Origin of the sequence: Halomonas sp. ANAO-440, assembly GCF_019915905.1 — a bacterium.
Lineage (GTDB): Bacteria > Pseudomonadota > Gammaproteobacteria > Pseudomonadales > Halomonadaceae > Halomonas > Halomonas chromatireducens.
The window spans coordinates 1-55679 of sequence record NZ_JAHXBV010000005.1; the positions used below are offsets into that span (position 1 = coordinate 1).

Genomic DNA, 55679 nt, shown 5'->3' on the forward strand with positions numbered 1-55679 from the left:
GGCCTGAGTTATTTACTAAGCGGGTGGTCAATCACACGGGACCCGACAGCTAGGAACTATTGTCTCTAGCGAAGATGGATCACGCCACACCAAATGGATTAAGGCGATGATGCCGCGTCTTCAGATCATGAAGGCTATGCTTAAGCCCTCCGGCGTCCTAGCAATCTGCATTGATGATAATGAGCTTTTTCACCTTGGTATGATGCTGGATGAGGTTTTTGGAGAGAAAAATCGCCTAGCTATAATCAACTGGCAGAAAGCCTATTCTCCAAAGGGGGGTAACTCTGTTTCCAAAACGACGGATTATGTCCTCGTGTACGCCAAGGATAAAGGCTTGGCGAAAATGGATTTGCTTCCTATTAGTCGTTCTCAAATAAAAAATATCGACGGTGATAACAGTGGTGATTGGATACCAACTGATCCTTCAGCGCGGCAAAATAGGGCGAAAACCGCCTACGCGATACAATCACCTTTCACGGGAAATCTTCACTACCCAAATGGTGAGTATGAGTACGATGGAAACTTGCCGGAGGCTCGAGCTCACTGGGTGAGTTTTACAAAATCAGAGGCCAAGAAGTATCTCTGTGAGTGGGGAGCGGACTATATAGAACGGGACCTTGGAGATGGGCGTGGAAATGCGCTCGTGATATCAGGGAGTGGTGTAAGTCTTGAGGGCTATGATCCTGAAAATGACCCGGTGGTGAAACATGCTTCACAAAAAGCACTTGAGCGGCGTGAGAAGGGCAACTGGCCCAAACTTTTCTTCCGTGATGATCGAAAGAGAAGGCCTGGAGCCGGCAGGCCACGGCTAAAGACTCCTATCGAGGCTGTTCGCGCGGGAATGATCCCTACGACATTTTGGGATGAGGAATTTTATGATAGTCCTGTGGAAATTGGATCAGTAACATGGCCCCATGCTCAGTCCGGTCACTCGGATATGGCGCGAAAAGAGTTAGACGAAATTGTCGGAAAAGGTCACGCGTTTGATACTGTGAAGCCTTTGCGGCTTCTTAAAAAAATTATTCAAATTTAGTGCCCTGAGAATGGGCTAGTGCTCGATCCGTACGCTGGTTCTGGCTCCACTGGTCATGCTGTACTTGACCTTAATAAAGAGCTAGAGGCAGAACGTCGTTTCATTCTTATTGAACAGGGTGCCCCGGAAAATGGTGACAAATATGCACGCACTCTGACATGGAAACGGCTTTATAATGCAGTCACGGGTGAACGACCTAATGGTAAACAGGGAAAGCCTCTTGGTGGAGGTTTCGAGTATAGACTGCTGACTAAGACCATTGACGCTAAGACTGTTCTAGCAATGCAGCGCGACGAGTTGACTGATGTCGTTCTGACCTCACACTGGGAAAACCATAAGCGTTCTGCGCCAAGCCTGAAGCGGTGGGATGAGCAGACTTATCAGTATCTCATCGGCCAAGACCAGAACGGAGAGGGTTACTTTCTGATTTGGGACAACGATGGGCCGGTGGGTTCTTTGAGCCTAGACACCTATAAGAAAGTCGTTCAAGAGGCTAGGAAGGCCAGTATCGAGCCACCTTTTCATGTTTACGCTCGTTATGAAATGTTCCAATCGCCTAACGTTCGGTTCTGGAAAATTCCAGACAAAATTCTGGCGGATCTAGGGTTAAATGAAAATGACGAATATAATAATGAGGAGGAGAGCGTTTAATGGATCTCATCAGGTTTCAGGAGCGAGCTGCCACCCAAATTGCTAATCGCTTTTTTGATTATTCAGTAAATCCTCTTTTGGTGGATCGCACTACGCCGGTACCGTTTCTTCAGACTCTTGTGGCGATTACTGGGAGCGGAAAAACTCTTATGCTGGCGGATGCGGTCTCTCAAATTCGAGATGGTTTGGGAGTTGCGCCAGTAGTGCTTTGGATTTCCAAAGGGAGAGTTGTGGTTTCCCAAACCTTCGAGAACCTGTCGTCAGGAAAATATGCAGATAATCTTTCGGGGTTCAGTGTTGTGCCGCTTCTTGAGGTCACTCCCGATCACCTATCAAGCGAAGATATTCCGGTTCTTCTGGTTGCTACAGTAGGTAAGTTTGCGGTCGAAGATACCTCCAATGATGACCGAAAAGTATACCGTGCCCAACTGGACTTGGCAGAAGAATCTCTCTGGGACCAGCTAAAGAAACGTCAGACCGCAAAGGGTCTCAGACGCCCTTTGATCATCATCTACGATGAAGGCCACAACCTTTCGAATCTTCAATCAGAGCGGCTACTTGAGCTCGCTCCTGACGCTCTCATAGTCGCGAGCGCCACGCTCACTTTGCCTCCGCGCATCAACAGCGTCATGACGCGGCTTCGTAACGATAAAAGATGGGCGGATCAAGATTTCTCTACTACAGTTTCAAGCCGGGATGTGGTGCTTTCTGGACTAGTGAATGAGCGGATTTCCATAGACGGGTATATAACGCCGCTCGAACCTGCTCTCGATAACCTCATTGGCGATCTCCGGGGCGCTCAAGAGGTTGCAATGGACCTGAAGCTTCCGTTTACGCCCAAGGCTATCTACGTTTGCTCGACCAACACTGTTGATGGCATGTCTATTTCGGAGGACTTGAAGCGTCCGTTTAAGGAGCGGCAAGCGCGACCTATTTTAATCTGGCGGCATCTTGTGGAGGTGGCAAAGGTCAAGCCTGAGAAGATCGCTCTCTACTGCCAACTAAAATTCTCAAAAGAGTCTCCGAAACCTGCTGAAATGCACCTATTTGATGGAGGTGAGAAGGATTATGCTCGATTCACGTCAGGGGGTTATGAACATGTAATCTTTAACTTAAGCCTACAAGAAGGCTGGGATGATCCAGCCTGCTGCTTTGCATACATTGATAAGGAGATGGCTTCTGCACGGCAGATTACACAAGTTATCGGACGGGTTCTCCGTCAGCCAGGAGCAGAGCATTACAATGATCCGATTCTAAACACTGCGCATTTTCACATACGGACGGATGAAAAAGGTGTGTTTGATGATATTCTAAAAGATATCCGTAGAGACTTGACTTCCGAGCATCCGTCTATTGCGCTTGTGATTAAAGATGAGAAAACACGTGGTGTGCGCGACCGCATAGACCCCAAGCCTCCGCGTACAGTGCCTACTGTTGGCATTGAGAGCACCCGTGCTCTCGAACCGATTTCACGCATAGTTAAAACTATCATTGATTTCCGTTCGGATACTCATAATACTGTGGGGCAGGGCAGTCGCATGCAGGTTCTTCAGAAGGTTGGAGAGAACTCTGACGCGCAGTTCGAGTGGATAGATGTTGAACACAGTAATCGCCTAACTGCTCGCTCAGTTTTTCGTCGAGAAATTAACCGCAGTTATCCAGGGGGACTTAGAAGAGCTGGAGGGCCGATAAACCTCGTGGATATCGAGGAGCCTAAATTTGATGCAATGATTGAACTCAGCAGCCCTGCTGCGGATCATATGAGAGCCAAGGCGCAAGAGGTCGTTTCAGCATATATTCAGCATTCAGTAATCTTTCAAAATGACGTTGATAACCCCTACTATGTGGGCCCTATCGCAATTGATCCAAACTCAAGCGAACAGTTCAAACGTTCTCTTCATGGAAGTTACTCCGGCCTTAATCCGCTGGAGGTAAAGTTTGCACGGGCGCTTGACCGAACACAGCGAGTGTGGGCGCGCAATCCCGTAGGAAGCGGCTATTCGCTACCATTGCTTCATGAAGGAAAAGCATACTGGCCAGATTTTCTTGTTTGGATTGATAAGAACGTAGTGGTGATCGACACAAAGGGGGATCATTTACTGGTTGAAGCGAGCGCCTCTAAGCTTTTCGAGATCGATGGTGGGGAGTCTGGTAAGCGCATCTTGTTGCGCTTGGTTTCAGAGGGAAATGTTGAAATTGAAAATGGTACAATTCGTAAAAGGGCGAAGTCTGGATTCACGGTGTGGGCCTGGAAAAATGGGCGTCTTCAGCCGACACATTGCAATACTGAGAAAGAGGCGGTCGATGCATCTCTGCGACTCGACTGATGTGTAATGATCGACTGAGGCCAAATATTGCGCATAGTGATCGTGTTGACTTGTTACATTCCGCCATAGGCTTTCTATGGTTAAGCAGTGTTCTGCCGTTTTCCTGGGTTCCTTCTTTGTCGTTTTGGGAGCCCTTTCTTGAAGATGGTTTGATCATGGTGGCTGTTTTTCCTAGACTGTAAAGTAAAGTATTCCATGTGTTCAGTGTTCTCGCATTAAGGCTTGACCTACATAGCTTCCATCTGTGAGAGAATTTATGGTCGTCTCGGCTATGTGGCCTGCTAGCTCTCCCTTTTTTGCTTCCTGTTCTAGGTAGGTTTCAATCAGCTCAGGAGCAGCATGACTATCACCTAGAATGGCCGCTCCCACCCAATTGGCAGGAATTTCTTCATCTGCTTCGTGCCGCTCGGCGTAGCTTTCTTCGACTGTCGCGTAGCATTCCCTCGCGCTTTCATTATCCTTGACCTCTTCTATCAGCATGCAGCGGAAAAGAGGAAGAGAGTCATTGCTTGGTGCGATATCATAAGCGCGCTCCACAGTGCTTAGAGCAAGCTCGTAATTTTCCTGATAGACGTCAATCTGTGCACGGTTTATCAGCGCGTAGTGGTTATTGGGATCTGCTTCCAGAGACTGCTCTATCAGTGCTTTCGCCCTTTCTAGCCTCTTCTCATTTCCTTCCGCCATGGCGAAGCTAGCTTCTTCGTTAGCTTGCCTTTGAAGCTCAACGGAGTCACCCTGTATTTCATTGCTCATGCCTTCTTGGCAGGCCGAGAGAAGAATAATTAGCGGGATTGCAGAGAATAATTTACGGCGCATGTTGTTTCTCTACTACCTGAATGGTAATCGTTTTGTTCGTGCTGGGTGGCATCGGTGCTGCTGAACCTGCACTGGTCTGATACTGGAAAGTGCCTTGGAGGTAAAGAGACAGCGTCTTGCCAGGTTGTGGTTCGGGCAAGGGAAGGGAAGCATGACCTACCGGCCAATATTGTGGCTCATCCGGCCAAGCATTGGTTCCGGTATTCTGAAGAACTGCTGTTTCCATTGGTTGGTCGCCATCTATGAGCTCCGCACGCATGCCTAGAATAGCTTTACCGCCCCCGGGGATTTGTGCTGCGGGTGCTCCACCGCGTGCCGAAATATGAAGCGTGTTATCTCTAATCGTGACATGAACTCGAAAGATATAGCCGCCATTACTACCAACACCTTCGACGAAGAGGTAGGCTGGCTGATTCATGATCACTTCGGTTTCAGAGGCTACATACTCATATTCAGTTTCAGGGGAGTTTTCGGCAAACGACGTCCTGAATGAGTCATTTTGATTCCCGGGCATCCTAAGCGAACGTGGATGAGCTATTGAGCCTGCTGCCGACGTGCCCGCTCTGGTGGGTGAGCCAGTGATCGTAGTGGAAGCCGCTTCGACATATCCACCACATGAGGTCGCGCTGCCATGGATAGCGGCAGGGGAACCTTCAATCGAATACCAGCTTGCGCCAGTGGTGATGGCGGCCCCACAGGAACTCTTGTCACCCACCCTGGCAATCGGAACGCCATCGGCGTTAGCACTGGATGCGCCGGAGACGATGCTATGTGGCCCGCCTTTGCAGCGACAGACAATCTTGTCGCCGATCTTCGCAAGATCCATGGGAGATTCCTTGCTCCATAGTGATGTGGCAAGTTTATGGGCTTTGCCTATGGCCGTGCCACTCGTTGGAGCAATCGCCAGACATCTCTTACGCGTTTGTAGGCGATTGCCCACACTGGCGTGATTTCAGGCGAAGGGAATGAGGGGCGGCCCCGATTTCGAGAGCCTCCATTCCATCCATGGTGGATCGACGTGAACGCATCATTGAGGGGGGCTTCCGTCGGACGGATCACCACCCCGCGCCTGCTCATCTGCTCCAACCGCCCCATGTGCTAGCTTGAGGCGTATCGAAGCCAAGGGTGGGGTTCAGGCTATGGGCGAGCCGATGAGTTATCAGGATGCTGACCAGTGCGTGGATCAGGTCATCGATCGGGTGGGCAAGCACATTGTGCTGGGGCTGCCGCTGGGGCTGGGTAAACCCTTGCGGTTTGTGAACGCCCTTTATGCCCGCGCCCAGCGTGATCCGACGATCAAGCTGCATATCGTCACCGCGCTCTCTTTGCTGGCACCGGCGGGCGGCTCCTCCCTGGAGCGCCGTTTCATGGGGCCTTTCGTCGAGCGCTTGTACGGCGATATCCCTGAGCTGGCCTATGCCCGGGATGCCCAGGCAAACCGCCTGCCGGACAATGTCACGGTGTCCGAGTTCTTTTTCCAGGCCGGCAACCTGAAGAACAACACTGACCAGCAGCGCCACTATATCTGCACCAACTACACCCACGCGCTGCGCGATTTGATGGCCCAGGGCATCAATGTGCTGGCTCAGTTGGTAGCGCCCGATGAGCGGGGCGAAGCGGTGAGCCTGAGCTGCAATCCGGACATGACCCTGGATGCGTTGCTCTGGCTGCGCGAGCAACCCTATGCCACCGTTTGTGTCGCGGAAACCAATCGGCACCTGCCGTATCTGGGTAATGACGCGGCTGTGGCGCGTGCCGACTTCGACCTGCTGCTGGAAAACCCGGATACCGAGTATCCGCTGTTCAGCGCGCCCCAGACCCCCATCTCGTCGGAAGATCACCTGATCGGCTTCTACGCCAGTTGCTTGCTGAAGGATGCCGGCACGCTGCAAATCGGCATCGGTTCCCTGGGGGCGGCGCTGGTGCATAGCACCCTGTTGCGCCAGCGGGACAATGCCCGCTGGCAAGCGATTTACCGGGACCTGCAGGTGGCCGAGCGGTTTCCGGTAGCCGAGCAGTGGGGCGACACCCAGCCCTTCAGCCAGGGGCTGTATGGCTGCAGCGAAATGATGGTGGATGGCTTTATCTACCTGATGGAAGGCGGGGTGCTCAAGCGCCGGGTCTTTGCCCATGCCGACTTTCAGGAAGCGATCAACCGGGGCGAGATCGACCCGGAGAGCAGCGACCACCCCAGCGCGGCAAAGGGGGTGGTGATGCACGGCGGCTTTTACGTGGGGCCGCGGCGTTTCTACGACAAGCTGCACGCGTTGTCCGACGCCGAGCGCGCAAGTATCAACATGACCAGCGTCAACTACATCAATGACCTCTACGATCACCGCTTCGGGAATCAGCGGCTCAAGGTGGCCCAGCGCCAGCATGCGCGGTTTATCAACTCTGCCATGCTATGCACGATCGATGGGGCGGTGGTATCGGATGGACTGGAGGATGGGCGGGTGATCAGCGGTGTGGGCGGGCAGTACAATTTTGTCGCCATGGCCCACGAGCTGAGCGGGGCGCGCTCGGTCATTACCCTGCGCAGCACCCGCGAGAGCGGCGGCGAAACCCGGTCCAATATTCTGTTCAGCTACGGCCACTGCACCATTCCCCGCCACCTGCGCGATATCGTGGTGACCGAATACGGTATTGCCGATTTGCGTGGTCGCTCTGATGAGGAGGTGTGCCTGGCGTTGATCGCCATTGCCGATGCGCGATTCCAGTCCGAGCTGCTGGCGCAGGCCAAGGACGCCGGCAAAGTGGCCGCCGACGTCGAGATTCCCGCGCTCTGGCGGGACAATACCCCGGAGCAACTGGCGCAGCAGTTTGAGCGGATGGGCGGCGAGCAGGTCTTCTCCCGGTTTCCGTTTGGCACTGACTTCACTGATGAGGAGCTGACCCTGGGCAAGGCCCTCAAGCAGCTCAAGGCGCGCACCGCCACCCGAAGCGGCAAGCTGAAAGCGCTGCTGGGCGCACTCGGCGCAGGCCAAGCCAGCGACGCTGAACGGTCGCTGCTGGCCCGGCTCGAGCTGGATCGGCCCAGCGGCTGGAACGAGCACCTGGAGCGGCGGCTGGTGCTGCAGGCGCTGCGATCGGGCTAGTGGGGCACTGAGCGGGCGGGGCAGACTATCAGGCAGCCACTTCTTTCTCGTCCTCAATCGCCAGCTCGAGGTGGAAGTGAGCCGGCCCCGTCAGGTTGACCAGGGCGTCCAGACTGAACTTGTTGATGCGGCCGTTCAGCAGGTCGTTGAGGCGAGGCTGGGTGATGCCCAGTCGGTGCGCCGCCTCATTCTGAGTGATGCCCCACTCCCGGACACGGCCGGCGATCTTCGCCATGAGCTCGGAGCGCAGACGCATGTTCAGCGCCTCTTCGGGAGTGTCCTCGATGGCATCCCACACGCTGTCATAATACTCGATGGCCATGGTGTCACCTCGCTTGGTGGCCGGGCTTAGGGCAGCTCCTTGTATCGCTGCTTGCCCAGGTCGATGTCTTTCTTGGCGGTCTTCTGGGTTTTCTTCTGGAAGCAGTGGAGCACGAATACCGCATCGCCTCGGTTAGCCACATAGAAGACCCGAAAGGCCCCATTGTCTTCCCGGATGCGGATCTCCATGACGCCAGGGCCAACGCTTGGCATGGGGCGGAAGTCGTCTGGTTGTCCTCCAGCTTGAACCTTGTCGATCTGAAACCCTGCTTCGCGCTTGGCGTCCAGAGGGAAGTCGCGCAGCCGGTCCTTCGAGTCTCCGACGAATGCGACGGGTTTCTTCCGCGCCACGCTGCTCTCCTTGGCCTCTGTGATCCTATATCAATACCGATATAATAGGCTCATCAACCGAACGGTTCAAGCTCGGTGCGGCAAGCCCTCCGCGCTGAGGGCAGTGAGGTGGCGTGCTGTAGCCAATTGCGCCGCACGACTACCTCGAGTCCCATCAGGCCCAGCACGTCTACATTGATAAAAGAACAAAAAAACCGCCACTTACGGATCATCCCGGGTGGCGGTTTTGCGTTTCTGATCTTGCTGTGGGGATTGCCTGGCATCGATTGCCGCTGGAGGACTGGTTCCGTTCAGCCGCGCAGCTTGCGCACGTTGGACTGGGTCTTGGTGCTGTATGGCTTCAGCGCTGCCGCGGTGATCTTTGCGGGATCGGCGCCGCTGGCCATCGCCACTGCCGCTCGCTCGGTTGCCGTGGCGTAAATCGTCCCTTTCTCCATCATCATGCTCATGGCATCGGGCAGGGTCATGGTGCCGCTGGCCATCATCATGGTGCGGCGGACGATCACCTCACTGGAAGACAGCATCATCTGGTTGTAGGAAGAGGCGATCTTCATCCAGGCGAACATCATGTTCATCGGGTTATTCGACATTTCGTCAGGTACTCCTCGTTATTTCGGACTTCGATCTGGTGCTTGTGGGTGGAGATTGCTCTTGGAGATTGCTCCTGTGGATAGCGAGTATCCACGCCTGAGCCTCGCCATGAAGCCATCGGGACTCAGAATTAGAGTCACACTAACCTGTCCTGCGACCTGTGTCGGTACGCTGGCCCACATTCACATGGCCTTCAGGCCCTGGTGCGTGGCACCCAGCCAGCCCTTGCTGCCGCAGCTGGCGATCCCATGGATTTCCATTGGTGCATCTCATCCACGATGCGGCCAAAGGCCACCCCTATCCGGCAGACCACCGCTCCGGCAGCTTTTGGCAATGGCTCAGCAGCCGCTGCTGTAGCCTTTCCAGCAGCGTCTGCTCAGTACCCTGATGAGCCTCGGTGCTCAGGGAGGCGAGTGTGCTGTCGATGGCCGCCGGCATGCGTTCGGCGAGTTCTAGCCCCTGGCGTAGGAAATAGCGTGGCTGGAAGCGCATCGAGCGGGCCAGCGCTTCGAGGTGCGAGCGTTCGATGCTTCCGGGGCGATCCTCGTCGGCGATGCGAAACGCGAAGCGGCGCGCGAGCCCGCTGTAGAGCGTCGTGCTCATCAGATCGTAGAACGGCGCCAGCCGAGGCCCCTCATCGGTATAGAGGATGGCGAGGTTCTTGGCGTGGCTGTCGTTGTTGCCCACCAGCAGGTTGAAGAAGAACCAGGCGATCAGGCGCTGCAAGTCCTTGGCCGGTGCGCCGGCCTGCTGCAGTAGGTCGCGACAGCGAGCCAGGCCGGGCCCGCCGTCGCTTTCGTACTTGATCAACGAAGGTGTACCGGCGAGCTGGCAGAAGTCGAGCTGGTGCAGGCGTCGCAGTCCGCCCTGTTCATCGGCAACCCGGTCGTAGCGGCGTACAAGGCAGGCGTGGGTCTCGGGCTGGTAGCTGGCCTCGGCGACTTTGAGCCCGAGTTCGGCGGCCAGCCGCATGCAGAAGGTCTCGTTGATGGCGGAACCCCATACGCCCCTCAGGGCCTGGATGTCCGGCTTGAGAATATGGCTGGAAGGCGCCGATCCTTCCGGTATGGCGGGGCTCCCATCTTCCAGCACCATCAGTAGTAGCTTGTCCTGAGCGCCGGCCAGCGAGATGCGGGCTTCCTCACCTTGTTGCGAGAGCAGGGGGCTTAGTTCCCGGTGTTGCAGGTGTTCCGCCAGCGCTTCCCAACTGATGGGGCGATAGTGCGGCGGAGCCGGTGACTCGCCCGGTGGCAGCAAGGTAAAGCCGCTGGCTGTGTCCCCACCGATGGCCTTCAGCAGGCCGAAAACGGTCGTGGTGTGGTGGCGAAGTGCCAGATGGTGGCGCAGGTCGCCTTCCGGCAGCAGGTTCTCGAAGTAGGCCAGCACCGCATCGCCAACGTGAACCTGCTGAATGAGCGGCAGCGAGGGCGAGAGGCTGACCGCTTCAGGATGCTCCAGCCATTCGGTAGCATACTCGAAGCGCAGCGGTTGAACGTCGTAGAGGCGTCCGACATATTTGTCGCCGTGGTAAACCGCCAGAGTGTCATCACTCGCCATGTCGGCTGCCACCCTTGCGCCGCACGACGACCTCGAGCCCCATCAGGTCCAGCACATCCAACACCTTTTGCAGCTGCAGGGTCGGCTTGCCCCGCTCCAGATCGACGATGAATCGGTTGCCGGTTCCGGCCAGGCCGGCGAGGTCGATTTGCAATAGCCCCTGTTCGGCGCGCAGCTGGCGTACCAGCTTGCCGAGCTCTTCGCTGTGGCGAATGTGTACCGGGTGGGCAGGGGAGTCGTTGGTAGGCATGGGAACCTGCATGTGATTACTGTTCGGTAATTCTAGGCACGGTTCCCCTGTTCCGCAATGAAATAATTACCGATCGGTAATCATGAGGCCGTCAGGACGCGATAAATGGCGAAAATTACCGAACGGTAACTCTGATCGAGTTTCCCTGGCAGGGGAGTCGTGGGAGCCATGACAAAGCGGGCACCACAAGGGCGCCCGCTTTCGTACAAAGCCTTGTGGCCTTACATTCGGAAGCGATCGACGCGGAAGGGCGTCATATCCACCGCGGGCTCTTCGCCATCCATCATCTGGGCGAGCAGCTCGCCGGTGGCCGGGCCCAGGGTAAAGCCCTGATGGCCGTGGCCGAAGGCGAGCCACAGCCCCGCCTTGTCGGGGGCCGGGCCGATCACCGGCTTCATGTCGGGCAGGCAGGGCCGGGCTCCCTTCCAGGGCTGGCCGTCACGGCGCTTGCCCAGCGGGAACAGCTTGCGTGCCACCCTCTCGGCGGCAGCCAGCTGCTTGTACTGGGGCGGCGAGTCCAGGTCGGCAAGCTCGGCGCCGGTGGTCAGGCGAATTCCGGCGCGCATCGGCTCGAGCAGGAACCCCTTTTCGGCGTCCATGACCCAGTGGTTGAGCTTGGCTCCCTCTTCGGCGGAGTAGTGCATATGGTAGCCGCGCTTCACGAACAGCGGCACCTTCATGCCCAGCCTTCCCAGCAGCTCGCCGGCCCAGGGCCCCAGGGCCACCACCACCTCATCTGCCTCCAGGGGGCCCTCGCTGGTCTTGACCTGCCAGCCGCCATCTACCTGGAGCACGTCCTCGACGCTGGCCTGCATCACCTGGCCGCCCTGTTCCGCAAAGCTGCGGGCGTAGGCCTGCACCAGGCCGCCCGGGTCCGAGACCATCCAGGGCTGCGTCCAGAGGATCGCCCCGATCAGTCCCTTGCCCAGATGCGGCTCCTTGGCGTAGAGCGCCTCGGCGTCCAGCACCTCATACTCGACTCCGAAGCGCTCGTGGTTCTCCCGGGCTTCTTCCTGGCGCTCCTCGAACGCCTTGCGGGTGCGGTAAAGCTCCAGCCAGCCGCCCTTGCGCACCAGCGCCTCGGCGCCGGAAGCCTCGATCATCGGCGCGTGAGCATCCTGGCAGCGCATGATCAGCGACGCCCACTCGCGCACGATGCGCTCGTAGCGCTTGCCGCTCGAGTTCAGCCAGTAGTTCAGGAGCGGGCCCGCCGCGTTCATCATGCCGGTGGGGCGGTAGCGGATATCCACCTTGCGGTTGGGCAGCACCCGCAGCAGGGTGCCGATATCACGGGGGAAGGCGTAGGGCCGAACCGCCTCGCGCTGGATGATGCCGGCATTGCCGAAGGAGGTCTCGAGCCCCGGCTCGCGGCGGTCCACCAGGGTGACGTCATGACCGCGACGCACCAGGTGCCAGGCCACAGATACGCCGACCATGCCGGCACCAAGAACGATGATATTGCGGGCCATGAAGGACTCCCTGCCGATAGATACAGAAAGCTTCGCCGCGGGGCGAAGCCTGTCATTCTCGGAGTTTAGCAGCACTTCCCGGAAAATCGGCAATGCGTCGATAAGTAAGATGATAGGTCTATTGTTGTGGCTGCGTGCAGTGTTTATGCTTTTGCTCTGGGCTGTATTCCGAATTATTTTCTTGTCAGTCGCGCGAGATCTTCTTCAAGCGCTCATCGGCACGTTTTACCGTTTTCATCTTTTCCGGCCGCTTCATGGATTTCCACTGGCGGATCTCCTCCACGGTGCGGCCGCAGCCCACGCACAGGCCCCCCGAAAGCTGGCAAATCGAGACACAGGGGTTTTCGATCTTCTTGGCCATTCAGTGCCTCATGGCCTTGGTGCGCAGCCGACGCTGCCAGTCGCCGCCGTGTTCCCGCTGACACGCCTCTTCGCTGTCGAAGTCGAGATGCCTTGAGGCGTCGCCGACATCGACGCCGGCTTCTGCCAATGCCTCGGCGGTCAGCTCATTGATACAGCGCCGGGCATCGCCCTTGAGCGCATTCGCCAGGTTGGGGTGGGTATCGAACACCCAGGTGACCACCAGGCTCTCGGGAAAGCGCTGGTAATCGACCTCATGGGTCAGCCAGCAGAAGCCGGACAGCAGGGGCTTGGCCTGCTCACAGGCATGTGTCAGCGAAGCGGACAGTCGCCGCTCCATCTTGCCGCGTTCTCGCTTGGCGATCATTGCGTCTCCCATGGGTTTAGCCTGATACGGGAAACAGTCCCGCGAAGCCCTTGTCGGTGTCGAAGGCCGACCATGGTGGGCTACAAATTTTGATCGATCAAGGATGTTATAACGTAGCATCTGCAGGCGTTGCGTCTTGCTTTTCCAAGTGGCGGCAGTGATGCACTATGAGGATGTGCCGAACGTCACCGATATGACCCATTCGAGGAACGCGCTATGCCGCTGGAACTGTGGCTCTCCTTCTGCCTGGCCTCACTGTTGATCATCGCCTCCCCCGGCCCCGCGGTGGCCCTGCTGGTCACCACTGGGGTCAACCGCGGGCGACGGGCCGCCCTGGCCATGCTGCCCGGCTTTTTCCTTGGTGACCTGCTGGCCATGACCCTGTCGTTTGCCGGGGTTGGCGCGCTCCTGATGGCCTCCGCCGAGCTGTTCCAGCTCTTCAAATGGCTCGGGGCCGCTTATTTGCTCTACCTGGGCATCAAGATGTGGCGCGAGGCCGGCCAACTGGGCGACTTGCAGCCTACGGGTACGGATATTCGGCTCGGCACGGCCAAGGCGTTTCTGGTTACCGCGCTGAACCCCAAGAGCCTGGCCTTCTTCATGGCCTTCATGCCGCAGTTCGTGGCACCCAGCCAGCCCTTGCTGCCGCAGTTGGCCATCCTGTTCTCGACCTTTCTGGTCATCGGCGTGCTAAGCGATCTCGCCTTCACCTTCCTGGCGACCAGCGGCGGCCGGATGCTGAGCGCACGGCTGCGCCGCATCCTGCACCGCACCGGCGCCGGCAGCCTGATCGGGGCAAGTGCCCTGGTCGCCGCCATGCGGCGGCCTTGAGAGTTTGTCAGGAATGCAGCAAAGAGGAAGCACCGACGCCAGTGCAAGTCGTCCGGCGCTTGATGCCGGCGTGGGCGTATTGTCATAGGGAGAGCAGGATGAAAACGGCAGGCGATGTGGTGCGTCAATTCTGGCAGCTGATGGCCACAAATGACTTTTACTCGGTCGCGGCGGTGCTTGCGCCGGATTTCGTTCTCGAATGGCCGCAGTCCAATGAGAGTATCCGCGGAGGTGAGCGCTTTGCACAGATGAATGCCGAATACCCGGCGCATGGCCGCTGGCAGTTCACGTTGAACCGGTGTGTTGAGGGGGAGGGTGAAGTGGTGACGGAGGTCGCCATTACTGACGGCGTTCAGTCGGCGACGGCGATTTCATTCTTCACGGTGGAGAAGGGCAGGATTGTGCGCTTGGTCGAATACTGGCCGGAGCCATACTCGGCACCACAGGGCAGGGCGCATCTCGTAGAGCCGATCTCGCCATTATATTTATAACGCAACAAGGCCCGCCGAAGCGGGCCTTGTCATCGAACCCTAAGGTTCGACAAACCGTTTAACCGTCAGGTTATGCGATTTGCTTGATATTTGAAGCCTGAAGGCCTTTCTGACCCTGAGTCACGTCAAAAGAGACGGAGCTACCTTCCTGCAGGGATTTGAAGCCATCGGCCTGAATTTCGGAGAAGTGGGCAAAAACGTCATCGCCGCCGTCAGTCGGGGTAATGAAGCCGAAGCCTTTGGAATCGTTGAACCACTTAACTGTGCCAGTCGTCATAATATATATCCTTTCGCGCTTAGCGCCTTGCAATGTTTCTGGTTTTACCCAGGTTTGTAGCGGGTAGAACGAGATAAATTACAGACTGCCGAAAGAATCGAACACTACTGAAACTCTATAACGCTTACTAACCAGCTGCGACTACGGTGTCACGGTTACTGGCTTGGGTCAAAGTCTTTCTGTTTAATTTTCCCGTATTAGCGTGAAGCGCATGTTTTCGTTGAAATTAATATAATACTAATTTCGAGTGATGCGATACGAGAGTCTCACTTACCCAGTCGATGGGGTGCGGCCGGGGTCTGTGAGACCTGGACCAATGGCGCCGGGGGCTGGCTGACAGCAGGGCTCACGCTTCGATATATGTTATGATATAACATATATGATGGCCTCGGGATGCCGTCTGGTAGCCAAGAGAGCGTGAAACATGCCAAGGCGGTGCGAGTGGGATGTTTCGCCAGGGCCTGCCAGGAACTTCCTTTCACTTCAACGATGTGGCGATGAATATGCCCCGTGACGGTGCTTTGTATGAACGTTGATACCGCGGATCTGATTCCCGTTACCGTACTTACCGGCTTCCTCGGTAGCGGCAAGACCACGCTGCTCAATCGCCTTGTCTGCCAGCCGGCCATGAAGGATGCGCTGGTGGTGATCAACGAGTTCGGCGATATCGGGCTGGACCACCGGCTGGTCGCCGAGAGTGACGAGCATACCGTGGTGGAAATGAGCAGCGGCTGCTTGTGCTGCACCATCCGCGGCGACTTGAGCCGCAACGTTCAGCAGGCCTGCGAGGCAGTCGAGCGGGAGGGTGGCCAGCCCTTCTCGCGGGTGATCATCGAGACCACCGGGCTTGCCGATCCGGCCCCCATCCTGCACACCCTGATGACCGACCACTGGCTGGCCCACCGTTTTGCCCTGGATGGCGTGATCTGCCTGGTGGATTCTGCCAGTGGCATCTCGACCCTGAATGCGCACCGCGAATCGCAGCGCCAGGTGGCGGTTGCCGACCGGTTGCTGCTCACCAAGACGGATCTGGTGGATGAGGAGCGGCTGTCGCGGCTAGCCAGCCATCTCGCGGCGATCAACCCGGCCGCCGAGCAGTTGCAGGTGCGCCACGGTGAGCTGTCGGCCGAATATGTGGTAGGCAGCAGTCTGTACGCGAAGGGGCAGCGCGCCGAGGGTTGGCTGCGTGCGGCTTCCTATGCCCAGGTTTCCCCGACGATGGGCATGGCGCCACCGACCCCCGGTGCCCTGGTCACGATGATGGCGCCGGCATCCGGCCCGGCGCTTACCCGGCATGGGGAACAGATCCGTTCCTTCTGCTTCACCGTCGAGCAGCCCATCGCCCCCGAACTCCTGGAAGACTGGCTGGACCTGCTGATGTCGCTGCTGGGCGATAAGATCCTGCGGGTGAAGGCCATCGTGAAGATCGCAGGGCGCGAGCAGCCGCTCGCTCTGCATGGCGTTCAGCACATCTTCCACCCACCGGAGCCGCTGCCGGTGGAGGCCTGCCGTGACGGTGTCTCGCGCTTCGTGTTCATTACCAACGGCGTGGCGCCCGAGGCGGTCACGCAGCTGTTCGACTACTTCCAGCCGGCTCAGGCGACCTGAAGCCGGGGGCGTTCAAGAGAACAGCGGCGGGCCGGAAGCGCTACCCCTTTGCACCGCGCCGACGCTTCGCCACGATCTGGGCCGGCATGGGACGGAGGGTGTGCCGTTACGCCAACGATTGAACGCGACGGGTTTATGCTGTCATATACCGGCAACACGACCAGCAAACCCAATCGGAAAATCAGGACTGAGCATGCCCTTACTGGATAGCTTTACCGTCGACCACACGATCATGAACGCTCCGGCTGTGCGCGTCGCCAAGACCATGCAGTCGCCCTCCGGCGATACCATCACGGTGTTCGATCTTCGCTTCAACAAGCCGAACGAAGAGATGATGGGTGAGAAGGGCATTCACACCCTGGAGCACCTGTTCGCAGGCTTCATGCGCAACCACCTGAACGGCAAGGATGTCGAGATAATCGATATCTCACCGATGGGGTGTCGCACGGGGTTCTACATGAGCCTGCTGGGCAACCCCAGCGAGGAGCGTGTCGGTGAAGCATGGCTTGCGGCAATGCAGGACGTGCTGAACGTCAAGCGTATGGAGGATATCCCGGAGCTGAATGAGTACCAGTGCGGCACCTTCGTCATGCACTCTCTGGAAGAGGCAAAGGCGATAGCACAGGGCATCATCGAGCAAGGCATCGGGGTTAATCAAAACGAAAAGCTCGCCCTGAGCGCCGAACAGCTAAAAGCGCTGGGCAACCCGGGCGCATAGTGTCTCCAGGCATCGCCGATGACCGTCCAACAGCGCTTGTCCCTGACGCGGGCCGACGCTCGCCGCCTGCTGGTGTGCTATCACTTTCAGCTGGCCTCGCTGGCGACCGTAATCCGTCGCCTGGGGACCATTCAGTTCGATCCCCTGGCACCGGTCGGTACCAACCCGGACCTGGTGCTGCAGTCCCGGGTACCGGGATACAGGCGGGGTGACTGGCTGCATGCGGCCTATGCGCAGCGACTCCTGGTCGATGGCTGGGACAAGCAGGCCAGCCTGATCCAGCCCGGCGAGTGGTGGGCCCAGGCGCCGTTCCATCGCTGGTTCGAGCGGCGCTGGCGGCAGCACGGCGTGGACGTCGAATCCCCGGAAGCTCTCGCCCTGGTCGATCAGGTCGAACGCCACGGCCCCGCCACCAGCCTCGAGCTGGGTGATCAACGGTCCGATCCCGCATTGCGCGGCAGCTGGTACGGGCCCAAGCGCTCGCGTCATCTGCTCAAGGCGTTGTGGGACGCCGGACGCCTGATGACGCACCATCGAGTGGGCGGCCGCCATGCCTACGACTTGCCCGAACGCGTGCTGCCCCCGGCCACGGACGTGCAGGGCGCCACGCAGGAAGACGCCCTGCAACGGCTGGTGGTCCGTCGCGTGCAGGCCGCTGGCCTGCTGCGTCCCACCGCCGATGCCGCCGTGTGGTTGCTGCCCTGTTCGCGTGCCGAGCGCAACCGCATCGCCGCACGGGCCATCGCTGCGGGAGCGTTGGTCGAAGTCGACGTGGAGGGCACGGGCTACTGGGCCACGCCTGAGGCACTCTCGGTTCTGGAGGCGGCGCCCGTTACGGCCGGTGGCACGATTCAGGGAGTGCGTTTTCTCGCCCCGCTGGATCCGCTGATGTGGGACCGCGGCGGTGTTGCCCGTCTCTTCGGTTTCGACTACGTCTGGGAGGTCTACAAGCCCCTGGCCCAGCGGCGCTGGGGGTACTATGTGTTGCCGGTGCTGTGGGGCGACCGCTTCGTTGCTCGCTTCGACGCCAGGTGCCAGCAGGGCACCTTGACCCTTCTCGCCTGGCACTGGGAGCCAGACATCCAGCCGGCCAGGCTTCCCGAGGGCCTGCCCGATGCCCTGCAGCAGGCTGCCCGTGAGTTTCTCGCCTACCTCGGCGCTACCCGTCTCGTCCTGCCCCGGGGCCTCGGTCGCGAAAACCGGCGTGCCTGGCAGCAGGCGGTCAAGTGATTCCCTCTCGAGGGTAATGCCGCCGAAGCCCGATAGCGCTCAGGTGCGCTAGCGATGGGCCGCCTGCGACTGGACGAAGCGGTAGCCGGTGCGCTGTACTGGCATCAGCCATCGGTCGTGCCGCCTGGTGCGATGCACGGTGCGACGCGACCCGCATAGTGCTGCCTCAGGAAGGGGCGGCGGATTCGCTTCAATCAGGAAGAGGTCTATGACTGGAAACGGTGCATGGCGGCTGTGGAGCATCCTGGCGGTAATGGCAGCGGCCATTGTCATTTCCGGGGCCAGCCTCGCGCAGATGCCGCAGGGTGCGGTTGCGAATGGTGGCGAGAGTGAGAGCGACAGCGAGGAGAGGGAGTGGTTTCCGCTCGATACGTTGAATGATGGACTCGACGCCACCCCCGATGCGGTCAGGCGAGATACGCCACGAGAGTCGATCCGCAGTTTTCAGCAGCTCACTGATCAGGAGGAGTATATCAGCGCGGCACACGTGCTGAATCTTTCCGAGCTGGACGCCGCTGAGCAGTCGCAGAGGGGCGCGGAACTGGCCAGGCAACTGGCCGAGATTCTCCGGCGTGGCGAATGGCTCGATGTTTCCGACCTTCCCGGGCGCCAGGACGCCGCTATCGAGGACCCGTCAGGACAGCATCCCCAAGCCGGAGAACCACGCCGAAACCTCGAGCTGGCCTCGCTCGAGGCCAAGGGCGATACCTACGATATTCGCCTGGCCCGCTATCGGGTGGACGAGGAGGATCCCATCTGGCTGATCACTCCCGATAGCGTTGCGTCAATTCCCATGCTTTACGAAGAGTATGGCCCGTCGCTGCTGGAAGCGTATATCCCGGAACGCTTCAAGACCTCTTTCGGTAGGCTCCAGATCTGGGAATGGATCGCCATCCCGGTCTTCCTGATGCTGATCGGCCTGGTAGGGTGGGGAGTCTACGGCCTGGTCGGCTTGCTATCGCAATGGTTCCCCAACGGCGTGCCCAGCATCTTCGCCAGCAGGATCCGGGGCCCCATGGCTTTCCTCATCATGGCCTTCGTGGCGCAATCCCTGCTCGACTACGTGGTGTCCTTCACTGCCGTTGCCACCACGTTTATCCGTATCCTGTTGATCATTATGATTGCCTGGGGCGTGGGTACGATAGCGCTTCGGTTGGTGGATACCATCCTGCTCAAAGTGACGCGGCGCATGGTGGGGGAAATCGACGACACCAAGCCCAAGGATGAGCGCAAGCTGCTGACCACGCTCTACGCTGTACGCCGTATCATCATCCTGATCACCGTCGCTGCGGTCTCTGTCTATGTGCTGAGCCAGATCCCGCTCTTCGAGACGCTGGGCATGTCATTGCTGGCGTCAGCCAGCGTGCTGGCGGTGCTGGTGGGTATCGCGGGTCAGGCGGTGCTGGGTAATATTCTCTCTTCCTTCCAGCTGTCGCTGGCCAAGCCCATCCGTATCGGCGACCTGGTGATGTTCGAGGGGCAGTGGTGCTATGTGGAAGGCATCTTCTACACCTTCATTCGCTTGAGGAGCTGGGATGAGCGGCGCTTGATCGTACCGGTGACGTATTTCGTCTCCAAGCCCTTCGAGAACCTGTCGGTGAAGAGCGCCAAGATGTACCGCACGCTGGAGCTGGTCGTCCATCTGAGCGCCGACACTCAGGTCATACGAGAGAAATTCCTGGAGTATGCCAAGGAAGAGGACAACGTCGTCGAACACCACAGGCTGTGCTGTTACGTCACCGGCCAGAGCGAGCGGGCGCAGACCATCTCCTGTTACCTGATGGCCTCCGACCCCTTCGCCGGCTGGGTGGCAGAAATGAATATCCGCGAGCGGCTGATGGCGTTTATCCGTGACAACCACCCCGAGTGGTGGCCGCGGGAGGTGGTGGTGCTCAGCCAGCACGACATAACTAAGGGCGACGAGCCGCAGGTGCGTCCGCCATCTGGAGTCGAGAGCCGCGGTGGAGAGGCTTCCGAGTGAGAGGGGGCACGAAACCCCCATTCCGAGATACCACGTAAGGAAACGACATGGCCTCCATTCGCCGTGAGCTGGTGGCATTGATCGAACGCGGCGCGATTCCGCATGAACAGGTTGCGCGGGCGGTCGCGCTTTCCGGGCTCCACCCTTCGGGGCGGGCCTGGGGCGTGTTCCTGGATCGACTGCTGCTATGGCTGGGCACGCTGTCCCTGGCCAGCGCGCTGCTGTTCCTGGTCGCCTACAACTGGGCCGACATGGGCCGCTGGCTGCGCTTCGGGTTGGTGCAGGCGGCGCTGGTGGCGGCGATCGGCGTCTACTGGTGGGCCGAAGGACGCGGCCCAGTAGATGAGGGAAGAGCGGATGACGGTGTAGTCGTCAACATCGTGGCACGAGCCGCGCTGACGACGGCCTCGCTGCTGCTGGGCGTACTGCTGGCGCTGTTCGGCCAGGTCTACCAGACCGGCGCCGACCCCTGGCAGCTGTTCTTCTTCTGGGCCGTGCTGATGCTGCCCTGGGCCGTGGTGGCCCGCTTCGATGCGCTCTGGGTCCTGTGGCTGGGGCTGCTCAACCTTTCGCTGCTGCTCTATTTCCGTACCTGGGGCGGGTTGTTTGGCAGCCTCTTCGGCGGAGACGCCGCCGCCCTCTGGGGGGTGTTCGCGCTCAATACCGTGGCACTGGCGGTGTGGGAGCTGGCCGCGCGGCGCTGCCGCTGGCTCTCTACCGGCTGGAGCACGGGCCTGCTGGCATTGGGCAGCGGCATTCCCCTGACCCTGCTGATGCTCATGTTCATCCTGGATGAGTGGGCCGATGTCTCGGCAGCCTTGCTGATTTACCCGCTGTGGCTGGCCGCGCTCTATTTCATCTATCGCTATTGGCGGCCCGACCTGTTCATGCTGGCGGGCGGTTGCCTGTCGGTCATCGTGGTGGTCACCACCTTCTTTGGCCGGCATCTGCTGTGGCAGGGCGGGGCGGAGGGCTTCCTGTTGTTATCCCTGGGGGTGCTGTCGCTGGGTGCTCTGGCGGTATTCTGGCTCAAGCGGCTTCACGTGGAGATGTCGCCATGACCCGGCCGCTCACGGAAAGGCTCGCCCAGGCCGGCATCGTCGTTGACGAGGGTGATGCGCCGCCGGTGCTCGAGGCGCCCTGGTTCGTGCGGGCGCTGCAGGCGTTCTCGGGCTGGCTGGCCGCGCTGTTTCTGCTCGGCTTCATCGGCATGGGCGCGGTATTCGTGCTCGACAGCAGTGCGGCGGCCGCCACGCTGGGGCTGGTGATGATCGCGGGCGCCTATGCGCTGCTGCGGGGTTCGAACGGTGACTTCGTCGAGCACCTGGGGTTGGCGGGAAGCCTGGCGGGCCAACTGCTGGTGGCCTGGGCTCTGGGCGCCGCACTGGGAGACGTGAACGCCGGCTTCTGGTGGTCGTTGGCAGTACTGCAGGCGGTACTGGCATTGGTGATGCCAAGCCACACCCACCGCACTTTTTCCGCCTTCGCGGCGAGCCTGGCGTTTTATCTGGCCTTGACCGAAGGCGTCTCGGCGCCTTCGCTGGCCGGTGGCCTGGTGCTGCTGTCACTGACCTTCCTGTGGCTCAACGAGTTTCGCTGGCCGACATATATGCGCCAGCTGCAGGCGCTGGGCTATGGCCTCTTGCTGGGGCTGCTCGCCATTCAGGTCACGGGGTATCACGGGCAGTCGCTGCTGCTTGGGCGCTACGGTTACGGTACGGGCCTGGCCTGGCTGGAGCCCTGGGTGGGAGATGGCCTGGGCACGCTGGCGCTGTTGCTGCTGATTCGCCACGTCGTCCAGCGCCACAGGCACGCCATTGCGCCGAGCGCGCGGGTGGCGGCCTATGGCGCTGCGTTGGTGCTGATGCTGCTTTCGCTTCAGGCCCATGGACTGAGTCAGGGGGCGCTGGTGGTTGCACTGGGCTTCGCCATCGGCAATCGCCTGATCATGGGGTTCGGCGTGATATTGCTGCTGCTGGCCATCACGCATTACTACTACTGGCTCGACGTCACGCTGCTGGCCAAGTCAGTGACGCTGCTCTTGCTGGGCGTGCTGCTGCTGGCGCTGCGCTGGGTGTTGTGCCGCAGATGGCCCATCGATACGCGGGTCGCTGCCGGGGAGGATGTGAGCCAATGACACCGACAGCGAAGTGGAGCCGGGTCATCGTGGTGGTAGCCCTGGTGCTGATCCTGGCTTTGGTCAACTGGAGCATCTGGGCCAAGGAGCGACACCTGGCCGAGGGTGAGGTGGCGTACCTGGAGCTGGCGCCGGTGGACCCGCGTTCGCTCATGCAGGGGGATTACATGGCATTGAGTTTCGAGGTTGGAAACCGCATCCGGGAGGCGCTCGATGCGCAGCACAGGGTGGGTGGCGAACCGCAGAGCATTGATGGCCATGTGATCGTTCGCCTGGACGCGCAGCGCATCGCGCACTTCGAGCGGCTGGATTCCGGGGAGAGTCCGCTGGATGCGGATGAGATACGCATAAACTACCGGTTGCGCAATGGCCGGGTGCGGTTCGCCACCAATGCCTTCTTCTTCCAGGAGGGCCACGCCGAGCGCTATGAGCCTGCCCGCTACGGCCTGTTTCGCGTCAACCAGCGCGGTGCGCCTTTACTGGTTTCCCTGCACGACACCGAGCTGGAACTGCTTGGAGCGATGGAGCGGTAATAGGGATGGATTGTTGCAGCAAGCGAGATAGCAAAGCATGAACAGGGGAAGCGTTCACCGAATGTTTGTCGCGGTCGAAATGCTCGTGCTGGCGCTGCCGGCGAGTGTGGTCTGCCTCTTCTCCAGCGTGGTTCTGTTTCTTACCTTGGGTTTTCCCTGGAGTCTGATGGACTTGGTGGTCATGCACTTCGTGCTGATTGGTATGCTGGGTATTCTGGGGTTATGGCGTGTGGCGGTCGCTTGTATCTGGAATCGCCAGACGTGGGTCGATCACGAGGAGGCGTTGTACTGGTGGTGGCGGGCGGCCTGCCTTGGCGCGGGGCTGGTTGGCGTCTCCCAGGCAATGTTCGTCCTTCTCGGCCTGGGGTGGGATGCGCCGGAGTGGGCGATCATCATCGCCCTCGGAATTGTTGCGAGCCCCTTGCTGATTCCATTCTGTCATCTTGTCTATCTACGGCGCAGCGGCTCGAAGCTTGAACGTTAACACGCTATCTTTGTGGCACTGCGTGCTGTTTCCCCAGATGGGGTCGGGACGCTTCGTCACCAGCGAATTGGAGCTTTCATGAGCCAAGACAACGAGTATGTGCCGCCGAGGGTCTGGAAATGGGAGAAGGAGAGCGGCGGTCAGTTCGCCAGTATCAACCGGCCCATCGCCGGCCCCACCCACGACAAGGCGCTGCCGGTCGGCAAGCATCCGCTGCAGCTCTACTCGTTGGCCACGCCGAATGGGGTAAAGGCGACCATCATGCTCGAGGAGCTGCTGGCATTGGGTCACACAGGCGCCGAGTACGATGCCTGGTTGATAAAGATCGGTGACGGCGATCAGTTCGGCAGCGGCTTCGTCGAGGTCAATCCCAATTCGAAGATCCCGGCGCTGATGGACCACAGCACCACGCCACCTACCCGAGTGTTCGAGTCGGGCTCCATCTTGCTATATCTGGCCGAGAAGTTCGGCGAATTGTTGCCGCGTGAACTGGCGGGGCGAACGGAAACACTGAACTGGCTGTTCTGGCAGATGGGTAGCGCACCCTACCTGGGCGGCGGCTTCGGCCATTTCTATGCCTACGCGCCCACCAAAATCGAATACGCCATCGACCGCTTTGCCATGGAGGCCAAGCGTCAGCTCGACGTGCTGGATCGCCGCCTTGGCGAGACACGTTACCTGGGTGGGGACGACTACACTATTGCCGATATTGCGACGTGGCCCTGGTATGGGCAGCTGGCGCTGGGCCGTGTCTACGATGCCGGTGAATTCCTGCAGGTACAGACGTACGAGAACGTGCAGCGCTGGGCCAGCGATATCGACGCCCGGCCGACGGTGAAGCGAGGGCGGATGGTCAACCGTACTTTCGGCGAGCCTGAGGAGCAGCTGCACGAGCGCCATGACGCGAGTGACTTCGAGACGAACACCCAGGACAAGCGTTAGTCGCTGTCTATCGAGGCAATAGTCCTGGCCTTCTTAACTGCCCGCTATCATGGTGTCATTCCAGACAACGCTGCGACGGGCCGGATGAGAGCATCTCGCCCCCTATGCTATTGACTGGGCCTGGGTCACTCGCCGCGTTCCCTGCCCTGCTTTCCCTGGGCGATCAGCTCATCGGCCAGCGCGCGTGCGGCCAAGGCGAATTCCACCCGTGCCGCCGACAGCGCGCCCATATCCTTGGAGCTGGCGTTTCTCTCCAGGTCATCAAGCACCAGCTTGGCCTGTACCAGCCGTTGCTCCAGGTTGTCGTGCTGTAAAGGGCCATGGGGCGACAGCTCACTTGCCCTACTCAAGTTGTTCATTTTTTTCTCCAACGCCACTGCCTGCCGGGGGACATCCGAGGCTGTAGCGATCCATCGCCGGCCTTGTACGTCATTTGCTAATCGGGATATCGGAAGGCAGGAGGAAAACTTGAGCCTTGGAGGGGGCGATGGCAGTCAAATCCTGCCATTGAGGACGGTGATGTGGAGGAGGGTCGTAGAGGGAGGGGGGCTACCTTGCCAGGGGGTCAGCCGATGGCTTCCCTTTGCGTGAGCAAACGCATTTGAGGAACGGTGCAGGTTTGATTGCGACCGTTTGCTTTAGCGGTATAAAGCCCCTCGTCGGCCTGCTGAATCAGTGCATGAGGATCGAGATGGCGGGTGGGCATGACAGTGGATACCCCTATGCTTACCGTCACTTCGTTCCCCACCGGAGAGGCGTGAAAGGCGATACCGCGCTCCGCCAGAAGTGCTTGAATGCGCTGAGCCAGCGCCTTTGCACCTTCGAGGTCGGTGCGAGGGACGAGGATGACCATCTCCTCGCCGCCATATCGAGCCAGCAAGTCACCGGGGCGGTTGCTCGCTTGGTTGAGTACGGCTGTCACTTCCTGAAGGCAGCGGTCGCCCTGCAGGTGTCCATAGGTATCGTTGAAAATCTTGAAGTGGTCGACATCAATCATCAGCAGGCTGAGGGGTTGGTGTTCTCGTACGGAACGGCCCCATTCCAGCTTCAGTACACGCTCGAACTCGCGGCGGTTGGCGATGCCCAGCAGGCCATCGCGTGTGGCCTGCTGATGTAGCTCGTTATTCAGGGCTTCGAGCACCGCCTGGGATTCCACGAGCTGGGTCTCGCGCGCCCGGGCGTCGCGCAGCAGGGGTAGGAAAAGCGCCGAGGTGAGAGCAACCCCGCCAAGAAACGATACCAGTATCAGGCCGGTGTGTATCGCGCCGGGTGCCATGCCAGTCGGGAAGGTGGTGCGAACGAGGGTCTGTTGCGGTAGCAGGCTGTTGATGGCCAAGATGGCAGCGATGATGATCGTGCCTGCAAGGAGGCACGGCAATAGGTTGGGGCTAATGTACAGGGAGTACTTGGGCTTGATATGCATACGTGGCGTCCGTTCCAAAGTCTGGTCTCGCAATGCTGAGTAGAGCTTTTCGGTGATGCGCCGAGCCTGCTTTTCGTTGCTGCTGGGAGCAAAAAAAAAGGCCGCAGAGCGGCCCAAGTACGCAGGGAACTAAAGGATCTAGCTGACCGTCAGCGAGCCGACGTGACGGGCAGCTGAGAATAGGGGGGAGGCCTCCTTGCCGGGATACATCCCGTATGCACCATTCCCTGGCGATCTTTCCTTGGCTGCATCCTTCCTTGCCTGGGCAAGGGCCTCCTGAACGGGTTGGTCATGGTGTGCTACCTGATTTCCCCGATCATCTTGCTACTGGTAAGGTAATGCGATAAAGGTGCCATAAAAAATAATAGTCATAAAAAACAAATTGTTATTGAAGGTTTTTTTTAATGAGGACTTCAGGTTGACCGATAGAGGCTTCCTGAAGGCTCCGATCTGTTGCTGATCACCGACAGTTATAGCGGGGTAATAAAACTATTCCTGTAAATCAAGGGCTTGCTGTGTCGCTATAATGCGACTGCTGTGGAGTGGGCGAGAGAGATTGGCGGCGACCGCCTGCGTGGGCGGGGATGTTTTCACGGGAGTCGTGCAGGCGTCAGGCACTGCTGGCCCGGCCGGCCTCAGCAAGCGCTAGGTTGAGGAAAAGTAGAAGCCGGGAGATGTGCTTTAGTGATGTTGGCGTGAAGACACCTTCACTCGACGGAGGTAATGAGCACCGGTGCGGTTCCCCGGTTGATCATGCCCAGTTCCCGGGCGGCGCGCTTCGAAAGGTCGATGATGCGTCCCTGAACGAATGGGCCGCGGTCGTTGATCAGGACTGTGACCTCGCGCCCGTTGTCCGGGCGGGTTACCACAACCTCGGTGCCGAATGGCAGGCTCGGGTGGGCTGCGGTCAGGGCCTGCTGGTCGAAGGGCTCACCGCTGGCGGTGGTTTGACCCTGGAAGCGGTCGCTGTAGAAGGATGCGATGCCCTCATCGATCAGCTCCGTCGTCTCATGGGCCGCTGCCTTGGAAATCATCAGCAGGCCTATCAGACCAACGGTCAAAATCAGGCGAGTTTGTGTCGCCATGTTTCACCTCGTGACTACTGCATCGCGCCGCATGACCGTATCCCACGCTCAGGCGCCATGATCAGTGATTGAGGACGCGTGGCTCATGCTGCACTAGCCTCGCACTCGTCTCAAGCCAGCCCCCAGGCATGTGTTGCCCACCGGGAATCGGTATCCATATGTCACCGGTGGGTTTCCATATGGTACAAGATCGCCGACGTTAACAGGGGTTGCCGGCAGGATGGTAGCCGTATTGCCGGCCGAGGGCAACCCGATACGAAAACACCCTATTGGGCCAGGGGCCTAATAGGGTGTGGTAGCAACCAGAACGTCAACCTCAGGAAGGGTAATCTTCCTTGTACAGCTCGGCCTTTGCGTCACGCATGACGTCTTCACAGGCTGCTTGTTGTGCGAGCTGAGTGAGTAGGCCCTGGGTGACTTCGAAGCCTTTTCCCAGGCAGGTATCGATGTCCTGGCGACTCACATGGGGTGTTACGTTGCAGTCGATCTTGATCGTCCTTCCGCTGCCATCCAGCTTATCTGCGAGCTGTCGCAGTCGCCAAGCGATACGCTCTTTCCAGCTTGACGCTTCTTCCACGCCTTCATATACGCTAAACGTGCATTGCCACTCAGGTTTATAGATTTTCATATGAAACCTCCGGGCTGGCTTGGAAAATTGGTCGATCGTGTTTTCTGCTCCACATGAGAATGGTAGTACGTTGTCACTATATACCCTTTAAGCCGTCAATAAACTGCAAAGATTCGGAAACACCACCATGGTGGCAGTTTCCGAGCACGGCCTGCCCTGATACTGGAAGGCGCCGCTCAATCGGCGCCTGCCTGAGTGCTAGTGAGTGTGGCGGCCTGTGGCAGCCTGAGCGCAAGCCAGGGGGGCTGTGCTTGCCATTGACAAGTAGTCGGCCAGGGCATCGAAGGCGGTTTGCTGTAGCTGTGCCTGAGTGGCCCAGAACTGAAGCACTTCGGCTTCGTATGGCTGGTTTTTCTGCGTTGCGATATTCATCATGCGGCCCTCCTTAAGGGACTTCATAAACCAGCCTAGGCGCTTTATTGCTGCAATGCAGCATTCTTTTTGTAACTGCCGGACCTGCTCTTTTTGTAACGGTCAGACTGTCAAGGTGCCTGGCTCGTGATACCGAGAACCACCTGCCGCGGCCGCTGGCATATGATCTCCTTGCCGTCCCGGTTGGACTGTTGCCGCTTCTCTGTCCATGGTTAAGGGTATCGGCGAGGCCAGGGATGGAAATGTGAACAGGGCGGCCCGAATAACAGGTGTTGCGCTTTTAGGCGTAGTGCTGATGCTGGTGGTAGCGGTCGTGCTGCTGCTGGAATCATCGTGGATGCGCGCATGGCTGGAGCGGCAGGCCAGCCAGCAGCTCGGCCGTGAAGTCGAAATCGTCGACCATGGCATCGGCTGGGGAACGCCGATCACGCTGCAGCTCGAGGAGGTGCGCATCGCCAGTGCCGAGTGGGCTGAAGCGGAGCCGCTGGCACGCATGTACGAGCTGTCGATTACCTTGAATGTTCTCGCCTTGCTGCAGGGTAGGCTGGAGCTGGACCGCATCGCCATCGACCAGCCCGTATTGCACCTGATCCGTCGGGAGGATGGTTCAAGCAACTGGGATGAGCTCTTCGATGGCGGTGATCCGGAGCAGGAGAGAGAGGAGGATGAGCCTCTTTGGCCCGGGGAGTTCAGTATCGGCCAGGGGCACCTGGTCTACCGCGATGCTGCCCTGGATCTACAGCTCGATGCCGTCTTTCAGACGCCGGGAGCCGAGATAACCGAGGGGCTGAGCCTGGAGGTGTGGGGCGATGGCCGCTTCAGGGAAGACGAGCTGGAGTATCAAGGGTTGGTGCATTATCTCCGGGAGGAAGATTACCTTCACGTCGAGTCCATGCAGGGACGGGTCGGTAGCGACCTCTTCTCCGGTGCCCTTGAACTGGACCTCGACCTGGCTGTGCTTTCCCTCGAGGCACGTCTCGATATGTTAGAGCTGGACCTGGAGCGCTGGGTCGATGAGGCGGATATTCCCTTTCCCGGACCTGTATGGGAGCGGGAGCTGGCCGAGGTTTTGGCGATGCTGGAGGAGTACGAAGCGAACCTCGACATTGCGGTGGAGGAGCTTCGCTACGGCGATCAGGCCCTTTACGAATTGATTCTTCAGGGTTGGGCCAATGAGGAAAGTGTCGTCATCGAGCAACTACAGGCCCTGCAGCAGCTGGGGGATGACGCGTCGCCGCGGAAGTTCGTCGCGGAGGGCCGGGTCGGACTCCATGAGGAACGACCGGTAGCAGACGTGGCGGTGCAGTTCGAACGCTTTGACCTGAGCGCAGCGCTGGCGCCACTGGGCCTGGGCGAGCTGGGCATCATCGACGGCAGGGTCAATGCCTTGCTGCGTGAAGGGGCGCTGCTGCTGGAGGATACCTTCCTGGACTATCGCGCACCGGCCTGGGGGCTGGCGCTTGAGCTACGGGCCGAGGCGCGCGCGGTCGAACATGCTGACAGGGCGGCGGTACGATTGGCCGGGAGTGGCTCCTATGAGGGACGGCCGGTCGAGTACGACCTGACGGTGGGGCCAGTCGATCTCGCCGAGGAGTCGCCTAACTACCCGCTTATCGGGAGGGTGAGCACGGGAGACACCCTGCTGCAGATGGACGGGCGACTGGTGCGACCCTTCGAGCTCGAGGCAATTGAAGGGCACGCTCGCCTCGAGGGTCCCACGCCCGAGGAGTTCGCGGCTTTCTTCGGTGCCGAACTGCCAACACTGCCTCCCTACTGGCTGGAAGCCTTTCTGCGCTACAGCGATAACGTCCTTACGCTCGATGATGCGCAGGGACGCATTGATGAACTGGATCTCACGGGCGACCTGGCAGTGGATTTCGGCCGCGACGTGACGCACATCGAGACCCGTATTTACGCCGATGAGCTGGACCTGAATCGCTGGGAGCTGCTGGACCAGACCGCGGCCGACGATTCGGCATGGAATGACCTGGGGCCGGGGCAGGACTGGGACCGGGATCTGGCCGAATCACTGAAGGGGCTCGATGGGTATGACGCCAGATTTGATCTGGCTTTCGATCGGCTGATCCATGATGACCAGGTATTGCATGACGTTGCGCTGGAAGGGAGTGTCGAGGGGCCGCGGCTCATCGTTACGCATTTTCATGCGCTGCAGGAGGAGGCGCGAGGCCAGCAGGGGCGGCTGTCCCTGGAGGGCTGGGCTGAAGAGCGGGATCAGCGGCTGGCGGCGGAGGTGTCAGCGCAGCTCGACCAGCTCAATCTCGACGTGGCGCTGGCGCCGTTGGGCCTTGGCGAAGTGGGCATCCTGTCTGGTCGACTCAACCTGACCGTGGCAGAGGGAGGCTTGCGGTTCGAAAATACCGCATTGGACTATCTCGCCCCCCAGTGGGATCTGGCCCTCTCCCTTCGGGCCGACTCGGTGGAGGGGGGCGACACCCCCGGCGTTCACCTGGTTGGTGATGGCACCTACGACCAGACACCGTTTGGCTATGACCTAATCGTGGGACCACTGCTTGGCCTGGCTGTCGACGAGACGCCCTATCCGGTGAGCGGTGAGCTGAATACCGGTGACACCCGGCTTCACCTCAATGGCAGTGTGGTCAGGCCTTTCGAGCTGGAGTCGTTGGAAGGGGATGCCCGGCTAGCTGGCCCCACGCCGGCAGAGCTGAACGAGTTGATCGACATTGGTCTTCCGGACCTGCCCCCCTATGAAGTGGCCGGCTATCTACGCTACAGCAGTGATCTCCTCAACCTGGAGGGCATGGAAGGGCGCATCGGAGACAGCGATGTGGCAGGTGACGTGCGTTTGCATCTTGGTGAGCGCAACCAGGTGTGGGCCACGCTCACTTCCGAGCGGGTCGATGTGGATGAGCTGTTGGGTATCGAACCGGAAAACGGGCCGGAAGCTGAGGCGACTTCGGAGCAGGAGCCCTGGATCGAGGATGTGGAGGGACATCGACGGGTGTTTCCCGACAGAGAGTGGAACCTGGAGGCACTGCGGGCTACCGATGTCGTGCTCGACTACCGGGCCGAAGCGATTCACTCCCGGTACGCCCCGCTCAATGATCTCTCTCTCGACCTGGAGCTGGAACAGGGGGTCATGACCGTCTTGCCGCTGCGGGTGGGGTTGGGTGGTGGGCAGGTCTATGTGGCCTGGGTCCTGGACGCACACCAGGCGGAGATCGTTGGCGAGCTGCAGCTGGAGATAACCCAAGTGAATCTCGCCGCGCTGCTTGATGAGGCGGGGCTTCCCGATGTGGCTGAGGACACCCTGGGCCTGATCGGCGGGCACGGTGACTTCTCTTTTCGCGGCCGCTCGATGGCCGAGCTCATGGCCGGGCTGGATGGCGAGCTGGAGCTGGCCATGTCCCAAGGCTGGATGGATATCATTGCTGCCGAGCTGATGCCGCTGAATGTTGCCAATGCGCTGGTGCTGGCACTTGCCGGTGAGGAAGAGCAGGTTCAACTGGAGTGCAGTTATGCTCACTTCCGGGCCGATGATGGTCTGGTTACCCTGGAGAATTTCTTCATGGCCACCGAAATCGCTCATTTCGTCGGCGCCGGCGCGATGAGCCTTGCCACCGAGGAGGTGGACATGGCATTCGAAGGGCACAACAGGGACGTCACGCTGTTCACGGCCAATACGCCGGTCAAGCTGGAGGGGCCGCTGAGCAACCTGGAGGTGGAGGTAGTGACCCCTGAGCTGCTCACACGAGGCGTGCTATCTGCACTTGGCGCCCTGGTTGCGCCGCCGCTGGCGGTCCTGCCATGGATCGACCCAGGCGGCGGCGAGGATGTGGGAATGGGCTGTGCGGAGGCGCTGGCGCGATATCACGACTAGCCCATCACGGGCGGGGCGCCTTTCACGCAGTTATCGCTGAAGGCGCACCAGCATCTTGCCCTTGTTGGCCCCTTCGAAGAGCTTCAAAAAGGCGTCTGGCGTGCGCTCCAGGCCCTCCTCGACCGTCTGTTCATAGTCGATCTCGCCCTTGGTGACCAGCGGGCCTACTTCCTCAAGGAAATGCGGATACTCGGTCCAGTGGTCGAAGATGATGAAGCCCTGCATGCGGATCCGGCGGATCAGGATCATGGCGAGGTTGCCGGGGGCGGTGCTGGGCTTCTCGGCGTTGTAGTCGGCAATCAGGCCGCACACCGCTATGCGCGCACCAACGCGCAGGTTGTTCAGCGCCGCTTCCAGGCAGATGCCGCCCACATTTTCGTAGTAGACGTCAAAGCCGGCGGGGCAGGCCTCCTTGAGGTCGGCACTCAGTTGCTGAGCATCCTTGTCGCGGTAGCTGACGGCGGTGATACCGATCGACTCCAGCCAGGCGAGCTTTTCCGGAGCACCGGCGATGCCCACCACGGTGCCTCCCCTGGCCTTGGCCAGTTGGACCGCCAGCGAGCCCACGGCACCGCTGGCGGCACTGACCAGGACATTGTCGCCTTCACGGATCTTGGCGATTAGATTGAGGCCGGACCAGGCGGTCATGCCCGGCATGCCGAGAACCCCCAGATAGGCTTCTTCGGGTACCTCTATTTCCGGCAGCGGTTCGATGATGTCGGCCTTCAGCTGCGCGATATCCCGCCAGCCGGCCATGTGGCGAACCTTGTCGCCCTGCTTGAAGCGGGCGTCCCGCGACTCGATGACCTCACCCACAGCCGCACCCTCCAGCGGCTCATTGAGTTCGAATGGATCGATATAGGTCTTCACCCCGCTCATCCGGCCGCGCATATAGGGGTCAACCGACAGCCAGGTGTTGCGAATTCTCACTTCGCCATCCTGCAACGGAGGCAGTTCGGTGCTGTGCAGCTCGAATAGCTCGCGTTGCGGCGTGCCTTGCGGATAGTCCGTGATGGTGAAATAGCGTGACTGCATTGGCGTACTCCTTCGCATGTTCGGCTACGGCGCTGCAATCGCTTTGCAGTGCAGGCAGTCTAGATAGCCGGCCGGGATCTGGCGAACCCGGTGCCCGCCATGCAGCATCACTATTTCAGACTAACCTCGGCAAGCGCGTGGGTCAGACGTTCCAGTAACGCGCCGCTATGGCGCCAGAAATGCCAGTAGAGTGGTACCGACAGCGACTCACCTGGTGCAATGCTGGCCAGTTTGCTTTCAGCCATCAGGGCGTCTGCCTGCATCATTCGCGGGATCATGCCGTAGCCCATGCCGGCAAGCGCCAGGCGCACGAAACCTTCCGAAGAGGGGCACAGGTGATAGGGAAAGCTGCCGTGATAGCCGCATTGGGCCAGGAAGCGATGCTGAAGCTGATCATGGGGGCCGAAGACGATGGCGGGAGCCCGGGCGAAGGCGTCGGCGGACGGGCCGTGGGGGAAGTGGCGGGCGATATAGTCCGACGTGGCCAGGGGATGGTAGGCCATCTCGCCCAGGGGGATGCAGCGGGCCCCGGCAATGGGCTGGGGGCTGGCGCACAGGCAGGCGGCGACGTCGCCGTCACGCAGTCGCTTGAGCCCCACGTCCTGATCCTCGACCACCAGGTCGAGCAACAGGCCTTCCGTTCGGCATAGCTCGCCCACGGCGTCGGCCCACCAGGTCACCAGGCTGTCGGCGTTGATCGCAATGCGTAGTCTGGGAGCGGACTCCTCCAGCGTCGGCAGGGTGGTGCGCAGGTCTCGTTCGAGCAGCTGCACCTGCTGGTAGTGATTGAGTAGCCGCTGGCCGGCGGGGGTGGGGTGAAGTTCGGGGTGGCGGATCAGTACCGGCTGACCCAGGCGGACCTCAAGCGACTTGATGCGCTGGGAAACCGCCGATTGCGAAAGGCCCATGGCGTCACCGGCTCGTTCGAACCCGCCGCACTCGATGACCGTGGCCAGGGCCTGAAGCAGTTTGTAGTCCAGCATGGGGTTCTCGCTATGCTAGGTACTCGCTATTAGAAAAACTGATGCATGATTAGCAGTATGATTTTTCAGTATATCGTTTCGTCTTTATGCTTGCCGCATTCGAGCCGGATATTCCGAGCATTAATTGAGGAGGACAGGCGATGCTGGAGAGTTATCTCACCGGGCTGATTGTTTGTGGCGGGATCATCATCGCCATTGGCGCCCAGAATGCCTATGTACTGGGCCTGGCGGTCAGGCGAGAGCATCACTGGTGGTCGGCCGGGCTCTGCATGGGGACCGACGTGGTATTGCTGACGGCAGGCATGTTCGGTGTCAGCGCCATCCTGTTGACCATGCCGAATGCCATGGAGGCGATGCGCTGGTTGGGCGTGGCGTTTCTCTCATGGCTCGCCGCCCAGGCGTTCTATCGAGCCGCTACCGGTCGAGAGGCGCTGGCGGCCTCGAAGGAAGGTGGGCGCAGCCTGAAGCATGTGCTCTTCGCCACCCTGGCGGTGACGATTCTCAACCCGCAGGTCTACCTGGATACCCTGCTGCTGATACCTGCCATCGGCGCCCAGCAGGAGAGTGCGACGACCTTCGTGGCCGGCGCCAGCACTGCATCAATCCTGTGGTTCAGCCTGCTGGCCTGGGGCGGTGCGATGCTGTCGCCATGGCTCTCTCGCCCCCTGGCCTGGCGCCTCATCGATGGGGTGATCGGGCTGATGATGGCTGCGGTAGCGCTCCATCTGGCCCGCAACGGGGTATAGCAGACTCAGTCGAGAGCCGCTTCGTGCCATGCCTGGTGGCCGCAGCTCAGGCAGTGATAGAACGCTTCGAAACCGGTAATGGCATCCGCCGACTCACGCATCGTGCCCTTTTGGTAGGTAAAGGAACGCAGCGCACAGACCGGGCAGCGGATCTCTCCATGGAGAGGCGTGATGGCAGGCCCCTTTCCCGGGCGGGGTGGTGCCGGCGGCTGTGCTGTGATTTCAGGCGCCAACGCGTCGACATCGGCGCTCAACTTGGCCGCAAGCTGGCGTGCCGCTTCGGCCTGTTCGACTCCCGCCAGGTTTGCCAGCTTCCTGATTCCTTCCTTGATGGCATCCAACCGGGATGTGGTGTCGGCCATGGGCGCTCTCCTGCTGGTGGGTGAGACGTGTCACTGCTGCGTTATATCAGCATAGCCCCATCACTCGCGAGTCGGCGGCAGGGCTATTTGCCCCCCGTGGCCTATTCCCAACAATGTGCATGAAGGGGTGGATTCTTATATTGGAGCCGGACCTAAACCAGGGTGAAGGTCACCAGTTGTTGCATTATGTAAAGCCGGACGATTAAATCGAAGTATGATGAGCCTTTGCTAGGCAGATTGATCGTGGCGACAAACTTCACAAAGAGGCGTGAAGCATGGAGAGGACGGACAGTGTCACGAGTCGCCAGGAAGGGGACGGGACGCCTGGGTCGAGAAGCGCGGCGGCGGCATACTGGCGAGACCTGATGACGTCCGGCGGGCGCACCTGCGAGGATTGCCCGCACTATCTTCGCATTACTCTTCTTAACCTGGCTGGAGCGGCCAGCATCATCGTCTGGGGGGTTTTCCTGTCGCTGACGCTGCTCGGTGTGCTGGAAGCCTCGCTTTGGCGCATGGTGTTTCATGTCGCTGGCCTGTTGGTCTCTGTCGGCGTCATCATCGGTCTGCGCCGGGGAGGCTCGATTGCAACAGTCACTCATGTGGCCCACGCCTTTCTCTTCGTCAGCCTGCTGGGGTTGCCCATTCTCCGGGCCGATAATCCCCTGGCCATGTCGCTGCCGTTGATCTACCCGGCCATGGCATTCCTGCTGCTCGGTGACATACGCAAGGGAGTTGCCGGCACGCTATTGATGACCGCCGGTCTCAATATTGCCCTGGCGCTGGGAGCAGGACCCGAGCTACGCGATAGCACCATGCTGCTCGATGGGGCCTTGACCCTCACTGCGGGGATGTCGTTCCAGGCCGTGGTCGTGGCGCTGTACGTACATCATCGTCAGCAGGTCTTGGCACGTCTGCGTGCCGTCGGTGAACAGCTTTCGATTCAAGCCAACCGCGATTCGCTGACGGGGCTTCACAACCGCCGCTCTTTTATCGAAGACCTGGAGCGTGAGCTGCGGCGCCGCGATTGTGATGATCGTCAACTGGCCTTCCTGGTGTTGGATATCGATGGCTTCAAGGCCTACAACGACCGGTACGGGCATCCGCAGGGAGATGCTCTGCTCAAGCGGCTGGCCAGTGCGATACGGGAGGTGTTCAGTCGTCAGGAGGATATCCTGCTGCGTCTGGGCGGTGAGGAGTTCGGCATCATCTTTCGCAGCGAGGACGAAGCCCAGGCCGAGGAGATGACCTCCCGCCTGCTATCAGTCATCGAGGAGCTCGGGGAACCGGCGCCCGACGGACCCTGTGATAGCGTTACCGTTTCCGCCGGGCTCTATCTGGTAGAACCCGGCAGTGGTGTTGACGCGGACCATGTCTACCGGCGGGCAGACGAGGCACTTTACCGTGCCAAGGCCGCCGGTAAGGCATGCTGGCACCGTGCCTCTCGCTGAGGGGCTGACCAGCGTCAATCGCCGGGGCCATGAGACGTAAAGCGCTACATGGTGGCGATCCATTGCTGCAGGTTGGCGCTGTGAACGCACAGTGCAGTATGCGGTCGCATCGCGAATGCCGGTGGCATGACGGCATTTCTTGACGCTTTCTGCTATTCTGTGCGCCTTCGATTACGACCCTCACGGCCCTTGCTTCGCGGCTCTCGCCTTCGCTTGTTCCTCAGGCTCCCACTCATTTTTCAGGATGACTGCAGTGTCCGATTCCGTTCCCGACTCCGACTCTCCTGGCGAGGCCGCCTTCGCGTCGCTTTCGCTGCCGCCGGAGCTGCTTGGCAACCTGGGGTCTCTTGGCTATCACACCATGACGCCGATCCAGGCTGCCAGCCTGCCAGCGATGCTGGCGGGGCGAGATGTCGTCGCCCAGGCGAAGACAGGTTCGGGCAAGACGGCGGCCTTCGGCCTGGGATTGCTCACGCGGCTTACGGTATCGAGCTTCAGCGTCCAGGCGCTGGTGCTGTGTCCCACCCGGGAGCTGGCCGACCAGGTGGCCGGTGAGATCCGCCGTCTCGCGCGGGCGCTGCCCAATATCAAGGTGCTGACTCTATGCGGCGGGGCGCCCCTGGGACCGCAGCTCAATTCGCTCGCCCACGGGGCCCATGTTGTGGTCGGCACGCCGGGGCGGGTCGAGGAGCACCTGCGCAAGGGCTCGCTGAACCTGGCAACACTGGACACCCTGGTGCTCGACGAAGCCGATCGCATGCTCGACATGGGGTTCCAGGCCGCGCTGGAGGCGATCATCGGCGAGACGCCAACGAGTCGGCAGACACTGATGTTCAGCGCCACCGGATTGCAGGGCGAGGGCGCGGAGGGGGTTCGTGCCATCGCCGAGGGGTTCCTGCGTGACCCGGTGAACGTGGCGGTGAGCGAGACCCATGACGAAACCAGCATTCGCGAGCATTTCTACCGGCTGGGAGACGAGTCGGAGCGCTTCGAGGCGCTGCGCCTGCTGCTGTTGCATCACCGGCCCCAATCCTCCGTGGTGTTCTGCAATACCAAGCGAGAGACCGACGAGGTGGCCGAGGGCCTGGACCAGGCTGGTTTCAGCGCCCTGGCGCTCCATGGCGACCTGGAACAGCGCGACCGCGATCGACTGCTGATACTATTCGCCAACAAGAGCGCGTCGATACTGGTCGCCACCGACGTGGCGGCCCGTGGGCTGGATATCGACGCCCTGGATGCGGTGTTCAATTACCGTATCGCTCGTGAACTCGAGGTGCATGTGCATCGGGTGGGCCGTACCGGGAGGGCGGGCAGTTCCGGTGTGGCCTGCACCCTGGTCAGCGAGCAGGAAGCCTACCGTCTGGAGCGGCTCGGCGCGTTTCTCGAGCAACAGCTGGTGATGGAGGCGCTGCCCTCCCGCCGAGCCCTGTCAGGTGAGCCCATGGCACCGCCCATGGCCACGCTGCAGCTCGACGGGGGCAAGAAGCAGAAGGTGCGTCCGGGGGATATCCTGGGTGCCCTGACCGGGGATGGCGGTATCCGGGGTGACCAGGTTGGCAAGATCAAGGTGCTGGAGCGCAGCGCCTATGTGGCCGTGCAGCGCGAGGTCGCCAAGGCGGCGCTTGCGCAGTTGAGCGCGGGAAAACTCAAGGGGCGTTCGTTTCGCGCCCGGCGCGTCAGCCGCTGACATGCAGCAGGGCGATACGCTCGTAAGGCGATAGGCCAAAGTGGTGATATGAAAATACCCAAGCGATTACAACCGCTGGTTGAAGACGGCATGGTCGACGAAGTCGTCGCCCAGTTGATGAGCGGCAAGGAAGCTCAGGTCTATGTGGTGCGTGCCGGCGGTGAACTTCGCTGCGCCAAGGTCTTCAAGGAGGCCAAGCAGCGCAGCTTCAAGCAGGCCGTGCAGTATCAGGAAGGCCGCAAGGTGCGCAACAGCCGCCAGGGCCGGGCGATGGCCAAGAAGACCCGCTATGGGCAGAAGGAGCAGGAGCAGGCCTGGCTGAATGCCGAGGTGGATGCGCTCTATCGGCTTGCGGCGGCGGAGGTGAGGGTGCCCAAGCCGTTCGGCTTCGTCGACGGCGTGCTGCTGATGGAGATGATCACCGACGCCGAGGGCTTTGCCGCTCCGCGCCTGGACGACGTCACCCTTACCGCCGAACAGGCCCGTACCTATTATGCCAAGGTCATCGGCGACGTGGTGCGTATGCTGTGCGCGGGCCTGATTCATGGCGACCTCTCCGAGTTCAATGTGCTGCTGGCGACCGACGGCCCGGTGATCATCGATCTGCCACAGGCGGTGGATGCCGCCGGCAACAACAGCGCCGAAATGATGCTGGAGCGGGACGTCAACAACATGCGCGCCTACTTCGGGCGCTACGCGCCGGAGCTGCTCAATACCGACTACGGCAAGGAGATCTGGGCGCTTTATGAGGCGGGTGAGCTGCATCCCGAGAGCCGGTTGACCGGCTGTTTTGCCTACGACACCACTGCAGTGGATGTCGATGATCTGCTGGCGGTGATCGAAGATGCCCGGGAAGAGCAGGATGAGCATCTGGCAATGCTGGCCCGCAACGAGCAGGGTGACGAGGAGGACTGAGTCGCCACCCACGCCCTCCCCAAGCGACTGACACCCGGGGAGGGCTGCTGAAGTATCCTGGGCCAGGCAATACGCTTCGCTCAGGTCTTCAATCGATGCTCAGAACTAGTTTCACGCTCAGGTCTTGGCCCAAGCTCAGGACTTGGTATTGTGCTTCGGCTTGTTCTTCCGCTTGGCCGACGCCATTTTTTCCAGCTCCTGCTCATCCATTGATTCATACATCTGCTTCGCGGCGCCATCGAGTTCGCTGACTCTCTTTTCCCCGCGCTTGGCGGAAAGCGCGGCGCCGGCCGCCATTTGCTGGGCCTGGGACTTGGCTGGCATCTTTCTCTCCTTATGAAACAATTCCTGCTACCATTACCCTAGAAGTTTAATGGTAGAGTTGTCATGGCAGCATGTAACCCAATGCTTCGTAATGATGAAAAAAGGGAGCGTGGCGCCTGCAAAAATAGTGCTTTTGTTTTTTTTACACTGTTTTCATTTCACATTCGAAATGCTGGGTTTGTTAATTAAAGTATTCGTTAAATCCGATGGTAGCAGGCAGTGTTTGACGCTCTTGTTCAGAGCGTGATATTGAGGAGCGGTATCGTAACAAAACACGTAAATCCTACGTGAAACAATCATAAGAGTGATCCGATTTAAGAGGGTGAGCCACTTTGTTGTGCAACCCTAATATAAAAGGATCGAATGCTTTTGCTGATCATGCACAGGAGAACGGATTTCTCATGCAGCAGCCCAGCCCTCGATTTCAGCCGCATGTCCCGATGGTGTCCGCCCCTGCCTGCCACGATGAGCTTACCGGCCTGACGACTCGCAAGGTCGGGGCACAGCAGCTGGAGATGCAGATTGCCGCCGCCGCCGAGGGGGATAGGGTGGCTGTTCTGCATATCGATGTGGACCAGTTGAAGGAGGTCAACCACTCGCTGGGCTTGGAATTGGGCGATATCTATCTGCAGCGGATAGCCCGGCGCATCCGGCACTGCCTGGTCGATGGCGAAATAGTCAGCCGCCTCGGAAGTGACGAGATCCTTGTGGTGGTACCCGGCATTCGGCACCCAGAAGAGGTCTCGGCTATCGTCGAGCGTCTGCTTGACAGGGCCGGGCAACCCATCGAACTGGCTGGGCAGACGGTGCTTGCCAGCTGTTGCATCGGTGCCAGTCTCTTCCCTGATCACGGCCGTACGGTCAATGAGCTGATGCGTCATGCCAACCTGGCCCGATGCCAGGCCCAGCGTCTCGGTCGGCGCCGGTACCAGCTCTTTACGCCGGAGCTGCTGGATGATGATTTCGACTATTGTGCCTTGCGATCGGCGTTTCAAGGGGCGCTTGATCGAGGTGAGCTGGAGTTGCTTTACCGACCGATGCTCTGTGCGCGAAGCGGCCAGGTCGTGGCGGTCTCGGCGCTGCCCCGCTGGCGCTCGGCCCGCTTCGGGGGCCTGGAGCCGGAGCGCTGGATGGCTGCGGCCGCGGATAATGGCCAGCTAGCCGATATCTGCCTGTGGGTTCTGGAGAACGCCTGCCAACATGCGAGTTCCTGGTTCGAGGTAGGAGTCGGACTGAGGGTCGTGGTGCATGTCTCGATCGCAGGCCTGCTCGATGGTGGCTTTCTCGAGCGGGTCGATTTGGCACTTGGCAGGAGCGGACTGCCCCCTGAACTGCTGGAGATCGAGGTGACGGAGGGTGGTCTGATGCAAGACATCCATGGTGCTGTGACGCTATTCGAACAGCTCAAGGCAAAGGGGGTGCGCCTGTCCGTGGATGGTTTCGGCAGCGGATACACGGTTCTTGGCCACCTGAGCCGTTTGCCCGTCGGTACACTGAAACTCAGCGAGCTGTTCATTCACGAATGCCTCGACAATCCCCGCCACCAGGCCATCATTCGTGCTGTCATCGGCATGGCGCATGCATTGGACATCGAGGTCGTGGCTAATGGCATCAGCACCCGACAGCAGGCGGATTTCCTGCGCCAGCAGGGGTGTGACCTGCTGCAGGGTAGCCTATGGGCGCGCATGGAGTATCTCCACACGCGCTGAGCCGGTGAATTTTTGAATAACGAGCGGTTGCCCATTGTTCCGTTGCCGACGGGAACGACGGCTGCTGCCGTGCCGCAGTCCTTGATGGTTGCGAAAAGGCGTGTTTCGGCTGAGTATACAAGGCTTTGTTTCCGCAGGAGCCGACGATGCCCATCGTGACTATTCAGCAGTTTCCCCGTGACCTGGAGCAGAAGCGTGAGCTGGCGCGCCGTATCACCGAGGCCTTTACCGAGGTCTATGACGTGAAACCGGAAAGCGTTCAGCTTTTCTTCAGCGAGGTGGACGGCGAGAGCTGGGCGAAGGGTGGCGTGATGGGATGCGACAACACTCCCGGCTAAGCCCTATACACCATGACCGGATACAGGCAGTTCGTACCATGATCAGGCAAGAACAGAGAGAGTGGATCCAGGGACACCTGGAAGAGATAGTCACGGCAGTCCTCACTGCCTTCTTCACGGCATTGATGTTTCGTGTCGGATTGGGAATGCTGTTTTCTATCGTCACCGGGCTGGCCCTGGCTTATGGCATTCGCCTCATTGCCATGCGCCGGGTGGTGGCGTCGATTCGGCGGCGCATCCCCTGGCTGAGGGGGCCGACGAGCCCGGCCTGAGCAGGGGGGAGAAGTCGCCGGGGGAGGGTGGCAGGCAAGCGTTGGTGGCGGTGGCAGTCATAATTGTCGACACTGGGTTGCAGACAGCCCAAGGAGACAGACATGAAGCTGCAGCACGCCACCTGGCAGGAAGTGGAAGACTACCTGCAACGCGCCAGCGGGATCATCATTCCCATCGGCTCCACCGAGCAGCACGGCCCCAATGGCCTGCTTGGCACCGATGCGATCTGCCCCGAGAGCGTTGCCTGGGAGCTGGGAGCGCGCCACGATGTGCTGGTGGGGCCGACTCAGAGCATCGGCATGGCGCAGCACCACCTGGCTTTTCCCGGTAGCATCAGCCTGCGCCCCAGCACCTTGATCGCGGTGCTGCACGATACCGTGACTTCCCTGGTACGTCATGGCTTCACCCATGTTTTCTTTCTTAATGGACATGGCGGCAATATCGCCACCGTCAACGCGGCCTTCGCCGAGATCTACTCCGAGCGAAGTCTGCGTAGTGATGGCCAGTCGTCAGGTGCGCTCCATCTCGCCTTGAACAACTGGTTCGCCGGCCCGCGGGTGCGTGAGCTGGCCCAGTCGCTCTACGGTGATGCGGAAGGGGGCCATGCCACGGCATCAGAGGTGTCGCTCTCCTGGTTCGCTCGCCCCGAGGCGGTCAAGGATGTCGCCATGTCACCCCGTATTGCGCCCTCGGGCAGCGCCCAGTGCGATGCCGACGAGTTTCGTCGTCGCTTCCCCGATGGTCGTATGGGCTCGGACCCGTCACTGTCGCGGATCGAGCATGGTGAGCGCTTCCAGGCCGCGGCGGTCGAGGATACCTGGGACGCGTACCGCGCCTTTCTTGGGCAGTAGCGGGTCGCGTCTCGGGCCGCCTTGCAAAGGCCGCTGCGGGTTGCCATGGTCGTGGTGACATGCACGAGCTAGCGCATTGGGCCGGTCAGGGAGGCTAATGAATGCTGCGTATCCTCGTTTCGCTGGCGGCGATCTATGCCATCGTGGTGGCACTGGCGTGGTTCTTCCAGGATCGCCTGCTCTACCTGCCGCACATGGGGCGGGAGCACGTCGGAACGCCGGCGGACCGTGGCATGGCGTGGGAGCCGGTCGATCTCGAGACAGAAGATGGGTTGACGCTGGATGCCTGGTGGATACCGGCCGATGAAGCGCGTGGCAGCCTGCTGTTCTTTCATGGCAATGCCGGCAATATCTCTCATCGCCTGGATTCGATTCGCCAGTTCAACCGGCTCGGCCTGTCGGTGCTGATCGTCGACTATCGGGGCTATGGCCGCAGCGAAGGCAGTCCGTCTGAAGCCGGCACGGCCAGGGATGCCCGGGCCAGCTGGCGTTGGCTGGTCGCGGAGGCCGAGGTTCCGGCCGAGGAGATCGTACTGTTCGGGCGCTCGCTGGGGGCGGCCGTGGCGGCGGAACTGGCCGCCGGGCTGGCGCCCGACGTGAGCCCGGCTGCGGTGGTCCTGGAGTCACCCTTCCGCTCGGTACCGTCGCTGGGCCAGAGCCTGTACCCGTTCCTGCCGGTACGCTGGCTGGCAAACCTGGAATACGATACCGAGACCTCTGTGACCCGGTTCACGGCTCCGCTGCTGGCGATCCACAGCCGTGAGGATGAGATCATCCCCTTCTCCCAGGGCGAGGCGGTCTTCGAGGCGGCCAATGATCCCAAGGAGCTGCTGGTGATTCGAGGAGGCCACAACACCGGGTTCCTCGACAGCGAACCCGAGTACTCCGATGGCATCGACGCCTTCCTGGAGGAGCTGGCCGGCCTGCGACGGAACTGACGGAACTGCCTGCCAGGCCGACGTCAGCTCTGGTTCGTATCAACTGTTCGTATCAGCTGTTCGTTTGAACGTCGGCGTTATGGAACACGTTCTGAACGTCGTCCAGGTCATTGAGCGTATCGAGCAGCTTCTCGAACATGGCGACGTCGTCGCCTTCGACCGGCGTGGTGGTCTGGGGCACGAACTGGATCTCGTCGATCTCGAAGTCGAGCTCACCAAAGGCGTCGAGCAGGGCCTGCTTGGCCTTGGCATATTCGGTATGCGGTGCAAAGACGGTGATGTGGCCGTCCTCGCTTTCGATGTCGGTGACGTCCACGTCGGCTTCCATCAGCGCCTCGAGGGTGGCTTCCTCGTCGTCGCCGCTGAAGGCGAGAATCGCGCAGTGGTCGAACATGTGGCTGACGGTGCCGGGGGTGCCGAGCTTGCTCTTGGCCTTGTTGAAACAAGCCCGAACGTCACCGAAGGTGCGGTTCGGGTTGTCGGTCAGGCACTCGACGATGACCATGCAGTTGCCCGGCCCGAAACCCTCATAGCGTGCCGGCGAGAAGTCCTCGCCGCCCACGCCGCTGGCCTTGTCCAGCGCCTTGTCGATCACGTGCGACGGCACCTGGTCCTTCTTGGCGCGTTCGAGAAGCCCGCGCAGGCTCAGGTTGGCGGAAGGGTCTACACCCCCGGCCTTGGCGACCACGTAGATCTCACGCCCGTATTTACTGTACACCTTGGTCTTGGCGGCGGCCGTCTTGGCCATGGATTCCTTGCGGTTCTGAAAGGCCCTGCCCATAACGTTGTCCTGTTGCGTCTGACATGAAGCGGAATTCTACGAAACCGTTCCGGCATGGAACAGTGTTATTTCTTGGGGAAGCGGGGTGGCATGACGCGAGTCATGGCTACACTGTCGGGGTGAGTTGCATCCTACTCTGCCTGGAGCCCACCTCTCATGGACCATCATCAGTACCGTCATGCCTTGGCAGCCCACCTGCAGGCTGCCGAACTGGCCTTCCCCGAAGCCGAGTACGATGCGCGACAGGGGCGAGTCCGCGCCGCGATGGCGGACAGCGGACTGGATGCCCTGCTGGTCACCGATCCTGCCGACATCTACTACCTCACCGGTTACAACACCTTCGAGGTATCGGTGCATACCTGTCTGGTATTTTCGGCGGATCGCCTGGTGTTGCAGGTCCCCTCCATCGAGACCGGCCCGGCGGTGGTCACGGCCCGGGTTGACGAGCTGCTGGGCTATCGCTGGGAGGGTATCGAGGAGGTGCTCGAGCCCCTGGCCGAGACGCTATCGGGCTTTGCGGCCGTCGGCCTGGATCCCTTCAGCCCCACCCTGCGCCACGGCATCATCGGTCCTCTGCAGCAGCGCCTGGGGGCCGAGCGATTTCAGGATGGCGGCGGTGAGCTGCTGGACCGCATCCGCATCGTCAAGAGCGAGGCGGAGCTGGCCTGTCTGCGCGAGAGTGCGCGGATCACCTCGCGGGGGCTGGCTGCCGCCATCGAGGTCATTGCACCGGGCATGACCGACAACGATGTCGCGGCGGAAGGCGCCCGTGCGCTGCTGGCGGCGGGTAGTGAATTCATGAGCATGCAGCCCATCGTCACCACCGGGCGGCGTATCAGTGTGATCCACATGAACCACCAGCGTCACCGGATCGAGCCGGATGAGCCGGTGTTTCTTGAGTTCGGCGCTTCTTTCCGTCGTTACACGGCGCCTATGATGCGGACTGCGGTGGCAGGGCGTGCCAGCGGGGAGATGCAGGCCATGCGCGATGTCTGCCGCGCACTGTTCGAGGCACTGAGCGCGGCCATGCGGCCGGGCAACACCTTCGACGATGCCGCGAGGTCCGCGGAGTCGGTGCTGGCACCCCAGGTTGACCGGGTGTTTTTCTCGGGTGTCTTCGGCTATGCCGTGGGAGCACAGTTCCCGCCCAGCTGGGTCGAAGGCAGCGGCTATATCGCCCGTGGCCAGCAGCGGGAGTTCGAGGCAGGCATGGTCTTCCACCTGCCGCTCTGTCTGCGAGTACCGGGGGAGTGGGGCATCGGTATCAGCGATACCGTTCAGGTGACGCCCACTGGGGGCGTGCCGATCACCGATAACGATTGGCAGCTCAAGGAGCGTCCGGGGAGCTGAGGCAATTGCGTGCGAGGCGAAGGTCCATTCATCTTTCTGACCGGCAGGCCTGGCCATGGGCATGACGCTGGTCCTGGTCGTGGTGACGACGACGGTGAGCGTGCTGGCCTGGATGTGGCCGCGACTCTTCGATGCGCTGATCTATTGGCCGCCGGGTGTGTCCCGCGGCCAATGGTGGCGACTGCTTGGCCATGGTTTCATCCACGCCGACAGTACGCACTTGCTCTTCAACATGATCACTCTCTATTTCTTCGGCACCGTGATGGAGCTGGTACTCACCCCGCACATCGGTTCGGCGGGCTTCATCCTGTTCTATCTCTCCGGACTATTGGTGGCAATCCTGCCGACCCACCTGCGCCATCGGCACGACACGCGTTTTTACAGCCTGGGGGCGTCGGGGGCTGTATCGGCAATGCTGTTCGCCTATATCCTGCTGCGGCCCTGGTCGCTGCTGTTCGTCTTCTTCGTGCCGGTGCCGGCGATTGCTTTTGCCGTCCTCTATGTCCTCTATTCGTTTCGCGCCCAGCGGCGCGGTGGCGACAATATCAATCATAGCGCCCACCTCTGGGGTGGTGGCTGGGGCGTCGCCTTCATGCTCCTCCTGATGGGGCTCACGGAGATGGAGAGCGTGGCGTGAGCCGCCTTGTCGGGCGTTAGTCGGTCTTGCCAATCTCCGGCACTGTTCGCCACTGCCCAATCGGGTGATCTGGCTATACTGGGCAGTAAGGCAAGGGAGAGTTCTTTCCTGTGCCCGGTTGCGGCGCCAGAAGGTGCTGCTCACGTTTCAGCTCCAGGAGGGTGTCATGACACTGACTGTTACCGCCGATTACAGGGACTTGATGAAGGCCACCAATGCTTACGACGAGCTGGTATCCGAGGGCTATCCGCGCGAGAAGCTCTATTTCGACAGGGAGACGCACCAGGTCAAGGTCATCGTGCCCGATACCACCCGGCCTGAAGCGGAGGAGATCCTGAGGCGGCATGAGCCTGTTGAGCTCTGGGCGCGCCCCTTTGAAGAGGGTTAGGAGCCTGCCGAACGGCCAAATCCGACAGGCTCCTGGTACCGCGCTTGGTCGGTCAGGCGGGATGATGTTTCGCTACGGATGACATGGCCCGATCGTCCAGCTCGTTGGCGCGCCGAAACGCTTCGCGGTCACTGACCCGCGCCCAGTAGTCGACGAAGGCGGGGCATGACTCCAGGCTGCCGAACTGCAGGCCCCAGCCGATATGTGAGCCGAGGTAGACGTCGGCTGCCGAGAAGTGTGCGCCGGCGATGTATTCACTGACGCTGACCGCCTGTTCCAACGTTTCTAGCACCGCTTCGATGCTGCCGTACCCGACCCGAGCCTGCTGTTCGGTATTGGGCTCCATGCCGAGGTCCCGATCGGTCGTGGCGGCTTCCAGCGGCCCGGCCGCGAAGAATAGCCAACGATAATAGGCTCCGCGTGCGGTAAGCGGTGGGGCGAGGTCGGCCTCGGGGAAGGCATCCGCCAGGTAGGCGCAGATAGCCGCGCATTCGGTCACGATAGTCGTGCCGTGGCGAATCGCCGGTACCTTGCCCATCGGGTTGATGGCCAGGTAGTCGGGCGACTTCATGGCGGGGCCGTAGTCGATGAGTTCAGTGCGATAGGGCGCGCCGACTTCTTCCAGTATCCAGCGAGCGATACGACCGCGGGACATGGGGTTGGTATAGAGTACGAGGGAATCATGCATGACGGAACTCTCCATGTATTGCCCATGAAGATAGCAGGTCCACGGAGCAGTGTTATCGGACCGTTAAACGGTACCGGAACGGGGTGGAAGCCAACCGCTGATCAATCAAGGATCAATCGGGGTCCAGCAGGCGGGGGCCGGTTCCTTCATCGGCCAGTTCGTCCTGCGGATTACGCAGCGGGCAGTCGTTCATCGAAAGGCAACCACAGCCGATACAGTGATCGAGCTGGTCACGCAGCCGGGTCAGCCGGGCAATACGATCGTCGAGTGCATGTCGCCAGCGGGCGGAAAGGCGCTGCCAGTCGGCGGCGGTGGGGGCCCGGGATGCGGGAAGCGTCTCGAAGGCCTGGCGTATCTCGGCCAACGAGATACCGGTCCGCTGAGCGACCTTGATGATGGCCACCCGTCGAAGCACATCGCGGCTGAATCGCCGCTGGTTGCCGGCGTTGCGGCGACTGCTGATCAGGCCCTTGGTCTCATAGAAGTGGATGGCCGAGACCGCCAGACCACTGCGCTCAGCCACCTCGCCAACGCTGAGCTCCCGGTGCAGGTGTGACTGCATTGCTGTATCTCCGGTCATTGCCTGGCTGCTGTTGTAATGATTGCTGTAACGATTGTATTGACGATAGCTTTAACGACTGATTGTTCTTGCGATTGTACTTGAAATGGTTATGGCCACTGGACTGATCATTGCTCAAGCGGCCGTAACCTTCGTTGTTTTAACGTGCGGGGCTGAGGTTGGCAAGGAACACTCCAGACGTTGCAACAAGTGCTTGTGAAGCAAAGTATTCTTGGCATCAGGTTTCGTGATGGATTCCATGACGATTATTGATTTCCCATGTGGCGGGGCGGCCTCTACTTTGAATTCTCTTCAAATGGCTGTGTTGTTTCCAAATTCTTTATCTTGACCTCTACTTAGCTTGAGGTTTTAACCTGCAGGCTACACCCGGGTTGAGCTCAGTGCTCGGCCCGCTGATTTTCTGCTGATGGATAATGTCATGTTCCGTTTCTTTGAAACCCTGGTGAACCCTTACCCGGCGGGTAAGCCCGAGACGCCTCCGAGGGGGCTCCTGCCCTTCATCCTGCATTTTTCGCGGCCGGTGCTGCCGCTGCTGATCCTGATGTCGCTGCTCACGGCACTGGTGTCGGCCGCCGAGGTGCTCTTTTTCAGCTATCTCGGCGAGCTGGTGGATTGGCTGTCGGATGCCGAGCGTGAGGGGTTCTTCGCCGAACACGGTTGGCGCCTGGGAGCCATGGCGGCAATAGTGGTGATCGGGTTGCCGCTGCTGGTATTGCTGCAGTCCCTGCTGACCCATCAGGCGATCTTCGGCAACTATCCGATGATCGGTCGCTGGCTGGCGCATCGGCACATGCTCGGGCAAAGCATGGCGTTCTACCAGGACGAGTTTGCCGGGCGGGTCTCGCAGAAGGTGATGCAGACGGCGCTCGCCATCCGCGAGACGGTAATGAAGCTGTTGGGACTGCTGGTCTATGTGGTCGTCTACTTCGGCGGTGCGATGCTGCTCATGGGCATCGCCGAGCCCTGGCTGATGCTGCCCCTGGTGGCCTGGCTGGCCGGATACATCGCGATCATGTGGATATTCGTGCCGCGGCTGCGCCGGGTCTCCATGGAGCAGGCCGATGCCCGTGCCCGCATGACCGGCCGTATCGTCGATAGCTACAGCAATATCCAGACCATCAAGCTGTTCGCCGATACCCGGCGCGAGCAGGCCTATGCCCGCGATGCCATGGAAGGCTTCATGGTCACGGTGCATCGCCAGATGCGCCTGGCAACGCTGCTGTCGGTATGCCTGACGCTGCTCAACTCGCTGCTGCTGACGAGTGTCGCGGCCATGGCCATTGGTGCCTGGTACTTCCAGGCCATTTCACTGGGTGCCATCGCCGTGGCCATCGCCCTGGTGATGCGCATCCGCTTCATGTCCGACTGGATCCTGTGGGAGGTGGCGGGGCTGTTCGAGAACATCGGTACGGTGCAGGACGGCATCAACACCATCGCCCGGGAGCCGGCGGTGAAGGACCTGCCCGGTGCTGCCACTCTTACCGTGCCGCGTGGGGAGATCCACTTCGATGCGCTGCAGTTCGGCTATGAGCGTCCCGATGGTGAGGGTATTCGGGTCTTCGATGGCATGAGCCTGACCATCGCTCCCGGTGAGCGAGTTGGCGTCATCGGCCGCTCCGGGGCGGGCAAGTCGACCCTGGCCAATCTGCTGCTGCGCTTCTACGACCTGGAGGGCGGACGCATCGTGATCGATGGTCAAAACATCGCCGAAGTCACCCAGGAGTCGCTGCGACGCCAGATCGGGATGGTCACCCAGGACACCTCGCTGCTGCACCGCTCGGTGCGAGACAACATTCGTTACGGCAGCCCCCATGCCACGGAGGCGGAGGTCGAGGAGGCGGTGCGTCGTGCCCATGCCGATAGCTTCATCAACGATCTGGTGGATCTCAAGGGGCGTCGCGGCCTGGACGCCCATGTGGGAGAGCGCGGCGTCAAGCTTTCCGGTGGCCAACGCCAGCGTATCGCCATCGCCCGAGTGCTGCTCAAGAATGCGCCGATCCTGGTGCTCGATGAAGCCACGTCGGCGCTCGACTCAGAGGTGGAAGCGGCGATCCAGGAGCAGCTCTACACCCTGATGGAGGGCAAGACGGTGATCGCTATTGCACACCGGCTGTCGACCATCGCCATGCTCGATCGACTCGTGGTAATCGACGAGGGTCGAATCGTCGAGAGTGGGAGTCATCAGGAACTGCTGGCCCGCGATGGGCTCTACGCCGCGCTCTGGCGTCGCCAGTCCGGCGGTTTTCTGGGGCTGGACATTGACGCTGAGACAGAGCAACACCACGGCAGGCCGCTGGGCTTGGAATCCTGAAGCAAGTGCAACCCATGGCAGAAGGAGGGGAAACATGAAAGGCGTGGAGAGGGAGGTCATCAATCCGCGGGGGGTGCCGAATACGCTGCAGTACGGTTTCAGCCAGGCCGTCATGGTCAAGGGAGGCTATCGCGTTCATCTCTCGGGACAGGTTGGCGTCGATTCCCATGAGTGTCTGGTCGGGCCCGATCTCGAGGGTCAGACCTTCGCCGCGCTGGACAACATTGCGGCGATTCTCGGCACCTTGGGCGGCGAACTCTCGGACGTGGTGATGATGCGGATCTATATCGCCGAGCCCGCCCGCTACGACCAGGAGGACGTGATGCGGGCGCTGCTTGCGCGCTTTCCCCAGTCGCCGCCGGCCAGCTCCTGGCTGATCGTCAGTGGCCTCGCCGAGCCGGAATGGCTGGTCGAGATCGAGGCCGAAGCGGTATTGCCGGAAGAGGCCATGGGGCTGCGTCCGGTGAGGGCCCTGGCCTGATGAGTGGGGGGAGCCGGGTCGTCACGCGGGTTCGTCGAGTCTTTCAGCGGCGGCCGCCGGAGCCAATGGCTGCCATGCCGAAGAGGTTGCCTGGGTCTTGAGCTGCATGCGTTCGACCACGAAGTCGACGAAGGTTCGCACCTTGGGAGACACGAGCCGTCCGCCGGGGAAGACAGCGTGCATCTCGACCTCAGGACCTTCCCACTCCTCGAGTATGCGGCGTGGGCGCCGGGATTCGGCGCTGAGGCAGGCGACGAACTCGTTGGCCAGCATGATGCCCTGGCCATCTTCGAGCAGCCCCCGCAGGGCGAAGGGGTCATTGGCGATGGCCACCGGGTCGACGTCGACCTCCACGACTTCCTGGCTCCTGCGGTTGTGCAACTGCCAGACGTAGCGCTGGCCGCGCTGGTCCATGGATTTGGCCAGCACGGGGTGAGACGCCAGGTCGGCCGGGCTCCGGGGTTCGCCATGGCGGGCGAGGTAGGCTTCGCTGGCATAGACATAGGAGCGGTGACGGGCAAGCAGGCGTGCCACCAGGCTTGAATCCGGCAGGGCACCGACCCGGATGGCCACATCGATCTGGTTGGCGATCAGGTCGAGACGCTCATTGGAGAGCACCAGCTCGATGCGGACTTCGGGGTAGAGCTTGCGAAAGTCCTGCACCAACAGTGCCGTGAACTCGGTACACATGGTGAAGGGGGCTGTGACCCGTAGCCAGCCTCTCGGGCTCTCCTCGAGCTGATGGACCGCATTCTCCGCTTCGCCCAGGTCCCGGATGATGCGGTTGCAGTAGTCCAGGTAGATGGCGCCCGCTTCGGTCAGGCTCAGGTGGCGGGTCGTGCGGTTGAGTAATCGTGCGCCGAGGCGCTCTTCCAGCCCTTGAACCTTGCGGCTGACGGTGGTCTTTCCAAGGCGAAGCTGCTTTGCAGCGGCAATGAAACTGCCCTGCTCCACGACCTTGGCAAAGATCAGGGCGTCATTAAGGTCTTGTAGCATGGTCGTTGTCCTGTGCGTGCAAGCAATGTCAGGAGAGGGAAACACTGCGGGAAGAAGGACGAGGACGGCTGCACGGTAACTATCCCGTCAATGGGACAGTATTTCCCTCTCGCCCGGACTAATCAAGTGACCGGTAACACTATATCGTGGCGTTCGGAAAAGTTTGTAGTTGTCGATTAATAACGCCGGCAAACGATATTAATAGCGTTAGGAAAAAAGAGTTAAGAAAAGTGAGTCGATGCGAATGCAATACCGGCCGGCGCTGATAACGACTCTGCAAACTGCTACTTGGTGTTGGGAGGAAAAAATGAACGTCCACAAGATGTTCGGGAGTCGAGGGAGTCGGCAAACGCTCATGGTTATCGCCATGGTCGCCGGACTCTTCATGTTGGCGGGATGCGAAAGCCAGGCCGATCAGGAAGGTGCCAATCAGGGGCCGCCGCCGCCCCAGGTCAGCGTGGCCCAGGTTCTGGTCGAGAACGTGGAGCTGTGGGACGAATTCACCGGCCGAATCGAGGCGGTGGAAACGGTCGACCTGCGCCCCCGCGTATCGGGCTACATCGATAGCATCCACTACACCGAAGGCCAGGAGGTCGAGAAAGGGGACGTACTGTTCACCATCGACCCGCGCCCTTATCGCGCCGAGCTGGAGCGGGCCGAGGCCGAATTGCAGCGGGCCCGAGCCCGGGCCGAACTGGCACGCAGCGAGGCCGCCCGGGCCGAGGCGCTGGCGCAGAGTCGTTCGATCTCGCGCGAGGAGCTGGACCAGCGGCGCTCGGCGGCCGCCACGGCGGAGGCCGACATCCTGGCCGCTCAGGCCAGCGCCGAGACAGCCAGGCTCAACTTGGCGTTCACCGAGGTTCGCGCCCCCATCGGCGGGCGTACGGGGCGGGCGATGGTCACGCCGGGCAACCTCGTTTCCGAGGCCACGCCGTTGACCCGTATCGTTGCCCTGGATCGGGTCCACGTGCATTTCCACAGCGACGAGCGGGCCTATCTGCACTACGACGCCATGGCGCGCAACGGCAGCCAGGCGAGCTTTCGCGGGGGTGGCATACCGGTGCGTGTGGGCCTGGCCAATGACGAGGGCTACCCCTACCGCGGCGAGGTCGACTTCGTCGACAACCACCTCGATGCCGAGGCCGGCACCATCCTGACCCGTGCCGTGCTTGATAACAGCGAGGGGCGCTTCGCCCCGGGCATGTATGCACGCGTTCAACTGCTGGCGGGGAGTGCCGAGAACAGTCTGCTGATCGACGACAAGGCGGTGCTCACTGACCAGGATCGCAAGTACGTCTACGTGGTCGACGGCGAGGGCCGGGCCATGCGTCGCGACGTGCAGCTCGGCCGCATGATCGACGGCCTGCGGGTAGTGGCGGCCGGCCTCGAGCCGAATGACAGGGTGGTGGTGAGCGGTGCCCAGCGGATCTTCTTCCCGGGCATGCCCGTGGCGGCGGAGAGCGTGGACATGCGCGGCTCGGGCGCGACAGCCGGTGAGTACGCCGCCATGCGCTGAGCCTTCACGACTCCAGCAATACCCATAACCCCTGAATGACATGTTTGGGGCGGGCGACTTGCCCGCCCCGGGAGGGAGTCTTGTCATGAATTTCGCCAAGTTCTTCGTCGACCGGCCGATCTTCGCCGCGGTGCTGTCGATCCTGATTTTCATTGCCGGCGCCATCACCATCCCGCTGTTGCCGGTCAGCGAATACCCCGACGTGGTGCCGCCAACGGTGCAGGTGCGCGCCATCTATCCCGGTGCCAACCCCAGCGAGATTGCCGACACGGTGGCCACGCCGCTGGAAGAGGCGATCACCGGGGTCGAGAACCTGATGTACATGAAGTCGGTGGCCGGCTCCGACGGCGTATTGGCGATGACGCTGACCTTTCGCCCCGGTACCGACCCCGATGAAGCCCAGGTCCAGGTACAGAACCGGGTCAGCCAGGCGCTGGCGAGGCTGCCCGAGGCGGTGCGCCGCCAGGGTGTGACCACCGACAAGCAGTCGCCCGACCTGACCATGGTGCCGCAGCTGATCTCGCCCGACGGCCGCTACGACAGCACCTACCTGCGCAACTACGCGGCGCTGCACGTGCGCGACGAGCTGGCGCGACTTGAGGGGGTGGGCCAGGCGATGCTGTTCGGCGCCGGGGACTACGCCATGCGGGTATGGATCGACCCTGACCGTGCCGCCGCCCGCGGGCTCACCGCCGGCGACATCATCGCCGCGATACGCGAGCAGAACGTGCAGGTATCGGCCGGCCAGCTCGGTGCGCCGCCGACACCGTCCTCGTCGGATTTCCTCATTTCCATCAATGCCCAGGGGCGCCTGACCACCGAGGAAGAGTTTGGCGACATCGTGGTCAGGGCCGGCAGCGATGGCCAGATCACCTACCTTTCGGACGTGGCACGTATCGAGCTCGGCGCCGCCGAGTATTCGCTGCGGGCGCTGCTCGACAACCAGCAGGCGGTGGCCATCGGTATCTTCCAGGCCCCCGGCTCCAACGCCATCGCACTCTCCGATGCGGTGCGCGAAAAAATGGATGAGTTGTCGGTGCGTTTCCCCGAGGGCGTGGAGCACACCATCGTCTACGACCCCACGGTGTTCGTGCGCGACTCGATCAAGTCGGTGATCAAGACCCTGCTCGAGGCGGTGCTGCTGGTGGTACTGGTGGTGACGCTGTTCCTGCAGACCTGGCGCGCCTCGGTGATTCCGCTGCTGGCGGTGCCGGTGTCGATCGTCGGCACCTTCGCCGTGCTCCACCTGCTGGGTTTCTCGATCAATACCCTGACCCTGTTCGGCCTGGTGCTGGCCATCGGCATCGTGGTCGACGATGCCATCGTGGTGGTGGAGAACGTCGAGCGCAACATCGAGGAGGGGCTGGCCCCGCTTGCGGCGGCCCATCAGGCCATGCGCGAGGTGAGCGGGCCGATCATCGCCATCTCGGTGGTGCTGTGCGCGGTATTCGTGCCGATGGCCTTCCTCGAAGGTGTCACCGGCCAGTTCTACCGCCAGTTCGCGGTGACCATCGCCATCTCCACGGTGATCTCGGCGATCAACTCGCTGACGCTGTCGCCAGCGCTCGCCGCGCTGCTGCTCAAGCCCCACGATGCGCCCAAGGACCGCCTGTCGCGGCTGATCGACTTCCTGTTCGGCTGGCTGTTCCGCCCCTTCAACCGCTTCTTCAATGCCAGCTCCAAGGGCTACCAGGGCGGTGTGGCGCGCAGCCTGCGCCGGCGCGGCGCGGTGTTCGCCGTCTATGCGCTGTTGCTGGCGGGTACCGGCGTGATGTTCCAGATGGTGCCGGGCGGGTTCATCCCCACCCAGGACAAGATGTACCTGATCGGCGGGGCCAAGCTGCCGGAAGGCGCTTCCCTCGACCGCACCGAGGCGGTGATTCGGCGCATGACCGACCTGGCGCTGGAAACCGAAGGCGTGAGTTCGGCGGTGGCCTTCCCCGGTCTCAACCCGCTGCAGTTCACCAACACACCCAATACCGGCACGGTGTTCTTTGGCCTCGATCCGTTCGAGTCGCGCTCGCGCAGCGCCGATGAGATCGTCGCCGAACTCAATGGCAAGCTCGGTACCCTGCAGGAGGCGTTCAGCTTCGCCTTCACCCCGCCGGCCATCCTCGGCATCGGCTCGGGGTCGGGCTTCTCGCTGTTCATCCAGGATCGCGCCGGGCTGGGTTACGGCGAACTGCAGCAGGCCGTCGATGGCTTCAGCGGCGCGTTGATGCAGGCGCCGGGCATGGGCTATCCGATCACCTCCTACCAGTCCAACGTGCCGCAGCTCGACCTGCACGTCGACCGGGTCAAGGCCAAGACCCAGGGCGTGGCGCTGACCGACCTGTTCGAGACGTTGCAGGTCTACCTCGGCTCGGTCTACGTCAACGACTTCAATCGTTTTGGCCGCACCTGGCAGGTGATGGCCCAGGCCGACGGTGACTACCGCATGGACGTGGAGAACATCGAGCGTCTGCGTACCCGCAACGCACATGGCGAGATGGTACCCATCGGCAGCATGATCCGGGTCGACCAGACCTTTGGCCCCGACCCGGTGATCCGCTACA

54 protein-coding genes and 1 pseudogene (1 of these 55 running past the window's edge) are annotated in these 55679 nt (G+C 60.8%); 31 read left to right on the top strand and 24 right to left on the bottom strand.

Annotation, left to right across the window (positions count from 1 at the left end):
* Positions 1 to 58 precede the first annotated feature (58 nt).
* Positions 59 to 1684: pseudogene (locus tag KZO25_RS19935) on the top strand (site-specific DNA-methyltransferase).
* Positions 1684 to 4011: a DEAD/DEAH box helicase family protein gene (locus tag KZO25_RS05050; protein WP_223136132.1), complete on the top strand. Its 2328-nt coding sequence runs from the start codon at positions 1684 to 1686 to the stop codon at positions 4009 to 4011. The pseudogene KZO25_RS19935 and the gene KZO25_RS05050 overlap by 1 nt, the downstream one beginning before the upstream one ends.
* Positions 4012 to 4212: 201 nt before the next feature.
* Here KZO25_RS05050 and KZO25_RS05055 read toward each other — a convergent pair whose 3' ends face one another.
* Positions 4213 to 4827, bottom strand: a complete 615-nt coding sequence (locus tag KZO25_RS05055) for a hypothetical protein (protein ID WP_223136133.1) — start codon at positions 4825 to 4827, stop codon at positions 4213 to 4215.
* On the bottom strand, positions 4817 to 5653 hold the full coding sequence (locus KZO25_RS05060) for a PAAR domain-containing protein (protein WP_223136134.1): 837 nt from the start codon (positions 5651 to 5653) through the stop codon (positions 4817 to 4819). Before KZO25_RS05060 ends, KZO25_RS05055 begins: the two co-directional genes overlap by 11 nt.
* A 325-nt stretch (positions 5654 to 5978) precedes the next feature.
* On the opposite strand from KZO25_RS05060, the gene KZO25_RS05065 reads away from it, so the two are divergent.
* Positions 5979 to 7922, top strand: coding sequence for an acetyl-CoA hydrolase/transferase C-terminal domain-containing protein (locus KZO25_RS05065; protein ID WP_262488854.1), 1944 nt, complete (start codon positions 5979 to 5981; stop codon positions 7920 to 7922).
* A 28-nt stretch (positions 7923 to 7950) separates the two neighbouring features.
* On the opposite strand, the gene KZO25_RS05070 is transcribed toward KZO25_RS05065, so the two are convergent.
* The 8 genes from KZO25_RS05070 to KZO25_RS05105 form a co-directional block, all read right to left on the bottom strand.
* Complete coding sequence (locus KZO25_RS05070; RefSeq protein ID WP_223136135.1) at positions 7951 to 8244, bottom strand: helix-turn-helix domain-containing protein; 294 nt, start codon at positions 8242 to 8244, stop codon at positions 7951 to 7953.
* 26 nt (positions 8245 to 8270) lie between these two features.
* Positions 8271 to 8594: a type II toxin-antitoxin system RelE/ParE family toxin gene (locus KZO25_RS05075; protein WP_114572305.1), complete on the bottom strand. Its 324-nt coding sequence runs from the start codon at positions 8592 to 8594 to the stop codon at positions 8271 to 8273.
* A 290-nt stretch (positions 8595 to 8884) separates the two neighbouring features.
* Entirely contained in the window at positions 8885 to 9184 is a 300-nt protein-coding gene (locus KZO25_RS05080; protein WP_144439683.1) for a hypothetical protein, read from the bottom strand.
* Between the two features lie 298 nt (positions 9185 to 9482).
* Positions 9483 to 10742 (bottom strand): type II toxin-antitoxin system HipA family toxin, encoded by a 1260-nt coding sequence (locus KZO25_RS05085; RefSeq protein ID WP_223136136.1) that lies wholly within the window; start codon positions 10740 to 10742, stop codon positions 9483 to 9485.
* The gene (locus KZO25_RS05090; protein ID WP_223136137.1) at positions 10732 to 10992 is read right to left on the bottom strand and encodes a helix-turn-helix transcriptional regulator; all 261 of its coding nucleotides are present in this window, start codon (positions 10990 to 10992) and stop codon (positions 10732 to 10734) included. Before KZO25_RS05090 ends, KZO25_RS05085 begins: the two co-directional genes overlap by 11 nt.
* Positions 10993 to 11213: 221 nt before the next feature.
* Positions 11214 to 12461 (bottom strand): NAD(P)/FAD-dependent oxidoreductase, encoded by a 1248-nt coding sequence (locus tag KZO25_RS05095; RefSeq protein WP_223136138.1) that lies wholly within the window; start codon positions 12459 to 12461, stop codon positions 11214 to 11216.
* Between the two features lie 184 nt (positions 12462 to 12645).
* Complete coding sequence (locus tag KZO25_RS05100) at positions 12646 to 12822, bottom strand: DUF1289 domain-containing protein (RefSeq protein ID WP_223136139.1); 177 nt, start codon at positions 12820 to 12822, stop codon at positions 12646 to 12648.
* Complete coding sequence (locus KZO25_RS05105) at positions 12823 to 13188, bottom strand: hypothetical protein (RefSeq protein WP_223136140.1); 366 nt, start codon at positions 13186 to 13188, stop codon at positions 12823 to 12825.
* A gap of 216 nt (positions 13189 to 13404) precedes the next feature.
* Here KZO25_RS05105 and KZO25_RS05110 point away from each other — a divergent pair, with 216 nt between their 5' ends.
* Positions 13405 to 14019 (top strand): LysE family translocator, encoded by a 615-nt coding sequence (locus KZO25_RS05110; RefSeq protein ID WP_223136141.1) that lies wholly within the window; start codon positions 13405 to 13407, stop codon positions 14017 to 14019.
* 98 nt (positions 14020 to 14117) lie between these two features.
* Complete coding sequence (locus tag KZO25_RS05115) at positions 14118 to 14510, top strand: nuclear transport factor 2 family protein (protein ID WP_223136142.1); 393 nt, start codon at positions 14118 to 14120, stop codon at positions 14508 to 14510.
* Positions 14511 to 14580: 70 nt separating this feature from the next.
* Here the strand turns inward: KZO25_RS05115 and KZO25_RS05120 are convergent, their stop codons facing one another.
* The gene (locus tag KZO25_RS05120; RefSeq protein ID WP_066451504.1) at positions 14581 to 14787 is read right to left on the bottom strand and encodes a cold-shock protein; all 207 of its coding nucleotides are present in this window, start codon (positions 14785 to 14787) and stop codon (positions 14581 to 14583) included.
* Between the two features lie 525 nt (positions 14788 to 15312).
* Between KZO25_RS05120 and KZO25_RS05125 the strand changes: the two genes are divergently transcribed.
* The 9 genes from KZO25_RS05125 (at position 15313) to yghU (ending at position 24420) form a co-directional block, all read left to right on the top strand.
* Positions 15313 to 16395, top strand: a complete 1083-nt coding sequence (locus KZO25_RS05125) for a CobW family GTP-binding protein (protein ID WP_223136143.1) — start codon at positions 15313 to 15315, stop codon at positions 16393 to 16395.
* Positions 16396 to 16588: 193 nt separating this feature from the next.
* Positions 16589 to 17113: an S-ribosylhomocysteine lyase gene (luxS, locus tag KZO25_RS05130; protein WP_066451512.1), complete on the top strand. Its 525-nt coding sequence runs from the start codon at positions 16589 to 16591 to the stop codon at positions 17111 to 17113.
* 18 nt (positions 17114 to 17131) lie between these two features.
* The gene (locus tag KZO25_RS05135; RefSeq protein WP_223136144.1) at positions 17132 to 18343 is read left to right on the top strand and encodes a DNA glycosylase AlkZ-like family protein; all 1212 of its coding nucleotides are present in this window, start codon (positions 17132 to 17134) and stop codon (positions 18341 to 18343) included.
* A 208-nt stretch (positions 18344 to 18551) separates the two neighbouring features.
* A complete protein-coding gene (locus KZO25_RS05140) occupies positions 18552 to 20324 on the top strand; it encodes a mechanosensitive ion channel family protein (RefSeq protein WP_223136145.1) in 1773 nt (590 codons plus the stop codon).
* Positions 20325 to 20371: 47 nt separating this feature from the next.
* The gene (locus KZO25_RS05145; protein WP_223136146.1) at positions 20372 to 21385 is read left to right on the top strand and encodes a DUF2157 domain-containing protein; all 1014 of its coding nucleotides are present in this window, start codon (positions 20372 to 20374) and stop codon (positions 21383 to 21385) included.
* Entirely contained in the window at positions 21382 to 22461 is a 1080-nt protein-coding gene (locus KZO25_RS05150) for a DUF4401 domain-containing protein (RefSeq protein WP_223136147.1), read from the top strand. The genes KZO25_RS05145 and KZO25_RS05150 overlap by 4 nt, the downstream gene beginning before the upstream one ends.
* On the top strand, positions 22458 to 22994 hold the full coding sequence (locus KZO25_RS05155; RefSeq protein WP_223136148.1) for a GDYXXLXY domain-containing protein: 537 nt from the start codon (positions 22458 to 22460) through the stop codon (positions 22992 to 22994). The genes KZO25_RS05150 and KZO25_RS05155 overlap by 4 nt, the downstream gene beginning before the upstream one ends.
* A gap of 61 nt (positions 22995 to 23055) precedes the next feature.
* On the top strand, positions 23056 to 23478 hold the full coding sequence (locus KZO25_RS05160) for a hypothetical protein (RefSeq protein WP_223136149.1): 423 nt from the start codon (positions 23056 to 23058) through the stop codon (positions 23476 to 23478).
* A 78-nt stretch (positions 23479 to 23556) separates the two neighbouring features.
* Positions 23557 to 24420, top strand: a complete 864-nt coding sequence (gene yghU / locus KZO25_RS05165) for a glutathione-dependent disulfide-bond oxidoreductase (protein ID WP_223136150.1) — start codon at positions 23557 to 23559, stop codon at positions 24418 to 24420.
* A gap of 125 nt (positions 24421 to 24545) precedes the next feature.
* Here yghU and KZO25_RS05170 read toward each other — a convergent pair whose 3' ends face one another.
* From KZO25_RS05170 to KZO25_RS05190, 5 genes are all read right to left on the bottom strand, one after another.
* Positions 24546 to 24779, bottom strand: a complete 234-nt coding sequence (locus KZO25_RS05170; protein ID WP_066451529.1) for a hypothetical protein — start codon at positions 24777 to 24779, stop codon at positions 24546 to 24548.
* 206 nt (positions 24780 to 24985) lie between these two features.
* Positions 24986 to 25843, bottom strand: a complete 858-nt coding sequence (locus KZO25_RS05175) for a diguanylate cyclase (protein WP_223136151.1) — start codon at positions 25841 to 25843, stop codon at positions 24986 to 24988.
* A gap of 707 nt (positions 25844 to 26550) precedes the next feature.
* Positions 26551 to 26877, bottom strand: a complete 327-nt coding sequence (locus tag KZO25_RS05180) for a septal ring lytic transglycosylase RlpA family protein (protein ID WP_066452405.1) — start codon at positions 26875 to 26877, stop codon at positions 26551 to 26553.
* A 367-nt stretch (positions 26878 to 27244) separates the two neighbouring features.
* A complete protein-coding gene (locus KZO25_RS05185; RefSeq protein ID WP_066451533.1) occupies positions 27245 to 27556 on the bottom strand; it encodes a hypothetical protein in 312 nt (103 codons plus the stop codon).
* Between the two features lie 198 nt (positions 27557 to 27754).
* A complete protein-coding gene (locus tag KZO25_RS05190) occupies positions 27755 to 27931 on the bottom strand; it encodes a hypothetical protein (protein ID WP_223136152.1) in 177 nt (58 codons plus the stop codon).
* A 205-nt stretch (positions 27932 to 28136) separates the two neighbouring features.
* On the opposite strand from KZO25_RS05190, the gene KZO25_RS05195 reads away from it, so the two are divergent.
* Positions 28137 to 31787, top strand: coding sequence for an AsmA family protein (locus tag KZO25_RS05195; RefSeq protein WP_262488855.1), 3651 nt, complete (start codon positions 28137 to 28139; stop codon positions 31785 to 31787).
* 30 nt (positions 31788 to 31817) lie between these two features.
* Here KZO25_RS05195 and KZO25_RS05200 read toward each other — a convergent pair whose 3' ends face one another.
* Positions 31818 to 32822, bottom strand: coding sequence for an NADP-dependent oxidoreductase (locus tag KZO25_RS05200; RefSeq protein WP_223136154.1), 1005 nt, complete (start codon positions 32820 to 32822; stop codon positions 31818 to 31820).
* A 110-nt stretch (positions 32823 to 32932) separates the two neighbouring features.
* Positions 32933 to 33805: a LysR family transcriptional regulator ArgP gene (locus KZO25_RS05205; RefSeq protein WP_223136155.1), complete on the bottom strand. Its 873-nt coding sequence runs from the start codon at positions 33803 to 33805 to the stop codon at positions 32933 to 32935.
* Between the two features lie 140 nt (positions 33806 to 33945).
* Here KZO25_RS05205 and KZO25_RS05210 point away from each other — a divergent pair, with 140 nt between their 5' ends.
* On the top strand, positions 33946 to 34551 hold the full coding sequence (locus tag KZO25_RS05210) for a LysE/ArgO family amino acid transporter (RefSeq protein WP_223136156.1): 606 nt from the start codon (positions 33946 to 33948) through the stop codon (positions 34549 to 34551).
* A gap of 5 nt (positions 34552 to 34556) precedes the next feature.
* On the opposite strand, the gene KZO25_RS05215 is transcribed toward KZO25_RS05210, so the two are convergent.
* Positions 34557 to 34913, bottom strand: a complete 357-nt coding sequence (locus KZO25_RS05215; protein WP_223136157.1) for a hypothetical protein — start codon at positions 34911 to 34913, stop codon at positions 34557 to 34559.
* Between the two features lie 365 nt (positions 34914 to 35278).
* Between KZO25_RS05215 and KZO25_RS05220 the strand changes: the two genes are divergently transcribed.
* From KZO25_RS05220 to KZO25_RS05230, 3 genes are all read left to right on the top strand, one after another.
* On the top strand, positions 35279 to 36361 hold the full coding sequence (locus KZO25_RS05220) for a sensor domain-containing diguanylate cyclase (RefSeq protein ID WP_223136158.1): 1083 nt from the start codon (positions 35279 to 35281) through the stop codon (positions 36359 to 36361).
* Between the two features lie 244 nt (positions 36362 to 36605).
* Entirely contained in the window at positions 36606 to 38048 is a 1443-nt protein-coding gene (gene dbpA / locus KZO25_RS05225) for an ATP-dependent RNA helicase DbpA (protein ID WP_223136159.1), read from the top strand.
* 48 nt (positions 38049 to 38096) lie between these two features.
* Positions 38097 to 38963: a PA4780 family RIO1-like protein kinase gene (locus KZO25_RS05230; protein ID WP_066451550.1), complete on the top strand. Its 867-nt coding sequence runs from the start codon at positions 38097 to 38099 to the stop codon at positions 38961 to 38963.
* Positions 38964 to 39098: 135 nt separating this feature from the next.
* Here the strand turns inward: KZO25_RS05230 and KZO25_RS05235 are convergent, their stop codons facing one another.
* Positions 39099 to 39287: a DUF3008 family protein gene (locus KZO25_RS05235; protein ID WP_223136160.1), complete on the bottom strand. Its 189-nt coding sequence runs from the start codon at positions 39285 to 39287 to the stop codon at positions 39099 to 39101.
* A 401-nt stretch (positions 39288 to 39688) separates the two neighbouring features.
* Here KZO25_RS05235 and KZO25_RS05240 point away from each other — a divergent pair, with 401 nt between their 5' ends.
* The 5 genes from KZO25_RS05240 to KZO25_RS05260 all read left to right on the top strand — a co-directional run bounded on the left by KZO25_RS05240 (position 39689) and on the right by KZO25_RS05260 (position 43396).
* On the top strand, positions 39689 to 40996 hold the full coding sequence (locus KZO25_RS05240) for a putative bifunctional diguanylate cyclase/phosphodiesterase (RefSeq protein ID WP_223136161.1): 1308 nt from the start codon (positions 39689 to 39691) through the stop codon (positions 40994 to 40996).
* Between the two features lie 146 nt (positions 40997 to 41142).
* Positions 41143 to 41334 carry a tautomerase family protein gene (locus KZO25_RS05245; protein ID WP_066451554.1) on the top strand — a complete coding sequence of 64 codons (192 nt, stop codon included), beginning with the start codon at positions 41143 to 41145 and terminating at the stop codon, positions 41332 to 41334.
* A 38-nt stretch (positions 41335 to 41372) separates the two neighbouring features.
* Entirely contained in the window at positions 41373 to 41606 is a 234-nt protein-coding gene (locus tag KZO25_RS05250) for a hypothetical protein (RefSeq protein WP_066451555.1), read from the top strand.
* A gap of 102 nt (positions 41607 to 41708) precedes the next feature.
* Positions 41709 to 42458, top strand: coding sequence for a creatininase family protein (locus KZO25_RS05255; RefSeq protein WP_223136162.1), 750 nt, complete (start codon positions 41709 to 41711; stop codon positions 42456 to 42458).
* A 101-nt stretch (positions 42459 to 42559) separates the two neighbouring features.
* Positions 42560 to 43396, top strand: a complete 837-nt coding sequence (locus KZO25_RS05260) for an alpha/beta hydrolase (protein WP_223136163.1) — start codon at positions 42560 to 42562, stop codon at positions 43394 to 43396.
* 52 nt (positions 43397 to 43448) lie between these two features.
* Here the strand turns inward: KZO25_RS05260 and KZO25_RS05265 are convergent, their stop codons facing one another.
* Complete coding sequence (locus tag KZO25_RS05265; protein WP_066451566.1) at positions 43449 to 44177, bottom strand: YebC/PmpR family DNA-binding transcriptional regulator; 729 nt, start codon at positions 44175 to 44177, stop codon at positions 43449 to 43451.
* Positions 44178 to 44333: 156 nt separating this feature from the next.
* On the opposite strand from KZO25_RS05265, the gene KZO25_RS05270 reads away from it, so the two are divergent.
* The 3 genes from KZO25_RS05270 to KZO25_RS05280 all read left to right on the top strand — a co-directional run bounded on the left by KZO25_RS05270 (position 44334) and on the right by KZO25_RS05280 (position 46552).
* A complete protein-coding gene (locus tag KZO25_RS05270; RefSeq protein WP_223136164.1) occupies positions 44334 to 45527 on the top strand; it encodes a M24 family metallopeptidase in 1194 nt (397 codons plus the stop codon).
* Positions 45528 to 45582: 55 nt separating this feature from the next.
* Positions 45583 to 46164 (top strand): rhomboid family intramembrane serine protease, encoded by a 582-nt coding sequence (locus KZO25_RS05275; RefSeq protein WP_201025335.1) that lies wholly within the window; start codon positions 45583 to 45585, stop codon positions 46162 to 46164.
* A 166-nt stretch (positions 46165 to 46330) separates the two neighbouring features.
* Positions 46331 to 46552, top strand: a complete 222-nt coding sequence (locus KZO25_RS05280; RefSeq protein ID WP_066452407.1) for a hypothetical protein — start codon at positions 46331 to 46333, stop codon at positions 46550 to 46552.
* A 52-nt stretch (positions 46553 to 46604) separates the two neighbouring features.
* Here the strand turns inward: KZO25_RS05280 and KZO25_RS05285 are convergent, their stop codons facing one another.
* Both KZO25_RS05285 and soxR read right to left on the bottom strand, forming a co-directional pair.
* A complete protein-coding gene (locus KZO25_RS05285; protein WP_066451571.1) occupies positions 46605 to 47240 on the bottom strand; it encodes a glutathione S-transferase family protein in 636 nt (211 codons plus the stop codon).
* Between the two features lie 112 nt (positions 47241 to 47352).
* On the bottom strand, positions 47353 to 47802 hold the full coding sequence (gene soxR / locus KZO25_RS05290) for a redox-sensitive transcriptional activator SoxR (RefSeq protein ID WP_223136165.1): 450 nt from the start codon (positions 47800 to 47802) through the stop codon (positions 47353 to 47355).
* Between the two features lie 436 nt (positions 47803 to 48238).
* Here soxR and KZO25_RS05295 point away from each other — a divergent pair, with 436 nt between their 5' ends.
* Both KZO25_RS05295 and KZO25_RS05300 read left to right on the top strand, forming a co-directional pair.
* Positions 48239 to 50131: an ABC transporter ATP-binding protein gene (locus tag KZO25_RS05295; protein ID WP_223136166.1), complete on the top strand. Its 1893-nt coding sequence runs from the start codon at positions 48239 to 48241 to the stop codon at positions 50129 to 50131.
* A gap of 34 nt (positions 50132 to 50165) precedes the next feature.
* Positions 50166 to 50612: a RidA family protein gene (locus KZO25_RS05300; protein ID WP_223136167.1), complete on the top strand. Its 447-nt coding sequence runs from the start codon at positions 50166 to 50168 to the stop codon at positions 50610 to 50612.
* A gap of 21 nt (positions 50613 to 50633) precedes the next feature.
* On the opposite strand, the gene KZO25_RS05305 is transcribed toward KZO25_RS05300, so the two are convergent.
* Complete coding sequence (locus KZO25_RS05305) at positions 50634 to 51608, bottom strand: LysR family transcriptional regulator (RefSeq protein WP_223136168.1); 975 nt, start codon at positions 51606 to 51608, stop codon at positions 50634 to 50636.
* Between the two features lie 307 nt (positions 51609 to 51915).
* On the opposite strand from KZO25_RS05305, the gene KZO25_RS05310 reads away from it, so the two are divergent.
* The gene (locus KZO25_RS05310) at positions 51916 to 53124 is read left to right on the top strand and encodes an efflux RND transporter periplasmic adaptor subunit (protein ID WP_223136169.1); all 1209 of its coding nucleotides are present in this window, start codon (positions 51916 to 51918) and stop codon (positions 53122 to 53124) included.
* A gap of 85 nt (positions 53125 to 53209) precedes the next feature.
* A protein-coding gene (locus KZO25_RS05315; RefSeq protein WP_223136170.1) for an efflux RND transporter permease subunit crosses the window boundary here: on the top strand, positions 53210 to 55679 show its 5' portion. It continues 704 nt past the right edge of the window; 2470 of the gene's 3174 nt are visible here — the first part of the coding sequence; it begins with the start codon at positions 53210 to 53212; its stop codon lies off the right edge, out of view.

Bases quoted from the DNA above. Each gene is read 5' to 3' on its own strand.
- KZO25_RS05245 (WP_066451554.1), top strand. From the start codon at position 41,143: ATGCCCATCGTGACTATTCAGCAGTTTCCCCGTGACCTGGAGCAGAAG.
- KZO25_RS05170 (WP_066451529.1), bottom strand. From the start codon at position 24,779: ATGAACAACTTGAGTAGGGCAAGTGAGCTGTCGCCCCATGGCCCTTTA.
- KZO25_RS05050 (WP_223136132.1), top strand. From the start codon at position 1,684: ATGGATCTCATCAGGTTTCAGGAGCGAGCTGCCACCCAAATTGCTAAT.
- KZO25_RS05100 (WP_223136139.1), bottom strand. From the start codon at position 12,822: ATGGCCAAGAAGATCGAAAACCCCTGTGTCTCGATTTGCCAGCTTTCG.
- KZO25_RS05065 (WP_262488854.1), top strand. From the start codon at position 5,979: ATGAGTTATCAGGATGCTGACCAGTGCGTGGATCAGGTCATCGATCGG.
- luxS (WP_066451512.1), top strand. From the start codon at position 16,589: ATGCCCTTACTGGATAGCTTTACCGTCGACCACACGATCATGAACGCT.
- KZO25_RS05125 (WP_223136143.1), top strand. From the start codon at position 15,313: ATGAACGTTGATACCGCGGATCTGATTCCCGTTACCGTACTTACCGGC.
- KZO25_RS05070 (WP_223136135.1), bottom strand. From the start codon at position 8,244: ATGGCCATCGAGTATTATGACAGCGTGTGGGATGCCATCGAGGACACT.
- KZO25_RS05250 (WP_066451555.1), top strand. From the start codon at position 41,373: ATGATCAGGCAAGAACAGAGAGAGTGGATCCAGGGACACCTGGAAGAG.
- soxR (WP_223136165.1), bottom strand. From the start codon at position 47,802: ATGCAGTCACACCTGCACCGGGAGCTCAGCGTTGGCGAGGTGGCTGAG.
- KZO25_RS05085 (WP_223136136.1), bottom strand. From the start codon at position 10,742: ATGGCGAGTGATGACACTCTGGCGGTTTACCACGGCGACAAATATGTC.
- KZO25_RS05265 (WP_066451566.1), bottom strand. From the start codon at position 44,177: ATGGGCAGGGCCTTTCAGAACCGCAAGGAATCCATGGCCAAGACGGCC.
- dbpA (WP_223136159.1), top strand. From the start codon at position 36,606: ATGACTGCAGTGTCCGATTCCGTTCCCGACTCCGACTCTCCTGGCGAG.
- KZO25_RS05145 (WP_223136146.1), top strand. From the start codon at position 20,372: ATGGCCTCCATTCGCCGTGAGCTGGTGGCATTGATCGAACGCGGCGCG.
- KZO25_RS05310 (WP_223136169.1), top strand. From the start codon at position 51,916: ATGAACGTCCACAAGATGTTCGGGAGTCGAGGGAGTCGGCAAACGCTC.
- KZO25_RS05285 (WP_066451571.1), bottom strand. From the start codon at position 47,240: ATGCATGATTCCCTCGTACTCTATACCAACCCCATGTCCCGCGGTCGT.
- KZO25_RS05150 (WP_223136147.1), top strand. From the start codon at position 21,382: ATGACCCGGCCGCTCACGGAAAGGCTCGCCCAGGCCGGCATCGTCGTT.
- KZO25_RS05195 (WP_262488855.1), top strand. From the start codon at position 28,137: ATGGTTAAGGGTATCGGCGAGGCCAGGGATGGAAATGTGAACAGGGCG.
- KZO25_RS05110 (WP_223136141.1), top strand. From the start codon at position 13,405: ATGCCGCTGGAACTGTGGCTCTCCTTCTGCCTGGCCTCACTGTTGATC.
- KZO25_RS05210 (WP_223136156.1), top strand. From the start codon at position 33,946: ATGCTGGAGAGTTATCTCACCGGGCTGATTGTTTGTGGCGGGATCATC.
- KZO25_RS05115 (WP_223136142.1), top strand. From the start codon at position 14,118: ATGAAAACGGCAGGCGATGTGGTGCGTCAATTCTGGCAGCTGATGGCC.
- KZO25_RS05235 (WP_223136160.1), bottom strand. From the start codon at position 39,287: ATGCCAGCCAAGTCCCAGGCCCAGCAAATGGCGGCCGGCGCCGCGCTT.
- KZO25_RS05240 (WP_223136161.1), top strand. From the start codon at position 39,689: ATGCAGCAGCCCAGCCCTCGATTTCAGCCGCATGTCCCGATGGTGTCC.
- KZO25_RS05200 (WP_223136154.1), bottom strand. From the start codon at position 32,822: ATGCAGTCACGCTATTTCACCATCACGGACTATCCGCAAGGCACGCCG.
- KZO25_RS05060 (WP_223136134.1), bottom strand. From the start codon at position 5,653: ATGGATCTTGCGAAGATCGGCGACAAGATTGTCTGTCGCTGCAAAGGC.
- KZO25_RS05185 (WP_066451533.1), bottom strand. From the start codon at position 27,556: ATGAAAATCTATAAACCTGAGTGGCAATGCACGTTTAGCGTATATGAA.
- KZO25_RS05280 (WP_066452407.1), top strand. From the start codon at position 46,331: ATGACACTGACTGTTACCGCCGATTACAGGGACTTGATGAAGGCCACC.
- KZO25_RS05095 (WP_223136138.1), bottom strand. From the start codon at position 12,461: ATGGCCCGCAATATCATCGTTCTTGGTGCCGGCATGGTCGGCGTATCT.
- KZO25_RS05260 (WP_223136163.1), top strand. From the start codon at position 42,560: ATGCTGCGTATCCTCGTTTCGCTGGCGGCGATCTATGCCATCGTGGTG.
- KZO25_RS05140 (WP_223136145.1), top strand. From the start codon at position 18,552: ATGACTGGAAACGGTGCATGGCGGCTGTGGAGCATCCTGGCGGTAATG.
- KZO25_RS05180 (WP_066452405.1), bottom strand. From the start codon at position 26,877: ATGATTTCCAAGGCAGCGGCCCATGAGACGACGGAGCTGATCGATGAG.
- KZO25_RS05080 (WP_144439683.1), bottom strand. From the start codon at position 9,184: ATGTCGAATAACCCGATGAACATGATGTTCGCCTGGATGAAGATCGCC.
- KZO25_RS05175 (WP_223136151.1), bottom strand. From the start codon at position 25,843: ATGCATATCAAGCCCAAGTACTCCCTGTACATTAGCCCCAACCTATTG.
- KZO25_RS05215 (WP_223136157.1), bottom strand. From the start codon at position 34,913: ATGGCCGACACCACATCCCGGTTGGATGCCATCAAGGAAGGAATCAGG.
- KZO25_RS05120 (WP_066451504.1), bottom strand. From the start codon at position 14,787: ATGACGACTGGCACAGTTAAGTGGTTCAACGATTCCAAAGGCTTCGGC.
- KZO25_RS05270 (WP_223136164.1), top strand. From the start codon at position 44,334: ATGGACCATCATCAGTACCGTCATGCCTTGGCAGCCCACCTGCAGGCT.
- KZO25_RS05160 (WP_223136149.1), top strand. From the start codon at position 23,056: ATGTTTGTCGCGGTCGAAATGCTCGTGCTGGCGCTGCCGGCGAGTGTG.
- KZO25_RS05190 (WP_223136152.1), bottom strand. From the start codon at position 27,931: ATGATGAATATCGCAACGCAGAAAAACCAGCCATACGAAGCCGAAGTG.
- KZO25_RS05105 (WP_223136140.1), bottom strand. From the start codon at position 13,188: ATGATCGCCAAGCGAGAACGCGGCAAGATGGAGCGGCGACTGTCCGCT.
- KZO25_RS05135 (WP_223136144.1), top strand. From the start codon at position 17,132: ATGACCGTCCAACAGCGCTTGTCCCTGACGCGGGCCGACGCTCGCCGC.
- KZO25_RS05055 (WP_223136133.1), bottom strand. From the start codon at position 4,827: ATGCGCCGTAAATTATTCTCTGCAATCCCGCTAATTATTCTTCTCTCG.
- KZO25_RS05230 (WP_066451550.1), top strand. From the start codon at position 38,097: ATGAAAATACCCAAGCGATTACAACCGCTGGTTGAAGACGGCATGGTC.
- KZO25_RS05090 (WP_223136137.1), bottom strand. From the start codon at position 10,992: ATGCCTACCAACGACTCCCCTGCCCACCCGGTACACATTCGCCACAGC.
- KZO25_RS05295 (WP_223136166.1), top strand. From the start codon at position 48,239: ATGTTCCGTTTCTTTGAAACCCTGGTGAACCCTTACCCGGCGGGTAAG.
- KZO25_RS05300 (WP_223136167.1), top strand. From the start codon at position 50,166: ATGAAAGGCGTGGAGAGGGAGGTCATCAATCCGCGGGGGGTGCCGAAT.
- KZO25_RS05255 (WP_223136162.1), top strand. From the start codon at position 41,709: ATGAAGCTGCAGCACGCCACCTGGCAGGAAGTGGAAGACTACCTGCAA.
- KZO25_RS05220 (WP_223136158.1), top strand. From the start codon at position 35,279: ATGACGTCCGGCGGGCGCACCTGCGAGGATTGCCCGCACTATCTTCGC.
- KZO25_RS05155 (WP_223136148.1), top strand. From the start codon at position 22,458: ATGACACCGACAGCGAAGTGGAGCCGGGTCATCGTGGTGGTAGCCCTG.
- KZO25_RS05305 (WP_223136168.1), bottom strand. From the start codon at position 51,608: ATGCTACAAGACCTTAATGACGCCCTGATCTTTGCCAAGGTCGTGGAG.
- yghU (WP_223136150.1), top strand. From the start codon at position 23,557: ATGAGCCAAGACAACGAGTATGTGCCGCCGAGGGTCTGGAAATGGGAG.
- KZO25_RS05205 (WP_223136155.1), bottom strand. From the start codon at position 33,805: ATGCTGGACTACAAACTGCTTCAGGCCCTGGCCACGGTCATCGAGTGC.
- KZO25_RS05275 (WP_201025335.1), top strand. From the start codon at position 45,583: ATGGGCATGACGCTGGTCCTGGTCGTGGTGACGACGACGGTGAGCGTG.